This is a genomic window from Paenibacillus sp. N3.4, assembly GCF_008017805.1.
Taxonomy (GTDB): domain Bacteria; phylum Bacillota; class Bacilli; order Paenibacillales; family NBRC-103111; genus Paenibacillus_E.
The window spans coordinates 1-57,671 of record NZ_VRTT01000043.1 but is presented as its reverse complement, the minus strand read 5'-3'; the positions used below and the strand labels follow the sequence as shown (position 1 = coordinate 57,671).

Sequence of the window (57,671 nt, the reverse complement as noted above, 5' to 3'; positions counted from 1 at the left end):
ACGAAGCGCCATAATTTCCCCCTCAGTAGTACGAGCACTTACTTCTAAGCAATCGGGCAGTGTTTCGCTCTTCACAATCAAGGAATGGTACCGTGTTGCTATAAAAGGTGACGGAAGTCCTTCGAAAAGTGTCTTCCCGTCATGAAAAATTTCAGATGTTTTGCCATGCATAAGACGCTCAGCGCGAATTACGTCACCGCCGAAGGCTTGACCAATCGACTGATGACCTAGACAGACGCCAAAAATCGGGATGATTCCCTTAAAATGATCGATGATGGATAAGCTGATTCCCGCTTCGTTGGGGGTGCAAGGGCCTGGAGATATAAGGATATGATCTGGCTTTAACGCCTTCACACCTGCTAAATCGATTTCGTCATTACGGCGAACAAGGACTTCTTCACCAATCTCTCCTAAATATTGGACAAGGTTGTACGTAAACGAGTCATAATTATCAATTACTAAAATCATGCTAAGCTCCCCTTTCGTCGGCCCTGTCTCGAGCCTCACGCTCGACTCATGCTCCGCTCACTGTATTCAATTGCTTTCCACATGGCTTTCGCTTTGTTCAAGGATTCTATATATTCGCGTTCAGGGATTGAATCAATGACAATCCCGGCTCCCGCCTGAATATGACCTATACCTTGAACAGCTACCAGCGTTCTTATAATAATATTAAATTCCATATTGCCGTTATAGTCAATCCACCCCATTGACCCTGTATATGGACCTCGGCGAACTGGCTCTAATTCCTCAATAATTTCCATGGTGCGAATTTTCGGAGCGCCCGTGATGGTTCCCCCTGGAAATGTTGCTGCAATCACATCGTAGGCATCTTTTCCTTCGGCTAGTTCGCCGACTACTTCGGAGACGATGTGCATCACATGGGAATAGTACTCGATAACCATGAAATCTTTCACATGGACAGAACCATACTTGGAGATGCGACCGAGATCGTTTCGTTCAAGATCGACCAACATGACGTGCTCAGCACGCTCTTTTTCATTATGGATAAGCTCGCCTGCTAGGCGCAAATCATCTTGCTCATCCTTGCCGCGAGGCCGTGTGCCCGCAATAGGCCGTGTACGCAGAACGCCGTCCTGGAGCTGCACAAGCAGCTCTGGCGAGCCTGACACAAGGGCAAACCCTTCAAATCGCAGCAAGCCCATGTAAGGCGAGGGATTGACGATGCGCAGCGCCTCATAAATTTCCTCCGGTGTCGTGTTCAGGCGCCTGCTCTGTCGCACTGATAAGTTGACCTGAAACACATCGCCTTGCGAAATATAATCTTGTATCCGTTCCACAGCTTGCATGTAATCGGCTTTACCAAAAGCCGGCTGAATGCCTGTGATGCTTTCCACATCGATTTGTAATAGCTCCGGGGTTATAGTCGGAGTGTTACCTTCTGAGCGGGACCAGTTGCCAGACCGGATGATATGCCAACGGCTAAGCATCTTTTCTGCATGCAAATGTGCTTGATGATAAAGGAGCTGAAGAGCCGATTCGTCTTCTGTTTCCGACTTGACGAGTGGCATATGAACCGCTACATATAAGCTTTTATCAAGATGATCTAGCGTCCAGACTTGATCGTACATAGCAAAACTGTAATCGGGTATCGGCAAGTCATCATGGGCTTGCACCGGAATTTTCTCAATCGTACGAATGACATCATAGCTCCAGAACCCAACACAACCACCAAGAAATGGGGGAGCCCCTTTGACTTTAGGACTATGATAAGGAGTCATCCACTCTTTCACTACGTCTAGCGGCTTACCTTGCATACGCGTTACGCGAGTGCTCGAACCCATGGTGGTCATTTCGGCTTCCAAACCGGTTCCATGCACCGTTGAAGTTGGCGTCAATCCAAAGTACGTATATCTGCCACCCTTGCCACTCTCCAAGACGAAGGAATCGGGGGCTGCCAGCTTCCAGGCCTCTTCCCAAGAAGCCAAACGGTCGTCAGCTAAGCCAAGTTTAATTACATAGGGGAGCATGGTATATGAGGAAGACCAATGACGCCACTGCTCTAAGGATGTCAGGATCATAATTGCCCCTCCTTTCGCTTACATCCGATAATAGTTGTCCATTAGTATACTCTAACCTTTCAAAGAAAAAAAGCCCCCAGCTTCGCAGCTGAGGGCTTGAGGTTCGCACGTAAGGCTTATTGCTCTTCGAATTGGTAAAGTGGTGTGCTGAGGTAACGCTCACCATTACTCGGAATAATCGCTACTACACGTTTGCCAGCACCAAGTTCCTTGGCTACTTTAAGCGCTGCGAAAATCGCTGCACCAGAGGAGATACCACCAAGGATACCTTCTTCTTTGGCTACACGACGCGAAGTTTCGAAAGCATCTTCATTTTCAACAGCAATAATTTCGTCGTAAACGCTCGTATTTAAAATATCTGGAACAAAGCCTGCTCCGATACCTTGAATTTTATGAGGACCTGGTTTCCCACCGGAAAGAACCGGTGAAGCTGCAGGCTCAATCGCATAAATTTTAATTCCTGGGAAATTTTCTTTTAGAACGCCACCAGCGCCAGTAATTGTTCCGCCTGTACCGATACCTGAGATAAACGCATCCAATTTACCATCATGAGCATTGATGGCTTCCACGATTTCCGGACCTGTTGTTTCGCGGTGAATTTTCACGTTCGCTTGGTTTTTGAATTGTTGCGGGATGAAATAAGTAGGATTCTCTGCTTGAAGTTCCTCGGCGCGCTTAATCGCACCCTTCATACCTTCTGCTCCTGGCGTTAGAACAAGCTGCGCGCCATACGCACGAAGTAGGTTACGTCTTTCTAAGCTCATCGTTTCCGGCATAACCAGAATCGCCTTATATCCTTTTGCAGCCGCTACTAAAGCGATTCCGATTCCTGTGTTTCCGCTTGTCGGCTCAACAATCGTGTCTCCGGGCTTTAACTTGCCTTCTTGTTCGGCTACTTCAATCATGGAGATTGCGATACGGTCTTTTACGCTGGCACCTGGATTCTGATACTCCAGTTTCACGTAAATTTCAGCGCTTCCTTCCGGAACAACGCGGTTCAATCGAACAAGTGGTGTATCTCCAATCAAATCAGTAACGCTTTGAACTAATCTTGCCATACTATTTCCCCTCCAAAGTGAGTATTCGACGATTTCCGAGTTAATTAGTCGGTATTAATACATTCATCTTATCAATGCGCTTACAGGTTGTCAACCATATTTTCTCATAATTCCAAGCTATTATGACCGAAATTGAGCATCCAGTATACTAGCCTGCCATTTAGTGCGAAGCTGCAGGATATAATCCTTGAGAGGTGGCGCTTCTTGAAGCGCTAATTCTCTCCGAACATTTTCACGAAGGAACGCACGATCTGGATTAGGCTTATCTCTGCGGTTCTTCAACTTCACAATGGCAAAACCTTGTGCAACACTTACCGGCTTACTCACTTCCCCGACTTTCAGTAGTTTGGCCGCTTCCAAAACAGGAGCCGCAATGAAAGGATCGTCTCCCTCAATCCAACCCAAGTCCCCGCCACTGTTATTGGTTGCATCATCTAGTGAACGGTCTCTAGCGAGGATCGCAAAATTTTCACCTTTGGCCAGTTCGGCAAACACTTTATTCGCTTGATCCTTCGTAGAAACGATAATCTGGAGGATGTTATATTCGACCTCTTGTTTAAACTCATCAGGATGTGTCTTGATATAATCTTCGACTTGAGCATCCGGGATCTTGATGTTACTGGTAGCAAGCTTCTCAAGTAAGAGCTTATTGTTGACATCTTCTCTAATTTCTTGCTCTGATAATCCCAACTGACTTTGCATGGATGCATAAAATTGTTGTTCGCTCTCATATCCTTGCTGCATCCGCTTTAATTCACGTTCAATCTCCGAGTTGCCAATCGTCGTCCCTGTTTCATTTCCTTCCAGGCGTATCACTTCACGATCCAATATTTGACCCAACAGCTCTTTCCCATAATGATGCTCCAGTGCCTTATCCAGCTCCTGGATGGTTATCTCGCGACTTCCAATTTTGGCTACTGCCTGCTTGCTGTTTGGCCCACCCTGCTGCTGAGGTTCTGGTGAATGACTTGGTTCTGATTGGTTCATGGACTGGGTGACCAGCAAGGATGTGAGCACAAGCATACCTACAGCCATCACGATGATGACTCCCCACAATCGCTTTACGTTCCTCATCCTGACTCCCTCTTTGCTTCAATCGCTGCTTTATAGATCAATCATACGCTGTAGATCAGCTTGATCATACCGATAAGCTTCATTACAGAAGTGGCAAACCACTTCAGCAAACCCTTCATCTTCGAGAATTTCCTGCAATTCCGCTTTTCCAAGGGAAATCAGGGTTGATTCTACCTTTTCATGACTGCATTTGCAGCGGAACATGACATCCATTTGTTCAAGTGTCTGGAAGGATGGTATTACCGTCTGCAAAATTCCCTCCAAGTTCAAACCACCGCCCAGCATCGTTGTAAATGATGGAATGCGCCCGAGCATCTCTTCAATATCTCCAATTTCTTCATCCGATAATCCCGGAAGCAATTGTATGACGAATCCGCCTGAAGCCAGAATAGTATGGTCCGTGTTCACAAGAACACCCAGCGCTACGGCAGATGGCGTTTGTTCTGATTTGGCAAAATAGTATGTAAAATCTTCAGCCAGCTCTCCTGAAATAATAGGAACACTGCCTTTGTACGGTTCCTTTAGACCTAAATCTTTGGTTATGTATAAGAACCCTTCTGAACCGACGGCTGCCGCTACATCGAGCTTGCCATTTTCCTTCAGCGGAGGATCAACGAGTGGATTATCCACATAACCACGCACTTCACCCTTGGCATTAGCATCGACCACAATCTGCCCGATAGGTCCGTCCCCTTTGACTTGGATGATGAGATGCTCTTCGCCCTTGAGCATCGCCCCGATAAGCAGGCCTGCAGCCAATGTTCTTCCCAGTGCTGCCGTAGCAGTCGGTGTTGTTTGGTGTCTTCTGCTAAGTTCTTCTGTAAGGAGGGTCGTCTGCACCGCAAATGCTCGAACTCTGCCCTCCAGCGCCGTCCCTCGAATTAAATAATCATTCATGTTAAATCCTTCTTTCCTGAACCACTTATGCATTTCTCTCGTAAATCATTTGCAGCCCTTGCAAGGTCAGCAGTGGATTAACGATCTGAATCGTACGGGACTCGCTGGAAATGAGCTCTGCCAGCCCTCCCGTTGCAATCACCGTAGGATTCACTTTAAACTCTTGCTTGACTCTTTCCACGATACCGTCAACCTGACCTACATACCCAAAAATAATGCCAGCCTGCATGGCCGCTACCGTGTTCCTTCCGACCACGCTTTTTGGTTTAACGAGCTCGATACGCGGGAGCTTCGCCGCCTTTTGATACAAGGCTTCCGTAGAAATCCCAATCCCCGGCGCAATGGCGCAGCCGACAAGCTGCTGGGATGGATCGATATAGTCGTATGTTGTGGCCGTCCCAAAATCAACGATGATGCAAGGAGCACCATACAACTCTAGTGCAGCAACAGCATTCACAATACGATCAGCGCCAACTTCTTTAGGATTATCGACACGAACATTCAAACCAGTCTTAATGCCTGGGCCGACAATAAATGGTGTCCTCTTTAAGTAGTGTAAGCAAAGGTTTTCCATTACATTCATAAGCGGAGGAACAACCGAAGAAACAATGACACCTTCGACCTCAGCAAATGTCATTCCTGAGTGTTGGAACAGACTGTGCAGCTGCATCCCATACTCATCGACCGTCGCAGAACGGTTCGTGCTAACTCGCCAGTGATGGAGAAGCGTACGCTCTCGATACAAGCCTAGCACAATATTCGTATTTCCTACGTCGATGACGAGAATCATAGCGCCGTTTCCTTCCGTTCATTGAGATCTAGCGATATGTCAAGCGCTGCCACCGAATAGGTCAGTCGGCCAACAGAAATCACATCAACACCCGTTTCAGCCATCGCTTTAATGGTCTGTGGTGTTACCGAACCTGAGCCTTCTACTACAATATGCGGTGCTTTATCTTTAATTATAGAAACAGCTTCTTTCATTTTCGCAGGGATCATGTTGTCGAGCATAATAATGTCAGCGCCTGCCTCCAATGCTTGGTGAAGCTGATCAAAATCCTCGACTTCGACCTCAATTTTCATGGTGTGGGGAATTTGTTGACGAGCTGCTTGAACAGCCTGTGCAATCCCACCTGATCCTTTGATATGATTATCCTTAATCATGACAGCGTCATAAAGACCAAATCGATGGTTATGTCCGCCACCCACGCGTACCGCATATTTCTCAAGCAAGCGATGGCCCGGTGTCGTTTTTCGCGTATCGACAAGTCTTGTTGGGACACCTTCCAAAGCATCGACAAATTCTCTTGTCTTGGTGGCAATGCCCGACAACCTCTGCATTAAATTGAGACTTAAACGTTCTCCAAGCAAAATACTCCGGGTACTGCCTTCCACTTCAGCGATGACAGTACCTTTCTTAATAGACGATCCTTCTGCTACTTTCGGTTCAAAACGAAGAGAATCGTCTACCACAGCAAAAACCTCTTTGGCAATGCTAAGCCCACATAAGATTCCATCTTCTTTGACGTGGATAATCCCTTTGGACACATGTTCCAAAGGGATCGTTGTCAGAGTTGTAACATCACCGGTACCGATATCCTCTTCCAACCATTGCCGTATCTGCTTACGAATCAGCTCCATATTTAAGTCCAGCATTAAATCCACTCCTCGATCCTGTCTTCCCCACGCTTAAAAACAATATGCTTCTTCCACTGCGTGTCATCACGTTCCGGGAAATCCTCCCGATAGTGTCCACCGCGGCTTTCCTCCCGCTGGAGTGCCGCTGTAGTTGTCAGTAAGGCACAATTCAGCAAATTCGCAAACTCATAATCCTCCCGCTTCGTCATCAATGAACCAAAAATAGACAACTGTCGCGCAAGTTCATCATAGCCTTTTTGCAGCCCTTTGGCTGAACGCTTCAATCCTGCATAACGCAACATGACTTTCTGCAATTTCAGTTTCTTTTCGACAACAGCTTGATTCGGAATTTCTGTCCTTGGCGCATCTGATTGTGCATGTATGGTGAGATTTCCTTCAAGCGGAGGCAGCTCTTGAATCCGTTCAATGATCCTTCTGCCAAAAACAATCGCTTCAGACAGCGAGTTGCTCGCCAATCGATTAGCCCCATGAACACCCGTTGAGGATACTTCTCCACATGCAAAAAGTCGACGAACGATCGTCTCCCCGTGCAGGTCTGTCTTTACGCCACCCATCATATAATGAGCAGCAGGAGCGACCGGTATCCAATCTGTACTCATATCAAGGCCATAGTTCAAGCAATATTCATAGATCGTTGGAAAACGATGCTTAATTAATTCTTCTGATTCATGCGTAATATCGATATAAACGAATGTCGATTTGCAATTCTCCATCTCATCGACAATAGCACGTGCTACTACATCCCTGGGGGCTAGTTCAAGCTGGGGATGGTAACGCTCCATGAAGCGCTCCCCTTTGATGTTGCGCAGATATGCCCCTTCGCCGCGAACAGCCTCAGAGATCAAGAAGCGTGGCGCACCCGGATAGCAAAGCGCTGTCGGATGGAATTGGATGAACTCAACATCCTGAATCTGCGCACCGGCACGATGAGCAATTGCGATACCGTCACCTGTAGCAATGTCGGGGTTGGTCGTATAGCGAAACAGCTGCCCGGCTCCGCCGGAGCAGAGAATCGTAGCATTGCCGCGCACGAATACCCGTTGTCCGCTCGGTTTCTGCACGAGTGCTCCATAGCACTCTCCATCTTGTGTGATCAAGTCGATCACAAAGTGATCGTCCCAGATCTCGATGTTCGGATCCTGCTTTGTGCGCTCCGAAAGAGCTCGTACAATCTCAGCCCCTGTAGCATCCCCCTGTGCGTGCAAAATACGACGTTGGCTGTGTGCCCCTTCTTTCGTAAGGGCAAACTCCCCATTCTCAATGTCAAACTTAGTACCCATTCGAATGAGATCCTTAACCCCATCAGGTCCTTCGTGTACAAGAACATCCACCGCTTCAGGCGAACAAAGCCCAGCCCCGGCTATAAGTGTATCCTGCATATGATACTCCGGTGAATCCTCATCTGAAATGACGGCAGCAATTCCACCTTGTGCGTAACGCGTGTTACTGTCGAGGAGCGACTTCTTCGTAATCATTAACACTTTCTTATTTTCACTCGCGCGAAGGGCAGTAAATAGTCCGGCTATTCCTGCTCCGATTACAATCACATCTGTGTGTACATGAGGTATGGAATCTAAATCTACATCTACAAGGTATCTAGGAATCATGCCGTTTCACCTGTTCTTCACATTATTCCCCCGCCAACAGCATGTATCCGGAATCTACTTCAGATCACGTTCCCTAAGCTGTGCAAAGGCCTCCTATCAAATAAACAAGCAAGTAGCGTATGCTACTTGACTTGTAACATACGCTCTAAAGATAATCTCGCTTTATCGGCTACATCTTCCGGTACATAGATCTCCGGTTTCATCGTTTCCAGACATTTTACGATTTTTTTCAAATTATTCACTTTCATATTTGGACAAACCAAATATTTCGTAGCGAAATGGAATTGCTTGTTTGGACTATCCAAACGAAGTTGATAGCCCGTTCCGTCTTCCGTACCCACGATAAACTCCTGACAATCGGATTCTTTGCAATATTTAATAATGGCCGTCGTACTGCCAACGAAATCTCCCAACTTCACCACTTCAGGTCGACACTCCGGATGAACAACGAATTGCGCATTTGGATACTGCGCTCTCATTTCTTCAACGTCTTTCACAGTCAGCATATCATGGGTGTTGCAATAACCTTCCCAGATAATCACTTTTTTGCTTGTGAATTTTGATACATAGTCGCCCAAATTTTTATCCGGTACCCAGATGATCTCATCTGAATCAACGGAATTGATGACGTTAATTGCATTTGCCGACGTGCAGCAAATATCTGTTTCTGATTTCACATCAGCTGATGTATTAATGTAAGCCACGACTTTAGCGTTGGGATGCTGACGTTTCAAAGCACGGAGACCCTCCACATTAACCATGTCAGCCATTGGACAGCCTGCACGCTCATCTGGAATAATTACCGTTTTATTAGGAGCCAAGATCTTAGCGCTCTCTCCCATAAAATGCACACCGCAGAATACAATAACATCTGCGTCAGTTTGAGCCGCCTTCTGCGCAAGCAGAAAGGAATCCCCCCGGAAATCGGCCACTTCTTGAACTTCATCTCGCTGATAATAGTGAGCAAGGATGATGGCATTACGTTCTTTTTTCAGCTGTAGCAGCCTTTCTTTAAGCTCGCGGTTCTGTTCTGCTTTCCGTTCTAAAGCTAAAGCTTCCATGGATAGTTCCTCCCCTATTTGGGACCTGAATGTACTTGCTGTCTATCTAAAATTAGTATGATCAACTCGCGATAAAATTAGAGATTTACAACTAATTTACACATTCCCGCATCCGCTGTCAATGCGCAAATAAGCCGAAAAAACCAGAAAATCCGGGTACACCTCACGTGTACACCGGATTTACGAGTTTCTATCGCCTGTTACTCTTCGGATTGATCCGAGTTGTTGGAGCCTTTATCCTTCTCAAAATCCAGTTTATTGCTTTCGCTGGATTGGCTTTGACCTTGAATGTTGATTTTGACTTCTTCATCCTCAACACTTACACTTAATTTGCCTTTTTCAAGAAGCTCAATAATTTCGTCTTTATCGAGAGTTTCTTTTTCAAGCAATGTTTTTGCAACCAGGTGAACCTGATCTCCGTGCTCGGTCAAGATCTCACGCGCACGTTCATAACAGCTGCGAATAAAGCTTTGCATCTCTTGGTCAATTTCGTAAGCTATCGCATCACTATAGTTTTGCTCATGCCCGATATCTCGACCCAAGAATACTTGGCCTTGCGAACTACCGAATTGCATTGGACCCAGCTTGTCGCTCATCCCATATTCCATAATCATACGGCGGACAATTCCGGTAGCTTTCTGAAAATCGCTGTAAGCGCCGGTACCAATTTGACCGATATATAGTTCTTCAGAAACCCGTCCTCCAAGGAGTCCGGTTACTTTATCTAATAGTTCAGTCTTCGTCTGCATCATGCGATCTTCGCCTTCTTTAGGCAGCATCATCACGTAACCGCCAGCGCGTCCGCGCGGAACGATTGTGACTTTATGCACCATATCAGCGTTCTCAGCATAGTAACCGATAATTGCGTGTCCAGCCTCATGATACGCAACAATACGTTTCTCGTCTTCGCTAATGATACGACTCTTCTTCTGCGTACCTACAATGATACGGTCAAAAGCTTCCTCGACCTCAGCCATGGAGATATCTTTGCGGTTACGACGAGCAGCAATCAGCGCCGCTTCGTTCAACAGGTTTTCAAGATCAGCACCTGTAAATCCAGTTGTGTAGCGAGACAATGCGTCTAACTTCACATCTTTGGCAAGTGGTTTGTTGCGAGCATGCACTTTTAGTACAGCTTCACGGCCTTTAATATCTGGACGATCTACTGTAATCTGACGGTCAAAACGACCTGGACGCAATAACGCAGGATCAAGAATATCTGGACGGTTCGTTGCGGCAACGATAATAATACCTTCATTCGCGCCAAATCCATCCATTTCAACAAGCAATTGGTTGAGCGTTTGTTCACGCTCATCGTGTCCGCCACCTAACCCAGCGCCACGTTGACGGCCAACCGCATCGATCTCATCAATAAATATAATACATGGCGAGTTCTTCTTCGCGTTCTCAAATAGATCACGAACACGGGATGCACCGACACCAACGAACATCTCTACGAAATCAGAACCGGAGATGCTGAAGAACGGTACGCCTGCTTCGCCAGCAACGGCTCTGGCAAGGAGCGTTTTACCTGTTCCCGGAGGACCATTGAGAAGAACACCCTTCGGAATTCTTGCGCCAACAGCAGCGAATTTCCTTGGATCTTTAAGAAACTCGACAACTTCAATCAATTCTTGCTTCTCTTCATCGGCTCCTGCCACGTCTTCGAAGGTCACACGCTTCTTCTCTTCATTATATAAGCGAGCGCGACTTTTACCGAAATTCATGACCTTGCCGCCACCACCCTGAGCCTGGTTCAACAAGAAGAAGAACAGGATGAAGATAATGACAAAAGGAATGATAGAGGTCAGAAAACTGATCCAAACGCTGTCTCTCTGCATGGGCTCGTAAGATTCTGTTGGCACGCCATTAGCTTCAATAAGCTGGATGACCAAAGGTTCGTACGGGGCATGGGTTTCAAAGTTCTTCTTATCAGCACTGCTAGGGTTAATATACTTACCTTTAATCAAATACGAGTATCCATCAAATTGTACATTTACGGACTCCACGTTTTTGCTAGTAACCGCTTGGCGGAATTTATCGTAAGTAATTAGCTCCTTTTGCTCGTTTTGGGTACTAATAAAATGAACGATACCTACCGTAACCAAAAATATAAGTAAATAAAAGCCGGTATTCCGGATAATTCGATTCATATCCCCAACCTCCTCTCGAACGGCACACTTTTATTATTTTACCACATCCCGGTAAAGCACTACAACTTCACAGGAACAAGCCTTAGGGATGTGACTTAGCGGGTATAGATCTCTGGTTTCAATATGCCAATAAATGGAAGGTTACGATACTTCTCCGCATAATCCAGACCATATCCGACAACAAATTCATCAGGAAGCACATAACCTGAATAATCAGGTTCAAGCTCCACCGTTCTGCGTGCCGGTTTGTTAAACAGTGCAACAACAGAGATCGTCTTCGCATTGCGTCGTTCTAACACATCTATCAGATAACTCAGTGTTAAACCACTATCAATAATGTCCTCCACGATAAGAATATGGCGCCCTTCTACGGGAACGTCTAGATCTTTGATAATCTTGACTACACCGGAAGATTTCGTGGATTGACCATAGCTGGATACGGCCATGAAATCAAGTTCCAATGGAACTGTAATACGTTTTACAAGATCCGCCATGAAGATGAAGGCACCCTTTAGTACACAAATAACCAGTGGATTCTTTCCTTCGTATTCACTGGAGAGTTGCTCCCCTAATTCCTTGATTTTGTTTTGAATTTGCTCTTCGCTGTAAAGAACTTCTTGAATGTCGCTGTACAAGGATGAACCTCCTAGTTTATATTATGAAACCTTGTAAATTTCCATTCGAGACGAACGAAATTTACACGCTGTACCTTCAGCATAGCTTCATATGAAGCACATGTTCTGTATCGCTGCCGACCAGCGCATGTTTGGACCTACGAAAGCCAGCAATCCAGAGGATTCGACCGGAAGCATCGACCAGCATAGGAATGACATCACGCCTGCTTAAGGGCATTTTGGCATCAATGAACATATCTTTTACCTTTTTAGATCCGTTTAAACCATAAGGTTCGAATCGGTCGCCCAACCTTCTGCTTCGTACAGCAAGTGGCAAGCTCAATTGATCCAGATCCAAAAACACTTCTGTTGCCGTTGAGGAACTAGCTGATATCTCCTTACCCATTTTTATCCATGAGCAACACATCTGGGTCTCCGCTTCCGGCAAGCTCAACTCACTGCTTCCGTACTCAACCTCATACATATAAGGTCTAGACGAAGGGGCGATGATTTGAAATTGAATAGCTTCATATTCTCTCACTATATAAAGCTGTTCATCCGCCTGAAATATTTGATTAGAAACCTGTTCATGTAAAACGAAGGCTCGTATGAATTCAATTTTGGTGAAGTCCAGTCTATCGCTTCCCAAACAAAGACAGTTTAATATTAATTTAATCAAACGTCTTTGTAAAGCAACGTGCAGTTTGGTGAAATCAGACCTCTCAAAGCGACAGACGGCTTGCTCACATGTAATAATTTGGTGAAAAGCATGTTGCGCTGCTTCAGTCAAATAGTCGTCTTCTGCACGCATCATCTCTGTCAGTCGGTTCAGCGATTCCGGAAGTTGTTCATTATACTGCTTCAGCATTGGCATAATATCGAGCCGTACCTGATTTCGAAAGTACTTCCGCAGCTCATTGCTGCTGTCCTTATAATAAGTAATTTCATGCTGAGCACAATAATTCACAATATCTGTTTTGTATATACGTAGAAAAGGTCGAATGAGTTCCACTTTTTTTTCGCTTCTTCGTTCAGGCATGCCAACCAATCCTGACGGACCCGTTCCACGGAGGAGTCTCATCAAAATGGTTTCGGCTTGATCATCGGCATGATGAGCGAAGGCGATACGCTGAGCTTGATAATCCGCTGCGACCTGCAGCAGGAATTCGTACCTCTTCTCCCGAGCGGCGGCTTGTCCATTAAGCGATGTTTGTTGAATATACGCAGGCACATCAATAACACCAATCTCACACGGTAGTCCCATAAGGGCAGCAAGCTCCCCTACGTAAGCTGCCTCGGCATCCGACTCGGCGCCGCGGAACTGATGGTTCAGATGCGCAACAACCAATTTCCAGCTATACCGGTCTGCTAGCGAAAAAAGGACATGAAGCAGCGCTACCGAATCAGGCCCCCCTGATACTGCAACCACCACCACATCTCCCGCATCCACAAGATGTTCTTCTACAATACGTTGTTCCACCGTAGCAACAAGATTTGTTTCCATTTGTCATTCCTTTCTTTCCTGCACCGCCCTTATGCTACCAATACATGTAAACCGTTGCCCCAAAAATAAAAATCGAAGCAGCGAAACATATTTTTAACCATGGCATTTTAAGAGACGGTTGAGAAAGCTTCTTTCCAGAAACTATTTTTTTCCAATACAGATACGCTTCCTGTGAAGAATGCAGCTCCCCGTTTAACGCTTTGTGCAAAAAAGGGGCAATATGAGCAGCAACCGGATTCTCGCGGATAATTGCATACAGGTGTTCAAGATCGCGGTTTTGGGGCAGAATGTGCGTAAAGCCAGCCCACCGTTTACGCCCATCCAGTGATTTTAACAGTAATATGGCAAAAGAGAATAGATCGTAGCTTTCCTCCGCGACCCGTTCGCCCCTATTCCAGAATCCTCGGTCATACACTTCCGTTAATTGTTTAATGGCTCTCCCTTTCGGAGTTACACCGCCAAAATCGATCAAATCGACATCTCCGTAATTGGAGACAATCATATTCTCAATCTTCAGATCGCCAAAAACATAACCGCTCTTGTGAATTTCCGTTAACTTCTTAAGTAAGTTCGAACCTATGACATAGATCCAATCCTGTCCCCGTTTATGTATAAAATCAGAAATTGTCATTCCCTCGATATAAGGCATCACATAAAAAGAAATTTCCTTTCCTTTCAGTGTCATATCATCGGCATCGATCAAAAAATTTTTAAAAGATGTCTCTGTTAGCGATACCGCAAGCAAGGAGTTAATTTCTGATTGATGATCTACGGTTTCATGACCCGCTTTCAGCGCATATCTGGCCGAGCCTCTTCGTACAAGTGCTACGACTCCGTTAGAACCAGCTCCTAATAAACGTTCGACCACATACAAGCGGCCGTTCCATTTCCCTTGGATTTCTGTTCCCGGACGAAAAGCATCCTCATACCACGTAGTCACTTAACATCCCACCCTCAGCCGGTTGTGAAATAGGTTTGTCCGTAACAAACTGTAAGGTTTGCAGTAAAGCCGGACCTGTCGGTGTCGTACCCTTCATGTTTATTTTATAGAACATCTTGTCCAAATTTGCAAGTTGATTCGTCCAATTTAAGTCCATTTCCAGTTCCTGATCTCTCGACTTCGTAGAGGGAAAATGGAATACAGCCAATTCACTCTTGCCGCTGCGCGCCCTGAGGCTAAGCAATAAATCATGAATGGCTTCGCGTACGGCAGCAAGCTTCGGCTTCATACTTGCACTAGCATCTATTAAAAGAGCGACCCGCAGCGAAGTGGTTTCGCTCATCGCATCTATCACTTGAACGACTTCCGCTCTTTGCTGAGGAGGCAGCTGTTCCAGATGCCCATGTCCCAAAATGCTTTGCATCTCTTTGCCTACCGCCTGTTGAATCGTGGAAGAAACCGTTTTGCGCGTCATCATTTGAACGGTTTGGGAGAGCTGGCTTGAATCTACGATTCGGCTCATTCCGCCACCTGCGTCCGCAATCTCGCGAATTTCCTCCGACCCCAACACGCCCAATTCTCCGTGATCGATAACACCAATGACATTCACAACTACACCCTCTGCATGAGCTTGTGCTGCCGCGATGACTGGACTTACACCCACATTCGAACAGCCATCTGTAATTAATAAAATCTGTTTCATCATGTCGTTTGCCTCCCTGGCTATAGAAAAGAATCTTTTTCTCTAGTAATTTCTCTCCTTAGTTTTTCCATCTTAAAGAGAGTCTAATCACTTGGGAGGCTGCAAAAAGAAACACCTTGTAATAGTTATCGTCATTCTACGCCTTAACAATAAGCGATTTGATACGTCATTAATCTAACCGTGCAGAAATGCTAAAAAGCCATAACAGCGAATGGGCTGTTACAGCTTCTCCTCCTAACTAACCGTCTTGGGCCGCTCCATGCGGGTAATCCCCGGCCAACGGAATGTAGCCCATTCGGGCTGTTGGCGCTCCACACGCGCAACAACAACTGTCATATCGTCTTGAATTTCGCCATGATGATGGCGGAAGATTCGCTCAAGCAAACAGTCGGCAAAGTCCTGCGGCAAGGTTGTATCAATCTCTTGGATCAGGCGCTTCATCCACATTTCTTTGTTTACTGCATGACCTGGCGCATCATAAATGCCATCGGTCATCATAACCAGAATATCACCGGACTGCAGGGCAATGGAAACCAAATCCACCTCAATTTCATTTAAAATCCCCACCGGCAAATTATTGGCCGATATGGCAATCACTTCACTGCCCCGTTTAATAAAGCTGGGCGTGGAGCCAATCTTCATGAACGTTGTGTTGGCGCTGTACATATCAATCAAGGCCATATCGACCGTTGCGTACATCTCATCTGAAGAGCGCAGCATCAAGACGGAGTTGAGCGACTTAATTGCCAGCTTTTCATCCATGCCTGACTGCAGCAGCTGCTGCAGGATGCTTAAAGCAGCTTGGCTCTCTGCGCGGGCTCGCTCGCCATTGCCCATGCCGTCGCTTAGCGCAACGGCATACTTGCCATTACCCAGCTCCACCGTGGAGAAGCTGTCGCCCGAGAACAGGTCGCCGCCTTTTGCAGCGCCGGCGACTCCAGTCTCAATGTCGTATTCCTTGGCTGAGCCGAATACAACTGTGCTGTAGCCTTCACCGCGCTCATGCATATCCTCTCGTTTCACGGCGACGTTCTCGCCGAGAATTTCGCTAAGGAGCGGCGCAATAATTTTACGACATTCATCAAATCCTTTCGTATACGGATGTATGATTTCGATTTGGACGTTGCCTTCATCCAAAGAAATAATATCGATACTATGAATGGATAAACCTAATTCCTCCAGTGCATTGCGGATTTGTTCTTCTTGAAGAAACAATGCTTGTCCTTCTCGCTTAATCTCCTTCGCTAAATCCTCCATGACTTGGGACACACCGGACAGCTGATCGGCGACCAGTTGCCGACTGTCCATGATCTGTTTTTTCCAATGCATATCATTTTTATATAAGCCATACTGCTGTTTCATCATATCCAGCACCTGATCGGTACGAACACATACTTTTTTCCACTCCTGCGGAATATTTTTCTTCGTCATATCCTCCTTCATCTCAATGCTTGTCATCATATCGGTCATAAACGTATAGGTCTGATAAAATTTCTGATCCCAACACTGACTCTTCTTCCAACATGATTCACACGTTTTCTGCGAAACGGCATTCATGAAATGCCCAACTTCCTCCTCCTTTCGACTCACCGCATCGTCTGTTGTCAGCTGTTTAAAGCTGCGTGCCAGCTGACGGAATACTTCTGAGAACTGCTCAACGCGGCCTGCCGTCACATCGCGAACCCGTTTAGCGTAATCCTGTTGAGACTTCAAATTTTCTTGTGTGCCGGGCACATATTTAGCCAGCGTCATAATGAAACTCCGAGGAGTTAGCAAGAATAGTGCTACAGCTGTCAACGACTCCCACGTAGAATTGATGACATCCGCCCCCGTCCCCATATAGAACGAAAGGATGGAGGAGCCCAGCAGCATACCGAAAGCGACAGCCAAGCGATTTCCTTCCTTCAGAAGGCCTGCTAACATCCCGGAAAAGGCTAATAAGCTCATCTGATAAATAGCATTGCTGTTGGCTAGACTTAAGATCAGTCCTGTAATCACACCAACTGACGCCCCAAATGGCGCTCCACCAACGAGAGCAAAGAGTAAGATCAAATATCGGGACAACACGTGTTCCAACGTTACTGGTCCAACAAACCAACTTACCGTTCCTGTCATGACCGAAGCAAGCAAAATAATTAAACAAATAATTTCCTCGTGCTTCAATTGATAATTTTTTCGGGTAAGGGTAAATACGGGAATGGCTTGAATGAAAATTAACGTCAGCACTAAACTTAAGACGGCTTCAACCGATATCATCATGACCGTATACCAGCTTAAATTCGAGACTACAAGTTGAGCAAAGAGCTGTACAAGAAAGGTTGAACTGAACACAAGTATAGGGGCCAGCGATAGATCCGACCGTTCAAATTTCTCTAAAGCTTTCTGCATCAGTAGAAAAACAATGATCTCCGTTATCAGATAACCAGTGTGCATATGTAAGGATAGGAGACTTCCAGCAAAAGCAGCTATGCCTACCCAATGCAAAATGTCTTTCCGGGTGAAATAAATGACTGCGAAAAAAGCTAAGGCAAAGGGCGATAATTGTTCTAAAATGAGGGCCCTTCCGAGCAGGAAAGCCATGATAATAAGCAGCAGTGTCCATTTCTTGGCTACGAACGCCTGGACGAATCGATTTTCCACCGCTGCGCTATGTGCGCCTGTTTTCGCCTTTTGCCAAACTCCCGACACGCCGCCACCTATTACTGCACCTACGCTTTTTCTCTGCATCTTCGCAAACACCATCCATTTCCTCTTTATTGTTTCTCTAGTATAGAGACAATCTAGCAGAAAGTTTGTCAGAATGAGTTGATAGATTCAAAGAAATTTCCGACATGCCGCGGAGGCTTTGTCACCATGGCTCAGCCCAAGCCTAGTCTCGTTTCCTACCTTTACCAACATGCCCAAAAGTCTGATTGACGCGAACTTTCTCCCTGCGTATGGGGGAGATACCCGTAAATCTATGTCGATTGTTCTAAACCCAACTAATGATGATTCTATATAAAGTGATGCTTTGGCCAAACAACAACTTAAACCAAAACTAAGAAAAATTATCAGGAATCTGACGGCTCTATCTATAAAGCAGCGGTTATTTTCAATTTTACAGGTCCACCTTGCCGCCCGTTCTCTCTTTCACCCTCGTTATAAGCACGTTTTTCGTGCTTACAGCGTCGCTGATAGATCATTTGCCTTCCGTAACGCGGAAAAACAGCTTTACAGCTCAACTTGCCGCCCGTTCTCTCTTTCCCTTCGTTATAAGCACGTTTTTCGTGCTTACAGCGTCGCTGATGGATCATTTGCCTTCCGTAACGCGGAAAAACAGCTTTACAGCTCAACTTGCCGCCCGTTCTCTCTTTCACCCTCGTTATAAGTACGTTTTTGGGGTCTTAAGTCAATAGATTGGACACGACGAATTGCTGTTTTCTTTCCACTATTCCGAGCATAATAGGCCTCTTCAAAACGAATGGGGGATAAATAGCCGAGTTGCTATGTTTCCTCTTTCTATTGTAGAAAAACTCTATGTACCAGTAGATTTCTTGCCGCGCTATCTCTTTGGTAGCAAACTTCTCCTGGTAAATGAGTTCTCTTTTAATATTGGCATGAAAGACCTCAATAACCGCGTTGTCATAGCAGTTTCACTTCCGACTCATGCTGCAGATCATTTTGTAGCCTCTCAGCCTTTCTTGGTACTCTTCTAAAGCGTATTGGGATCCTCGGTCCGTATGATGAATAACTGTTGATTCAGCAAATTTCCTGCAACCGGCTGCTTGTGGTTCAAGTCCGTTGTTTGTACTTTGTATTTCTTAACCGTGCAGGAGCGCAAACCATTTTCTTTGTTCTACCTCTCTTTACGTAATTTGTATCTTCCTTTTGTGCCAGAGATGAATTCTGCCCTTCCAAAGTCCCACACGGATTCAACCGCTTCCTCCTTCAGATAAGTCCTTTCGGATTTTCTGCTCTCACTACTCATCCTGAACGCCTTGACATACAAATACCTATTTCATGTTCAGCCCTTCCGCGAGGTGTTGCAACACCTCCCGGACTATGGCTTCTGCTGACTTCTCTACGTTCAGCCTGTATTCATATACAGGTTACGAAGTTCGCATCGCGTTCCGTACAGATCTCCCCAGGTAAGAGCGCCATCTTCCTCTCCATCTATCTACTCCATTTACTCTCGTACGCCTTCGGCAGTAAAGGTTTTGACTTGTTATGCAGCCTCTCCCAACGTACGATGGCCATATATGAAATTCGTGTTCCTCAGACCGGAGATTTGCCACCGACTTCCTTCAGATTCGACCTCACGGTCGACACCCTTGTCTTAAGCTATGGCTACTACTGCCTTCGCCATTCGGTACTTGAACCCTAGAGATAGCGCCAATTCCCGGCGCAAATAAAAACCACATCCGCCTAAGCGAATGTGGTTCGTAACTGCATCTATTAATCTCTTCTTCCGCCTCGGCCACCGCGTTTGGACTCGGTGTTCTTCTTCAGAGACGAAATCCGCTCTTCACTGTCTTTAAGGAAACGAGACACTTTATCTTCGAACGAAAACGGTCTAGCGCCGCCTTGTTGCTTGTTGAAGCCACCGCGACCACCACCGCCGCCGCCACGATTGAAGCCACCGCCGCCACCTGGACGACCGCCGCCACCGCCGGGACCACCGCTTGGAGGACCACTGCGTTCTCCACCACTACTTGGGCGTCCGCCTTGGAAGCCACCTGGACGATCACCACTTGGGCGTCCTTGATAGCCGCCACCTGGTCGTTCAGGACGAGCCGGTCTTTCCTCAACTGGCTTATCAATCGTCTGCTTGATTGACAATCCGATCTTGCCATCCTTGTCCACGTTAATCACTTTGACCGTTACTTTGTCTTCCAGCTTTAAATGGTCATTAACGTCCTTCACATAATTATCCGCAATTTCGGAAATGTGAACAAGACCGGTAACTCCTTCAGCAAGCTCGACGAATGCTCCAAAATGAGTAATCCCCGTCACTCTACCCTCTAACTTGGTGCCCACTTCAATTGCCATAAAGTAAAATGTTCCTCCCTTAAAATGTTGAAAACACTGGCTACGCCGATTATAACCGATGCAGAAACCACGGTCAACAAGGCATTAGCCGCTTCTTCTCGTTATTTGTTTATTGCGACTTGGAAACGCTAAGTGGCGTCTCTCCCGTTTTGCTATAGTGAAAATCTCTACGAATAATTTGATCCAAATATTCGTCATTGTGAAGTCGAGCTATTTCTTTCTTCGTTTGCTCTTTCAGCTTGTTAGCCTCTACCAGCTGTTGCTGCATATTCGTAACAACACCGCTCTTCTCATGCAGTTTAGCGAACTGACCCCAAATGTTGACAGCGGCCCAGCTCATAAAACATAAGACAAAGATCATTAGAACACGCAGTCTTCGCTTCGAGCCTGCCGTGCTGCTTCGCTTGGATGGTACGGTTGCTTGAGCTTGCATGAAAGGAATGCCTCCTATTTTGAGAATAACCTACGATAGACTGATATCATCTTACCCGCTAGTTTCTTCAACCAAACAGGTGAAACGAAATATTTATGCGCAGGCCGAGTCATCCATAGGATTAATCTCCACACAGGATAAATCAATTGTAGCACAATTTTATAGAGGAATATAGCTACAGCTAGCAAAATACCTAAAATTATCACGGTTAGACGATATAAGCCAATAATCGGTTTGATCAGCACAATTTCGACTGTTTTGGCAAAGAAACGGTAGATGGCAACGATTAGACGAATGAGCAGCAGTGTTAATCGAATCACCCAAAGACTAAGAAACGCAAAATAGAAGCAAATACCAATCCCTAGTCCGAGAAAAACAAAGATGCGAACCTGTCCTTCATTACTGTAAATCAACAGCTGAAATACAAGGATTGTCGCCACAATCCAATAAATGACGTCAACAAGCGGAATCGACCATCGCGGTAATCTAAGCTTACCGGATAGCACGCGAAACACATCGAATAAGACACCTAATGCGATTCCACTTACAAACATCATGAAAATAGTTTGAAACTGAACGTTAAGCGTCACTTAAATAGCTTACCTAGAAAACCCTTGGATTTCTCCTGGGCATTCCCGTCCACATAAGCTAATTCATGAATTACCCCTTCTATGGCGACTAATCCTTGTTCCAAACTTAAGTTCTTGATATGCAAATTCTGCCCTTTTATCATCAAGTAGCCCATTTCGGTTTCAAGGAGGAATTCTTCACTGTCGAAGCTTTCTACATTCATAACTCCGGAGATTTCCAAGAGCTTGCGATTCAGCATTTTAATTTCTTGCCGTTTGTTGTTTTTCACGGGTTCGATCATAACCTGTACCCCTCCTTCATCTATCACTACGATATGGAGGGATGTCCAATTTTAGAACAGACAATCAACAACAAAAAAAGTTTTAAAAAAATAGCCTAAAATCCCCTTTCAGGAATTTTAGACTATTCGGTAATATCCTTTGTTTATTCGGATTGAAAAGCCTCTTCTTTAATCAGCGTATACATCTGAGCAGCATCTTCCTTGCGGGTTGACTCTGTCAGGACTTCCACGCGGATCGTGACTTTTTTCTGACCGAATTGAATGGACAGCTCATCTCCGACTTTCACGTGGGTGCTCGCCTTAGCGTCTCTGCCATTGATCCAGACGCGTCCTTGATCGGACACATCCTTGGCTACCGTACGACGCTTGATCAGACGTGATACTTTGAGAAACTTATCAATACGCATTATTTCACAGCGTCTTTAAGCTTATTGCCTGCTTTGAAAGCAGGCACTTTGGATTCTGCAATCACGATTGGGTTGCCTGTTTGCGGGTTACGGCCTGTACGACCGGAACGCTTGCGCGTTTCGAAAGTTCCGAAACCAATCAATTGTACTTTATCTCCGGATGAAAGAGCGTCAGTGACTTCCCCAAGGAATCCGTTAAGAACAGCCTCCACGTCTTTCTTAGTCAGCCCGCTTTTTTCTGCGATGTTGTTAATCAAATCTGTTTTGTTCATGAGTTTTCTTTACCTCCCAAAAATGTTTGAAGATCAAGTCTTCTATGTACCAAGATAGCATTATTTCCATATTCAACCTTGCACCAAACTTAGTATTCTGCTTTTTTCGCCAAAATCCTTCTAATCTTACGGAAGTTTTGCAACTTTTTTTGCTTCTTGCCAGTACATTTCCATCTCTGATAAACCAGTTTGTTCAAAAGAAAGCCCTCTTAAACGCAGCTGTTCTTCGATATATGAAAATCTTTGGACGAATTTACGATTGGTTTGTGAGATCGCTTCCTCCGGATCGACTTGTAGGAATCTCGCCACATTGACAATGGAAAACAGGACATCCCCCAGCTCCTCAATCCTTTCTTGGGAGCCCTCTTCGGCTTCATTGACGATGGCTTCTCGCAGCTCGGCGATCTCTTCTTCAACCTTGTTTATGACTTGTCCGACCTCGGACCAATCGAAACCAACCGCAGCTGCTTTCTTCTGAAGCTTCAACGCCTTCATGATCCCGGGCAAATCGCGCGGAACGCCATCCAGAACCGATTGCTTCGCAACATCAATTCCCTTCTTACGCTTCTCTTCTGCCTTCATGGCGTTCCAGTTCACTAGAGCTTCGTCCGCATCCTCGGCTTTGTTTTCACCAAATACATGAGGATGACGACGAATAAGCTTCTCATTCAACCCAGCAATGACATCATACACGGTAAAAGTGCCGATCTCTTCTTCCATCTGCGCATGCAGCATCACTTGAAGCAGTAAATCCCCAAGTTCTTCGCACATATGATCAGGGTCATCCTCATCGATTGTTTCTAATACCTCATACGCTTCTTCAATTAAATTTTTGCGGAGGCTGGCATGCGTTTGCTCGCGATCCCAAGGACATCCCTCCGGACTTCGGAGGATTTGTACAATTTCATGCAGCCTTCCGAAAGTGCGATAGAGATCTTGATCCTTCTCACTCTTCGGCACCCACACAAGCGAGAGATTTCCGTAGCCTTTCACATGATCAAGCTCATGCAGCGGCACTTCTATGATCTGCTCAGCACCCGCCACACCCAAAGAATGGCCGACCACTACACGGTAGTCATCGGAATAGGCTTCCATTAGGCTAATTTTAAGATCCGACGCCGTAAATGTATCATAGACTTGTCCGATCACCGTATGCAGCTGAGGATTCAAGGCATAGCGACTCAAGCTCGTCGCATCCAGTAGTTGAAAACCATCAATCGGATCAAACCCGAAACGTATAAAAGCTTGATCCAGAAAGCTCTCTCCCCCCATGATGCTCAGTGCAATTCCCTCTTCCGGGCAGCGCTCTTTAAGAAGCTGAACCGTAAATTCAGCTACCATGGGATGACCCGGAACGGCATAAATGACTTCTGCGGAGCTTTCCTTTGCCGCTTGGATCAAACGATCAGCAATAGACGCATACACTTGCTCAAAGCTTTGGTGAGCCATGTAGTTGGCATCAAAGGTTTGATAGGGAATCTGGTTCGTGTCCAATAAATGAACCATCGGATGATCCATCGTGCGCAGATAAAGTGAAGCTTGGGACTTGACCGCTTGCTGCAGCTTTTTCCATACGCCTAGCGTCAGCTGGTCCTCATCGCCCGTACCGAGTCCGACAACCGTAATTTGTGCGTTGTTTGCAATCATCAATTGACACCTCCTGAATGTGATTGAATAGCTTTAAAACGGAATAGCTATCCTGTTTGGTACAACGATTACACTTGATATATGGGACTGTGCTGTAAGACAAGCTTATGTATGTTCGTCAGGGATGTCTACTCCGCGCTTCGTCCGCTTCAGCTTCGCAAGGACCGGCTTTAGCTTCCGGTCCAGTTCGGGCATCAGCCGCAGCTCCTCGCGGCTGATGCTGCCGCTGCGCAGCAGCGCGAGCCCGTAGACGGCAGCGCCGCCGACTACGCACACCATGGCGATTGCGCTCGCGCACAATCGCTCAGGCACGTGCAGCCAAGCCGCCACAGCGGGCTTGGCCAGCACTTGCAGCGCTGCGAGGCAGACGCCCATCAGTCCCACGCCCAGCGCGGGACTGATGGCGTACGGCCGCAGCGCGAAGCGCACCCCCGTGCTGCGGCGCAGCTGCACGAGATTCAGCCCCGCCGCAGCGGCATAGGCGATCACCGCGCTGAGCGCGGCGCCGTCGATGCCCCAGCGGGGCATCAACAGCACGTTGCCGAGTGCTTTCAGCACGATGGCAACGAACAAAGCCTTTGCCGGCGTGCGAATCGCGCCGGCCCCCTGGAGAACGCTGGCTGAGACAGCGTTCATGGTACTGAACAAGGCCGTGAAGGCCAGCACGGCCATCGTCCAGCTGGACTCGCTGCTTTTGTACAGCATGATATTAATCGGCACGGCCGCGAAAGCAAGTCCAAACGATGCTCCAAGTCCAATCAGCCACGAAAGTCTTACTGCGATCTCTGCTCGAAAGCGAATAAGCTCAATCTGCCCTTTGGCTTTGGCTTCAGCTATAGCAGGTACGAGTACAGCCGACATCGAAGAAGCGATCATAACAACGAGTTGGACAAGCGGCAACCCTCGGTTATAAAGCCCAAACTGACGCATAGCTTCGCCCTCACTGCCATGAGAAGCTTCCAATAAGCGAGGCATGGTAAATGTATCTACCAACGTCAGTAGAGGAACGACAATAGCGCCCAAACAAACCGGAATCGCATAAGCCGTAATCTTCTTCGCCCACTGCCAGGAGGAAATCTCCTTATTTTCTACTTTGTCTACGCGTTCGTAAGATGGCTCCAACACAGCCTTTGTTAATCGCTGCTTTTGAGCTTTGCGCCAGTACAAGAACATTACCACAAGCCCAGCTCCCGCTCCTGTCACCGAACCGAACGTCGCTCCTGCCGCAATCCATTCTTCATCATGCGATAAAGCGACCAAGTACAGCAGCAAAGCAACCATCGTAATTACTCTAATGAGTTGTTCAATGACTTGAGAAACAGCTGTAGGCACCATATTTTGATAGCCTTGAAAATAGCCGCGAAGCACTGCAAGAATAGGAGACAAAAGAAGAGCAAAAGAGACACTGCGGATCCCTTTTTCGGTTTGCATAATTCCGATCCACCTTGCGATTTCCCCTGCACCGAAGTAGAGAAGCAAAAACAACACAAGGCCTGAGCCCATTAATAGGCCAGAAGATACATAAACGATTCGATTCGCGCCCTTGTCATCCCCAACAACAGCTCGTTCGGCCACAAATTTAGAAACAGCTACCGGAAAGCCTGCAGTAGCGGCAAATAGGATGAGGATATAGAGCGGATATACCGCATTGTAGATACCAAATGCCGTATCACCTGCGACATTCTGCAAAGGAATCTTCTGCAGCGTACCTAACAGCTTAGAGAGAATGGCAGCAACCCCTAATACAGCGGCGCCTTTTAGCAGCTTGGTGCTTGGTTTCTCCGAGTGCCCTCCCAGCTCCTCTGCGCGCCCTTGATGTTCATTGCCAATGTTCCCCATAAAGCTTACTCCTCTGTCTGCTTGTCATGCTTATAAACGTATTATAACGAAATCGGCAATGGCAGACAAAAAAAGCTTCGCTTACAGATGCTCATCATCTCCGTAAGGGAAGCCTTTATGTTTGGTTTTCGATTTATTGCTCCATTTGTTTGGCCAAAAATCCAGCAGCTGTTTCCACCATCTTCACTTCCATATTCCCCATTTTGACACTATCGTCTTTGCTGATTAGGATAACTGACCCGATGGGGTCGCCTCCTGCAACAATGGGCGCCGCCACGAAAGAGGAAAACGTTTCGTTTACATCTTTAATGATTTCATACTGACCGCTCCCGCTTTCGAGAACGGCTTTGCGATTTTCCATACAGGCTTCTACAATCGAGCCGACGGATTTTTCAAAATAGTCCTTTTTGGAACCCCCGGCCATAGCAATAATGTTGTCCCTATCCGAAATTAGCGCGACATGGTTCGTGCTTTCAAACAATGACTCTGCGTACTCCTTGGCAAAATCGCCAAGCTCACCAATCGGTGAATACTTTTTAAGAATAACTTCACCATCACGATCTACGAAAATTTCCAACGGGTCCCCTTCACGAATGCGGAGGGTTCGTCGTATTTCCTTGGGAATGACAACTCTCCCTAAATCATCTATCCGACGGACAATTCCAGTTGCTTTCATACCTCTAGATGCCTCACTTTCCGCTGAAGAATTAGATACGACTGGCGCATGAAATCTTGTATTCTAGGTCTGGATTTGGAGGATACTCGAATTCTATCCATAGTATTCTTCACTTCCCATTCTTCTATGCAGGCGCTTCTACCTAATACCATTTCTTATGTAGCTCTTTCACGCTGCTGCACTTATCATGTCCAAAAATAACAAATAAAAACAGGATGCCCGTTATCGGACATCCTGGTAAGTTCTTACTTTGCTGCCGGACTAGCCGCAGGACTTGCTGGTGCACTTGCAGCAGGAGCCGGGCTTGCTTCCGGTTTCGGCAAGTTGTTTGTTTCAATCAAGTTCGGGTATTCCTTCTCCGCAAAATCAGAAAGGGATTTCTCCGCTAATTGCGACTTAATTTGGGCTTTAAGCGTATCATCCAGTGGTTTCGTGCTTCTGGATTCCACTTTCATCACGTGGTAACCAAAAGACGATTCAACAGGATCGCTCACCGTGTTCAAAGGAAGCGTGCTTGCAGCTGCTTTAAACTCAGGTACCCATTGGTTGATATCCGCATCTTTATACGTACCGCCATTATCTTTAGAACCCGGATCGTCGGAATATTCTTTTGCCAACGCCGCAAAATCTCCGCCTTTATCCAATTTCCCTTTTACTTCTTTAGCTCTAGCCAAAGCTTCATCTTTGGTACGCAAGTCTTTTTGGGTTGCTGCATCTTTTAACGAAATCAAGATGTGGCTAACTGTGGCAACATCAAAAGCATGCGCAGCTGCTTGTTCTTTATAAGCATCTTGAACAGCTTGATCATTAACTTTACCTTCCATGCTGCCCATCGTATAGAAACTCATTTTCATCAAAGACTCGATATCTTTCAACGCGATACCGTTGTCTTTCAACTGCTTGTCCATCCCGCCTTCTTGCTTACCGAAGTAATCAGTAATGGCTTTCATTTGCTCGGTCACTTGTTTGTCTGCATCAGCCTTCACTTTATCATCGGCTTTCGCGGAAAGAACACGGAAAGTGACCATTTGTTTCAGCATGTCTTGTTGGAAAGCAGGATCTGTCATGAATTGCGCTAATTGCGGTGAGAACATTTTGTTCACATTGATAAAGGAATCGAACTCGGCACGGGTAATTTTGCCGCCTTCTTTATACGTAGCAATGACATCGGTAGGTTTCCCCGTTGCCGCCGTTGTGGATGGAGACGCAGTTGCCGCGGCTCCATCCTTCTTTTTCTCGCCACACGCACTTAGTACAGAAAATGCGACAAGCAATGCCACCATGCTTAAGATCCATTTTTTCGAAGATGACCGTTGTTTTTTAGTATGATTTGGCAACATCCTGTAATTCCCCTTTCGTTTTCAGAACATCCTTATATTGTACCAGAAATCTTTCTACCAATTCGATGGAAGCTTCTGGCTTCATACCTTTACAGCGAATAACGATATGCAGTTGCGGATCAGCGTTCAGCTTGATACGACCATCAAATCCTTTGGACAAGGCGATTAACTTCTGTCCTTCGACCCTGCTATTCTGGTCGACATGCACCTTGATTAGGTAATCATCCCCTTTTTGGCTGATCGTCTCAATCCGATATTCCGAACCGTATGCTTTTAAACGAGCTACTGCCAATAAGTTGAAAACGGCCTGCGGCAGATCTCCAAAGCGATCGACAAGCTCATCGTGCAGATCCGCAGCTTCTTCGAGGGTACGAATAGCAGCCACTTTTTTGTAAATTTCGATTTTTTGCATGCTGTCGTAGATGTAGTCGGATGGCAGGTAGGCATCCAGTTGTATATCGATAGAAGTATGCCAATCCGGTTCCGGCACAGCAGCTTCTCCATCTATTTCTAGTTTCAGCTTTGCAATTTCTTCCGCCAACATTTGGGAATATAAGTCAAACCCTACCGAAGCGATGAAACCATGCTGCTCTGCGCCTAGCAGGTTGCCCGCGCCGCGGATGGATAAATCCCTCATGGCAATTTTAAAGCCTGAACCAAGTTCTGTAAACTCTTTAATCGCTTGCAGACGTTTCTCGGCAACTTCTGTAAGCACTTTATCGCGCTGATATGTGAAATAAGCATAGGCAACCCGATTAGAACGGCCTACACGCCCACGGAGCTGGTAAAGCTGGGAAAGCCCCATTTTATCCGCATCATGAACAATTAGCGTATTGACATTCGGAATATCGACTCCGGTCTCGATGATACTCGTGCTGACCAGAACATCGTACTCACCATCTAGGAAGTCAAGAATCGTTTTCTCCAGTTCTTGCTCTCCCATCTGCCCATGAGCGACGGTGACGCGCGCATCCGGAATCATCATAGCGATTTGATCCGCCATTTGGGTAATGCCCTGCACACGATTATATAAATAATAGACCTGACCTTCACGGGCTAGCTCCCGCTCGATGGCCTCTCTAACCAGTGAAGGACCGTATTCAACCACATACGTCTGAACGGGAAAACGATTTTCCGGCGGCGTTTCGATAACCGATAAATCCCTTACGCCGAGCATCGACATATGCAAAGTTCGTGGTATGGGCGTCGCGGTCAGCGTCAACACATCCACATTGGTCTTGAGACGTTTTAGCTTCTCTTTGTGGGACACGCCGAATCGCTGTTCCTCATCGACTATGAGCAAGCCAAGATCCTTGAACTGCACGTCCTGAGACAGCAGACGGTGAGTACCGATGACAACATCAACCGTCCCTTTCTTTACACCCTTCATCACTTCCGTCTGTTCCTTCTTGGAGCGGAAGCGGCTCAGTACTTTAACATTGAACGGATAGCCCGAGAACCGTTCACGGAACGTTTCGTAATGCTGCTGCGCCAAAATGGTCGTTGGTACCAAAACAGCTACCTGTTTGCCGTCAATTGCCGCCTTGAAGGCTGCGCGTACGGCTACCTCAGTCTTGCCGTAACCTACGTCGCCGCAAAGCAAACGATCCATCGGACGGGATTTCTCCATATCCACCTTAATCTCTTCAATGGCCCGCAGTTGATCCCGCGTTTCGTCATAAGGAAACATGGCTTCAAATTCATTCTGGTAAGAGCTGTCTTTGCTGAACCCATACCCGGTTGTTGCCTGCCGCTCAGCATAAAGCTTGATCAGTTCATCGGCAATGTCCTTAACGGAAGCGCGCGCCTTGCTCTTGACTCTTGCCCAGTCAGCCCCGCCGAGCTTGTAAACCTTTGGTTCCTTTTCTTCGGAACCTACATACTTCTGGATCAGATCAATCTGGTCGATGGGTACGGACAACTTGTCTCCGCCCGCATACATGATGTGAAGGTAATCCTTATGAATACCCCCCACTTCCAATGTGCCGATTCCGACATACTTCCCGATACCATGATTCACGTGAACAACGTAATCGCCTACCTTAAGCTCTTGGTAGCTCTTGATACGTTCTGCATTCTCCAGTTTCTTTTCCACTTTGCGTGCTTTGCGCTGCTTTTGTGTGAAAATTTCGCCTTCTGTGATCACGACCAGATGAATCGAAGGCATCTCAAAGCCTGTTTGCAGATTCCCGTCTACAATTTCCGGTACTTCAATTTGATAGTCCTGCAGCACACGCCGCACACGCTCAGCTCGATCTTCTCCATTCGCGAGCAAAATAACTTGGCTTCCGTTTTTCTTCCAGCGCTCCATCTCTGCTTTCAGCAGATTCATTTGACCATGGAAATTCTGCATGACACGCGAAACGAAGTTTACAATGTTTTGCGGCTGAATACCTGCGACCTGACGCAGGAACAACGATAAGTACAGCGTAGGAAAAGGCCTCCGGTGCAGCAGAGACTCATACGATTTGGACAACACAAAAGCCGGCAAGCTCTTCCCTTCCGTCAAAGCATGCATCATCCACTCAGCTTCGTCGCGTTCAAGCTGCTTCGCCGTCTCCAGCAAACGAGCGGGCTCGTCAATCATGAGCACCGAGTCTTTGGGCATGTAGTCCAGAAGAGTTTGTCTTTCCGTGTATAGAAGTGAAATATATTTATAAATACCTGGAAACGTCTGTCCTTCACGAAGGAGCTCAATATCCTGTCCGATGCCTTCGAGCAGCTTATCTTTGCCTCCCCGATCCGTCATCTTCTCCAATTGCGCCTGAAGCAGCTCGTAGGCGTGCTGGGCAGCAGAATGTAATCGCTTTCTATCCGCCTGAATCTCGCGACATGGAGGAATCGTTATCGATTCTAATTTATCGATGGAACGCTGGTCGCTCACATCAAACGAACGAATCGAATCCACCTCAACATCAAAAAGCTCAATCCGTATCGCATGCTCAGACGTTAATGGAAATAAATCCAATATGCCGCCTCGCACACTCATTTCACCCTTGGTCTCGACCCGCTCCACGCGCTCGTAACCAAGACTCGATAAACGGCTTAGCAACTCATCCAGTTGAATCGCATCCCCGACCTTAACAGTGACCTGGGAATCCTCGAACACCTGTTTGAGAGGAAGCAATCTGCGTACACCAGCGAAAGGAACAATAACAATTCCGCGGTATCCACCTGCCAGTTTCGTCAGAACGTCAATACGCTGCGCTAGCATCTCGGGGCTGGAAGCCGCTTCTTCTGTCGTCAGAAGCTCTTGAGATGGGTAGAGCAGCACTTCATTGGCCGATAGACATTCTAGTAAATCCTCTGCTATTTTTTGAGCAGCAAACATATTATGGGTCACGATGAGAAGTGGACGCGTCAAATCTCGCGCAAGAGCTGCAATCATCACCTGCTTGGAGGAGCCGGTAAGTCCGGCAACGAGCTGCTCTTTCATCTCGGACCTGATGCCTGACACGATCGTTTGAAAGTCGGAATCCGCAGAAAAAGCTTGAATTAAAGCTTGCAAACAAGTACACTCCTCTCACAAAAAGAAGCCTCGGCACACTTGCCTCGGCTATTAACTCTTTATCGTCATTCATTTACTGCAGTGGACTTGCCAGCAGCGACAGCTCCGGGTTCGCTTCTAAAGCCTCATGGCAGTAGTCGCATACAACCCTAACCGTAACATCTCCATTCGTGTTATACGATATTATATCTCTCCGCTCTTCGGGGGTCAAGAAATGGAAACCTAACTGCTGTTCCGTGATCGTATTTTGATTAATTTCTCCAACAAAGGTGTGACAATGCCTGCATATATACTTAATCATATATGTATGCCTCCTTCAATTATCCTATTACCTCCTAGTATGACCATTAGGGGTAGAAATTAGCCTAAAAGCTTTCGGCATTTTCGGATATATGAAAGGCGTACATATATAGGGAATGACATATTATATCCCTTATTTATTAAACTTCGCCATCGTTCTCTCGAAGGATTGGTCAAGACTGAACAACATGGCTTCACACGTAAGATCCAAAACCTCGTCAATCGATTTCATTTCTTCTTTAGAGAAGTTCGAGAGAACATAGTCTGCGATATTATAGCCCGGTGCAGGCCGATTAACACCCACACGGATGCGATTGAAACTCTGTGTCCCCGCGTGCTGGATAATAGACTTAATCCCATTGTGCCCTCCTGGGCTTCCTTGATAGCGAAGACGAATCTGACCGAAGAGCGTATCCATATCATCGTAAATAATCGTTATGTCTTCCAAATTTGCTTTATAGAAATCCAGAAACGCCCGCATCGATTCGCCGGAAAGATTCATGTAGGTCATTGGTTTCAGCAAATAAACTTTGGTCCCATTCACATTACCTTCACCCAGAAGTCCCTTTCCTTTATTCTGAAAAGAGGTAATGCCCCATTTAACTGCGAAATGATCAATGGCCATGAATCCAACATTGTGTCGATTCATTTCGTATTGCTTGCCTGGATTGCCTAATCCTATAAAACATTTCATGTGCTTCCGTGTCCTCCTCAAAACTAGACTAAAAAATCCTTTGCGGAACCAACCTAATAAGGTTATTGTTTACCTATATGTAAATAAAAGTAACCATCAAATTCCCATAGTTGCAGGTGAATCAGCTATATGTATCTAAACGGTCAACAGCTTTCGCTCGACCATCACTTTCAAGATCATACAGATGCCGGCATTCCCGTCCAAGTATACTATCAAAACCTGCATAAGGATATAGGCTTTATTGAAATTTACAACGAGCATTTCGTTAAGGTAAATCATACATTTTACAACAGAAAAACGCACGTTTTTGTATCGCGCCCCGGTTATTAGGGCAGTTCAAAAAGAAAGGATACCCTCTACACGGAGTAAGGGTACCCTTTCTTTCATTCTGTTATTATACGGTTTGTTCCGTCTTCGCTTCAGGAACAGGATGATCTTTTTTCCCATTGTCATCCTCTTGTGCGGACACTTCCTCAGGAGCCTCTTTCTGAGGAGCAAGAATAGTTACAATTAACTCATTAGGATCGGATTTGACCTCAATACCTGCAGGAACTGTAAGTTGGCTAACGATTAAATTCTCGCCTAATCCAAGCCCCGAAATATCTACCTGGATCGAACTTGGAATTTGACTCGGCAAGCAGCGAATTTCCAACTCATGCATTTGAACCTGCACAATCCCGCCTTCTCTAGCTCCTTCTGAATCACCGACAAACTCTAAGCTGACAACCGTTTTAACCGGCTCATCCATATTAATTTGATGAAAATCGACGTGCAGCAGCAGCTCTCGATTGAGCTTATCGCGCTGTACTTCACTGATCATAACAGGCTGCTTTCCGCTGCCATTGGGTAAGTCTAATTCAATGATTGCATGCGGGTTATGGCGAAGCAGCGCCATCAGTTCCTTTTGATCTACCGCAATCACCGTAGACGGCACTTTGTCGCCATAAACAACAGCAGGCACGCTGCCCTTACTGCGCAGTTGTTTGATATCGGATTTCGTTGTGTCTTTGCGGATTTCCGCCTTTAAGGACAATACCATATAAAAAAGAACCTCCTGAAATTGAGTTAACAGCTAATTTATAGCTTACCCAACTGTAGGAAGTTCCATCCAATTCATTTGTTACAAAACGAGATTTAATTATTGCTTGCTATTTTTCTTCGCCTTCATCCGCGCTTTAATCTTATCTGCATAGCCCGGTTTATTGGATTGCCGCTCGCGCGCGATCGCCAAATCTCCATCGTCTACGGCATGTGTAATCGTTGAACCAGCGACAACATAAGCGCCTTTGCCAATTTTGACAGGAGCGATCAAGTTCACATTGCTACCTACAAACGCATCATCGCCTATTTCCGTCAAGCTCTTGTTGAATCCGTCGTAGTTCACCGTAATCGCACCACAGCCAATATTTACATTACTTCCTACCATCGCATCCCCTACATAGCTCAAATGGGACACTTTGGTGCCTTCGCCCAGCGTTGCATTTTTAATCTCTACGAAGTCTCCGATTTTCACATTTTTACCGATATTAGCACCTGGTCGTAAATAAGCAAATGGCCCCACACTTGCACCATCATCTACAAACGCGTCTTGTAGGATGGATTGCTTAATCGTGACCTCATCGTGGATCGTCGAATCAATAATTTCCGATTGCGGTCCGATCGTACAGTTATCCCCGATTGCCGTACTCCCACGCAAAATTGTCCCCGGCAGCAGAACGGTATCCAGTCCAATCGTAACACCCGATTCGATATACGTATTCGACGGATCTATGATCGTCACACCGTTAAGCATATGTTGGCGGTTGATTCGTTCTTTGAACAATCGCTCAGCTTCTGCCAGCGCTACACGATCATTGACCCCAATAGATTCAGCGCTGTTTGCCATGCAATAGCCTTGCACCACGTCACTTGCGGCTGTTAATATCCCAATCACATCAGTCAAATAATATTCATTTTGTACGTTTTGATTTGTTACGGAGGCAAGAGCATGGAACAATTTGCGATTATTGAAAATATAAGTCCCTGTATTAATCTCCTGAACAGCCGCTTCCTCGGCATTACAGTCCTTTTGCTCCACAATACGTGTGACACGCCCGTCTTCCCCACGAATAATACGTCCATACCCATGCGGATCATCTAGCTTGGCTGTCAATATCGTGGCTGATGCGCCTGATTGCCGATGAAGCTCAATCATGCTTTTCAGCGTAGCTGCTGAGATAAGCGGTGTATCGCCGCAAATAACAATCGTCAGACCTTCCTCCGCGCCGAGAGCTTCCTTCGCTTGCAGAACAGCATGGCCTGTGCCAAGCTGCTCCTTCTGTAAAGCATACGCCACACGCTCACCCAGGTAAGCTTGCACAGCCTCTGCTCCATATCCAACAATGACAAGCGTTTGATCTACTTCTATATCCTGCAGCGTATCTACAACGTGCCCAACCATCGGTTTACCCACAACGGGATGAAGCACTTTGTAAAGCTTAGATTTCATTCGCTTTCCTTGTCCTGCCGCCAGTACAATAGCCATTAGTTTCAACTTCGTTCCAACCCCTTTATTAAAAAATGGTTCTTCGTTTCTATGTAATAAGTGATGAATTCTCCACCAAATATAGCATCAAATGCACCCAAAAGAAAAGAGAGCCCTCAGGGCTCTCTCAATAATCTGAATTATGCGCCTTCTTCAATAACTTCTTCTTCGACAGCTGCTCGATCATATTCAGCCAATACCGCAGCTTGAATTTTCTCGCGTGTAGTTGAAGAAATAGGATGCGCGATATCACGGAACTCGCCATCTGGCGTTCGTTTGCTAGGCATAGCCACGAACATCCCGTTATTACCGTCGATGACACGTATGTCGTGTACGACGAATTCGTTATCAATGGTAATTGAAGCAATCGCCTTCATCCTCCCTTCGGAGTTGACCCGGCGGAGTCTTACATCTGTAATTTGCACTTTGTGTTCACCACCTTTTTCCATCTCTGAGACTTGGGTGTAATTATTCCACATTGTTGTGCAAATTCCTTCTTCTTTTTCTGAAATTTTTGATAATTTTATACGATCTTTATGTTTCTGTTAAATTTCGACAGGAATCACAGCAATTAACTCTATTTCGACAAAAACATCACGAGGCAACCGCGCAACTTCGACAGTCGATCTGGCCGGTTTATGCTCACCAAAGTACGTCGCATAGATCTCATTTAGCTCAGCAAACTGATTCATATCCTTTAAAAAGACCGTTGCTTTCACTACGTCGTTAAAGGAAGATCCGGCTGCATCAAGTACACCTTGGAGATTTGTGAACACTTGGTGAGCCTGTTCCTTCATACCGCCCTCTACAATCTGTCCGTCCAACCCGAGTGGTATTTGTCCAGAGGTAAATAACAGATTGCCAAGTTTGACTGCTTGCGAATAAGGACCGATGGCAGCAGGCGCTGCCGTAGTTGAGATCAATTCCATCGTTTACGCATCTCCTTTTATACTGTCAAAATAATTGCCGGGTTCCACTGTTATCTGTTTGGTCTTGGAGTCTACACCATATAAACGGGCCAGTGATACATAATGATCTACCAAATGCTCTTCGACCTCGCAGGATTCCATGAATACCCCTACACCTTGAACAGAGGCCTTAAATTCAGCTAACAAATCCATCATGCCGTGAATCGTACCGCCAACATGCATAAAGTCGTCAATAATGAGTACTTTAGATTCTTCTTTCAAAGCCCGTCTCGCTAATGACATGGTCTGGATGCGCTTGTTGGAGCCTGACACATAATTAATGCTAACCGCAGACCCCTCTGTTACTCGACCGTCTCTGCGAACAATAACAACAGGAAGATTCATATAAGTAGCCGTCGCATAAGCGAGCGGAATGCCTTTCGTTTCTACAGTCATGATCACATCAATATCTCGTCCAGCAAATGCCGAAGCAAATGTTTTGCCAATTTCATTCAAATATTGGGGCTGCCCCATAATATCAGACATGTACAAGTAACCACCTGGCAGAATCCGTTCAGGCTGCTGTAACTGTAAGCAAAGGTTCTGAATAAACTTCAGTGAAGTTTCTTTCGGCACTTTTGGCGAAAACTTCACGCCACCCGCTGCACCTGCAAGTGTATGCAGATCACCCAGGCCTTCTTCTTCAAAAACTTCTTTAATAATCGCTAGGTCTTCACTAATCGAGGACTTAGCTGAGTTGTATCGCTCGGCAAAAGTCGTTAAAGGGATTAACGAGTGAGGACGAAACAACAAATATTGCGTCATTTCTACCAACCTAGCGCTCCTTTTCAACTTTTTCATCGCACTACCCCCCATAAATCCGAATAATATAAAGAAAATATACCATTTTTATACGTATTTATTCAAGCTTCACATGAAAATTATATTAACATAAACTTCACACTAAACTAACACACCAGATAGTTGGAGAAATGCTGCCCATTCATGATTTAAGTTAAACATTTCTTCTTATGATGCATTTCTCTTATCCCACAAGGATCAACGACTTCGTAGTCCTTTAGCGATGAGCGAGTTTATCATGGTAGATGCGAAGCAAGTGAATTGACATATACGCTTATCCACTGAAAAAGAGCCCCTCACAGGGCTCTTTTGTCGTCCGCACGTTCGTTATTAGGTTAACATCCGCACTGCATAAACATCCTTGCAAAATCCGCGCAGCCCGTTATATATACGAGGCACTTTCGCCTCCTTGGATACAAGACCAAAAACCGTCGGACCGCTGCCGGACATCAGTACGCCATCCGCACCCAGTCGCTGCATGCATTCTTTCAAATGCCTCACCTCAGGATACAAATCCAAGGTCACTTCCTCCAGCACATTGCCGAGACCTTCACAGAGTCGATCGAATCGCTTGTCCCGAATCGCTTCCAAGACACCCGCTGTAGAAGGATGGTGCTTTATTTCCTTCGCATTCAACTTCCCGTATATTTCAGAAGTAGACACATTGATTGGCGGTTTCGCCAAAACAACCCAGCATTGAGGCGGTGAAGGGATACGCTCCAGCTTCTCACCACGTCCTCTGGCCACTGCTGTTCCACCTGTTACACAGAAAGGCACATCCGAACCCAGTTCCGCCCCAAGTACCTGAAGCTCTTCCATGGGAATATTGAGGTCCCAAAGTCGATTCAATCCTCGCAGCGTCGCTGCCGCATCACTGCTTCCGCCCGCAAGACCTGCTGCCACAGGAATTTGCTTATCCAAATGAATGTAAACGCCTTGTTTAACATCATAACGATCCTTAATAAGCCGAGCTGCTTGAAATGCCAGGTTCTTCTCATCAAGCGGGATATAGCCCGCCTGACTGGAGATGATGATGGTATCGCGCGCGAGTTCCTGCATTTCAATACGATCCGCCAGATCAACCATCGTCATAACCATCTCAACTTCATGATAGCCATCTGCTCTTTTATGTAAAACGTCTAGGGATAAATTGATTTTGGCCGGTGCTTTTTCAAAAATCTTCATGAGTTCACCTTCTTTTGCTCGTTTGCCGTTAAAATATTATAACAAAAGTGCAAAAAAAAAGCTAAAGCATTCGCTTTAGCTGTAGTTGGGGCGTTGTTCAGCTTGAACAGGCTGCTGCGAACCGAAAAACATAGGGTTCGGAGGCGCTGCAGACGCTTGATTGGCATATGACGAGCTTGATGCATTCGGGTTATAGGACGCAGTCGTATACGGTGAGGAATACGCAGATGGCGTTTGCTGCGTGAATTGCTGTCCACCGGATGCGTACGGACTCAAACTCGCCTGCATGTAGGATGGAGGTGCGCTAACTGGGTTGTAAGCCTGCTGATGGTAACTTGCCTCATTATAAACGGGTGAAGACTGGCTAAGGCTCTTCTGGGCGCTTGTAGGAGCCTGCTGCTGCGCATACGCCTGTGTATAGCCCCTTCCTCCCTGGCTGTAAGCAGAAGGCGATGAGGCTGTGTACTGCTTGGCCAAATGCTCTTCTGCGATCTGTATGGCTCGTTTGACCATATTTCCTGCGTCCTTGGTTCGAATCCCTTCCCAACCTTCGCGCTGCACCACATCATAAAAACCTAAATCTTTGGCCAGTTCATATTTAAAGCTCTCCGACATAACACTTCTTCTGCGACTCATGCTAATAACCTCCTTCGCGTTTTACTCACGTAAACGGACTGCACAAATTCCAGTTTGAGCTTCTGGAAAAATTCGCTTCGTCAGCAAGGCTTAGTATGTGTCATTCCTAGAAGGTCCATACAAATGCAAAAACAGACCCTAGGGTCTGCTCATATAAGAAACGCATTAAGCTAATGTTGGATGTAGGTGATACGAACCTGTCCGTCATCGTTACATACAGTAACTTCTACGGATTCAGTAAGGATATCGGCGTAGCTGTAAGACACTCGTTTAAAGGCATGTGACTCTTGGTCTAATTTCACAATAAACACAGAAGGGTAGGTTTCTTCTAAAACACCAGAACGCTCGATGGTTTTACGACGGCCACCATTCGCTCTCAACATGATCTTCTGCCCAACGTGGGGTTCCAAACTGCGTTTGATCTCCAATAGCGCATTTTTTGCCATTGTCAGCTACCACCTCTTTCCTTGTTAATTATAACCCATTCAGACAGGCATGTCAAACTAGGGTCAAATATTATATCAGCACCACATTCCCGTTGTCAACGCCATTTTCGGCTTATTTGTATTTTCCCCATTTTACAGGTTGTCTCCAAAGTTCGTAAATTATTCACACTTTTTCCAAAGATACTTCAGCACATAAAAAACACCTACTTCATCATCTCCCCAAAGAGATAAATGACAAGCAGGTGTTTGATGAACGACCGTTTCTCTGTCGACTCCTATCGATTTTCTTACCAATATGGAGAAAAAGCGAAGAACCATTTACTCATGTTCCGGCGATTGTAAAATACCAGGAATCCCCAGTCGGTAACTGCCTCGGGTTTCCAGTCCTCCCAACCCTTCCAGTCCCGTTACTGTCAAGTCCACAATATCCAGCATGGATATGGTTTCCTTCACGGAAGTATAGGACAGCTTAGTCGCTATACAAAGGGGGTCTAAGGCATGAATTAAAATGCGGGCAGGAGAACTAGCGAAGTTCGCTCCCGCTCGCAGCAGCGCCTCAAAATGGGACTGACACGCGCCAGCCACCACGATCAAGGAATCGCGATTGCGTTCAAACTGTCTTGCCGTCTGTACCGCGTTCACAAAATGCTGAGAATTTTTGTAACTGCTCAAACTATGGAGCTCACCGCTCTTGCGGTGCTTGAGAATCCCATCATGACCTGTGATAACCACAATATCCGGCTTGATCTGGGGGAGAAGCCTATAGAGTGCTTCTGCCATTTGCGGCTCGGGAACATAGAAGCCTTCCGCAGGAACGCGAAGCTCACCATAAATCTGCATACACTTACGTAAATAAGACGGGTCCCCATCCAAATGAAGCACTTTCCCCGGTACTTCAAAATAACTGGCAGCAGCCTTCTGTTTATGGGTTATGGAGAGTTGATTCTTCTCCTGCAATTGCATTTGGGATACAGCTAAACGCCGAAGCGATTCACGAAATTGCGGCGTGCTTGAACGCGGATGATCAAGCGTCTCTGCTTGACTCGAAGCCGTCAAGTCTGTTAATGGCGCATCTGCTAGCAGACGGTAATCCACACCACGCAGCACTGCCTTCAGCTGCTCGATGCGTTCGATCTTGAACATGACGTCACCGCCATAGGATTTACGGGTAACAAAATCTCCTGGCCTCATCGCACAAATCCCCTCCTAGGGGTATCCTATGGCGGGACTAGGCATTTGGTGCGGGTTATTATTTATTTGCAGCCGTGCGCGCGGAGAGCCGACGACAAGCGCGCGTATTCTTCCATACTGAGCGTCTCGCCGCGACGCGAAGGCTCAATGTTACAGCCGTGCAGCAGCGCTTCAAGCTCAGGCTTGTTTTCTTTGGTAAAGAACCGCGCAGCTAGGTTATTGTAGAGAGTTTTGCGTCGCTGCACGAAGGATGCCTGGACAACAGCGAAGAAGAAGTCCACATCCGCCACTTCAACAGGCGGCGCTTTGCGCACACGCAGCCGGATTACAGCGGAATCCACGTTCGGCTGCGGAACGAAAACGGTGCGCGGTACAATAGTAACGAGCTCCGGTTCGCAGTGGAACTGTACGGCAATGCTGAGGCTGCCGTAATCTTTCGTGCCCGGACGAGCTGCCATGCGGTCGGCCACTTCTTTCTGGATCATCACGACGATATTCTCCAAAGGCAGCTTCTCTTCGAGAAGCTTCATAATAATCGGCGTCGTGATGTAGTAAGGCAGGTTGGCGACGACACTGACTCCCTCCACGCCCTCGAAGTGCTGCCGAAACAGCTCCGGCAGGTCTGTCTTCAGAATATCCCCATGGACAACGGTAGCATGGGGATAGGGCTCCAGCGTTTCTGCCAAAATAGGCAGCAGGCGCTGATCGATTTCAACGGCCAACACGCGACCTGCAAGCTTGGCTAACTGTTGGGTGAGCGCACCAATACCGGGGCCGATCTCAAGTGCAGCCTTATTAGGCCCTAACTCAGCGGCGGAAACGATCTTGCTCAGGATGTTTTGATCAATCAAGAAGTTCTGGCCCAGACTCTTTTTGAGTACGAGACCATTGCGCTTAATAATTTGTTTCGTTTTACTGGGTGTAGCCACGTCTTCCGCTGTTACAATAATCTCATTGTTGGGTATATTCATCTTATAGACCTCTTTTATTATAGGTTCTAACCTTCATGGCTGCACACTAGACGCCAATTGCTCCAATGCCGCCTCAAATTCCTCACGAGAAATCTGAAAGATCGCGCAACGCTTATAAAATTGTTTGCCATTACAATAGCCAATCCCAAGTGCCTTACCTACGATCAAACGACGAGAAGCTGCCTCCGCATGGACAATGAGTCCGGCTGCCATCAGATCATCCATCGTCAACATGGAAACAGCCCCATCATATTCCGTACGAAGACTCTGAAGCGCTTGACGAATCGTTTCTGGCGTCGCATTCTCCACACCGATATCACCCTTATAGGATGCCTGCTCTTGTGAAATGAAGGCATGCTTACAGCCTGGCACCTTGGCAGCTACAATCTTCCGAATCCGCTCACCTGCGTGATCAGGATCGGTGAATATAATAACACCTCTGCGCTGCTGAGCGAGAGCGATTCGCTTTAACACAGCTTGCCCGATGGCTGAGCCGCCTGTCTCGATCGTATCCGCTTCGACGGCTCGGCGAATAGCTGCTGTATCGTCCTTGCCTTCAACGACAATCACTTCTTTAATCATAACCGTTCCCTTCCCAGTACGCAGAAAAAGAAGAGGGGTCCCCTCTTCTTTCGCCCAGGCTGAAGCCTGGTAACGTATATATGACATTGTACCCGCTGAAATAGACGTTTACACGTTAATTTTCAGTCGGTTTTTTTGGCCCAACCACATAGACCGTATACCCCTGTTTTGTTCCGAATTTATTGGCATAGCCGTTATCTTCAAAATACACATCAATGGTTTGCCCTTTCACAGCGCTGCCTGTATCCTCAGCACGGCGGAAACCAATACCTTCAATGTATACCCACCATCCTAGTGGGATAACTTTAGGATCAACTGCAATCGTTCTGCCTTCAGTAACCGTAGTACCTGTATAAGTCTTACCAAATCCCGGGCTTCCTTCGGATTTACCTGTTGATTCAGCTCCTGCGGAATAAGCAGTCAGCTTCACGTTCTTTAATATTTGTTTATACCCGAATGTCACACCATTCTTAGACACTTCATCCACGCTCGGTGATGATGCGGAAAGCGCAACAACGACGTTTTTCGTGCCAATGGCCACGACTTTATTCACTCTTTCTGTTTGAACCTCTTCACCCACAACTGCTTCCGCGACTAAAACACCATCTTCGAAAGTCTTTTCTTTCTTCTTTAAGCGAACGCCCTCTTTACCTTCTTGGACGATCTGCTCTTTGCCTTTGAGCAGCGAAGCGTCGTTCTTTTTCTCTGTATCGAACGCAATCGGCTCACTTACTTCCTCCGTCTCTTTTTTCACACGGACGATTTTGATTTCATCGCCAGAGGTCAGAGCGGCTGTCGGTCCGGGAGATAATTTATCGAGCTCCCCAAGTGCAATATGTAAACGTTGCAATGCACTTTCTACCGTTCTTGCAGTTGTGTAAACAGTGGTGGTCTTTCCATCAGCAGTCAGTTGAATCGGTGATGCCTGTTCGATTACAAATTTCTCGCCACCCTTGATTGTGGTCGTAGGCAAAGCAGAAATTTCATCGTGTTCACCAATCTTTATGGCTTGTTCATCCAGTAGGCGTTGCAGGACCCATTGCTTCGTATGCACAACGGTTTCTTGTCCATTCACAACCACGGATACGCTCTTGGTAGCCGTACCGTACAACAACACCAAAAACATGAAAGTCATTGCGATTGAGATTATAGCCAAGCTTAAAATCAAACGCAAGTTTTCATGCTTCCATCGCAATGCGAAGGACATGCTGGATGATCGTTTTACATGGGTCTCGCTAATAGAGATACTGCCCACTTCTTCGGTCCTCCTTCAAAGCCTCGCCGCCAGGTTACAGCATGATTAAATTTGACGCGACTAAGGTTTTTTAGTTTAACTTAACGTGTTCGCCTTCAGCAGCATGGTCTTGAACCGCAGCTCATCTGGTCGTCCCACCCCAATTACCTATTCCTCATCCTATGAGCACACCAATGAGAATATCCTTAGGAATATGAAAAAGCCAGCAAGAAGAGGACTCTTCTCGCTGGCATAGTTTGCATAGTGAAATGCACAAATACACGCACGACAATCGTTACCTCTCTTACGCTTACGAGGTTAGCTGACGGATTCGGACGTGAGAGTCGCCCTACCTAGACGTAAACTTGCATTTATCGTCATTGGATTCACCCCTGTTACTCACTCTGTTTACTCAAGCAGCGAAACGCCTTTTGAGCTTACAGTGGTTCCCCCGTTCCCATGAATGGAACTCAGCGAATTGGAAAATTGGCAAATTGGATATTAAGTTATTATGAAAAGTATATTACGCTGTTAATCTCAACCTGTAAAGGGATTAACACCTATTAAAAAGGTCTAAATCAGCTAAATACCGTCTAAATTTATAAATAAATCGCATTATATCTACATGTAACTCACTATAACGTACGTATACTTCTTTTTTTAATGTTTTCACACTCAAACTAGGCTTATTTAGCAAATTTGTTTATAATGATCGTGGATGTAATGATTGAATTACTTACAATAATTTGCTAATCAGGGAGGCAATGAGATGGGTCTCATTTTACAAGTAGACTCTTTGTATGGGGGATATTTACCGAATAAACCTGTTCTTCATGAGCTCACTTTTTCAATTCGTCAAGGTGAAATGATGGGTCTAATTGGACTTAATGGCGCAGGAAAAAGTACAACGATTAAAAATATTCTCGGCCTTCTTCAACCTCATCGTGGATCTATACGGATAAACGGTTTAACTTTATCGGAAGATCCCATCCCCTACCGCTCCACGTATGCTTACGTCCCCGAAAGTCCGGAGCTTTATGAAGAGCTTACGATACGAGAGCACTTGGAGCTCACAGCTATGGCCTACGGCTTATCGAAAGAGGAATACATGAATAGATCACAGGCTCTCTTAGAACAGTTTCAAATGAAGGACAAGCTAAACAGCTTCGCCAGCCACTTATCCAAAGGGATGAAGCAGAAAGTAATGATCATGAATGCCTTCTTAATCGAACCTTCGTTGTATATTATTGATGAACCGTTCCTTGGTCTTGATCCCTTAGCTATCCGCTCTTTACTTGAGTTAATGGTTAAAATGAAACACAAAGGAGCTTCTTTTCTGATCTCCTCACACATTTTGTCTACAATTGAGAAATATTGCGATAATTATGTTGTTCTTCATCGAGGCCATATGGTTGCGCAAGGTGATTTAGTCGAATTACGCGAACAAACCGGACTCCATAATGCGTCATTAGACGACATCTTTTATAAGCTTGTTTAGAGGATTCCTTATGAGACAAATGGACTTCAATTCGGGCTTCAACACCAGCGTCTTGTGGCGACAACGATTTGAGCATTATATGAAGGAATCCATAGGCTATTGGCAGTATGCCGCACGCAGCAATTTCATAGGCTTCATCTTGTTTCTCGTCATTGTTTCTTCCTATTATTATGCGAAAATATTACAGCGTCTTCCGACAGATTATCCCTATCTATGGATCGTTCTCCTGGTGCTGATTCCGACATTATCATCCAGCCCCATTCGAACGTTGGTGAGAAGTGCAGATCGCATGTTTCTGCTTCCAGCTGAGCATCAAATGAGCGCTTACTTTCGTCATGCTTTCATGTACAGCTTAACACTGCAAGCCTTTTGGAGCTTTATCGCCTGGGTCGTTTTATGGCCTCTATATCACCACTGCATCGGAACGGGAGAACAGCACTTCTTACTGATGCTTGCCCTGTTTCTTCTAATAAAGATAGCCCACTTACAAGCAAGCTGGCAAGAAAGTCGTTTTGCCCATCATCACCTGAGAGTGGCGTCCGTTATTTTTCGCTGGACAGCAACGGCAGTTGTTCTTTCTTTACAGTTTTTATTAAGTATTTTGTGGGCAAGCAGCGCAGCGCTATTGCTTGTGTTCGTATGGTTAGCAGCGACCCACTTCGTCTCCAAATACTACATTGGGTGGGACTATCTCATAGCAAAGGAACGGCAGCAGAAGGCTCGTCTCTATTCCTTTTTCAACTGGTTCGTGGACGTGCCTCAATTGCCAACACGAATAACCCGCCGTAGGTGGATCAGCGGGTTAACACGATATATACCATTTAAACAAGACGCTACATATCTATATGTGTATATGAAGACATTGCTGCGCACCGAGCTGTTCACCGTAATCATGCGGATTACCTTCATCGGAGTACTGGCTATTGCCGTATCCAGCAGCGAATTGGCACGGAGCATCATCTTCCTTATCACGATTGTGATTTCACTCGTACAATTAACTGCGCTTGATCGTGCTCATCGCTACACCTTCTGGATGGAGATGTACCCGCTCAACCGTAATTTGAAAGCAGGCTCGGTTGCTTTTCTTATATGGATGGTTCTTCTGCTTCAAACCTGTATCCTTATAATTCCACTATTGATTCGCTCTTCACCCAGCTATATCTTAATGCCGATCATTAGCCTCGCGCTAATTTCGTTTATATGTGCCGTTGTTCTTCGACGTAAGTTTCAAGCCAACGATTTACTTGAGACCTAGCAAACGGATGGCATTATCTGTCGTAATCCGAGCCATTTCTTCTAAGGTCATTCCCCTTATTTCCGCGGCTGTCTCGGCGACCAGTCGAACATAAGCCGATTCGTTACGTTTGCCGCGGAATGGGTGAGGGGTTAAGTACGGAGCGTCCGTCTCTATGAGCAAACGATCCAAGGGTACCTGAGCCAGCACTTCCTTCGGCTGTTTAGCATTCTTAAACGTCACGGGACCCCCAAATGAAATATGAAAATTCATGTCCAAACACTGCTTAGCTGTCTCCCAGCTCCCCGAAAAGCAATGCATGATTCCGCCAACTTCAGCTGCTTTCTCTTCTTTCAAAATCTGCAAAATATCTTGATGCGCATCCCGGTTGTGAATGACAATAGGCATACCTAATCGGCGCGCAAGTTGTATCTGTTCACGAAATACTCGCTGCTGAACATCTTTTGGGGACTTATCCCAATAGTAATCCAATCCTATTTCCCCGATAGCGACGACTTTTTCATGTTTACATAGCTCCTCAATCCAAGCCAAATCGCCAGGCTGCATATCAATAGCATCTACAGGATGCCATCCAACCGTTGAATAAATGAAATCGTATCTTTCAGCAAGAGCAATGGAGCTTGGAATCGTCTCTCGATTGAAACCAACATTCACCATTCGGGTTACACCGGCATCAAGTGCACGCGCAATGACTTCGTCTTGATCTTCATTAAACTGTTCAGCATTTAAATGTGTATGTGAATCGGTTAGCATAGCTGTCTCCCTTATTTCGATTATTCTTGTTCACCTAACAGTGCCCATAGGTCCGGATAATCCGTGGCATTCAAACGTTCCAGCAGCTCCTCCGGATAATAAATACGGTGCTTGCCCATCTGGAAACCACTTATAGACTGTACAATTTCAGATCGATGTGTAATCTCCGTTAATTTCTCCTTATGATCAAGCAGTAAAATAGGCAGATTGTCATCGTTTTCACCTGGCCTGTACACATCATACGATTGATCCGATGGGAAATCGATTTCCATGTAATACGTAGGATCAAATCCGACCTCCAGCATCCCTTTTTCCATTCGCTGAATCAGACGTTGATTCGTTTCTTCAAACGTGCTGTATTTAAACAGCTTACGATCCAAAAACCTTTTGCAAATATCGGCCAAAATAGGATCTTTCTCATGACTCCAGAACGTTAACATCGTCTGCATCACAGACTCATCTAACAATAAATAGTCTTCTAACGAGATTTGATTTTGAATGAGGTGTAAAATAGGCTCCACCATAAATCCAAATGTGTAGTTTTCTTCGTATAAATGCTTAGCGCGTGCAAAAACTTTATGCAGCAAAATTTCCGCGCTCCGCGTAACAGGATGGAAATAGACTTGCCAGTACATTTGGTAACGGGACATCAAATAATCTTCTACCGCATGCATACCGCTTTCTTTGACCACAATATGCCCTTTATAAGGCCTTATCACTCGAAGAATTCGTTCAAGGTCGAAGGTTCCGTAGTTTACTCCTGTGAAAAAGGCGTCTCGCAGCAAATAATCCATACGATCCGCATCCAACTGACTGGATACAAGACTAACGACGATTTCTTCGCTATAGGATTTACATATGACTCCGGCCACCTTTTTCGGAAAATCAGGGGAAACCCGGCTAAGTACTTCATTTACCTCCGTATCCCCTAGGACAATCCGGCATGACCAATCCTCATGCTTCGTACCAAATGCTTTTTCTATCGAATGTGAAAAGGGGCCATGGCCCAAATCGTGCAGCAAAGCCGCACATAAGCAAAGCAATCGTTCTTCTCTTGGCCAATCCTCATATAGATTGCGTTCGAATTGCGAAATAATTTTACGAGTAATTTCGTAAACCCCAAGAGAGTGAGAGAATCTGCTGTGCTCAGCACCATGAAAAGTTAAATACGAAGTTCCTAATTGCCTGATACGACGCAGTCTTTGGAACTCTCGTGTGTTGATTAAATCCCATATTGTAGCATCCTGAACATAAATATATTTATGAACCGGATCTTTAAATACCTTCTCTTCCTTCATCTAGTCACTACCTCTCTTTATAATAGTTATAACCTTTCGACAATTCAACCTCAAGCTTCGACATTATAAGTCGAATTTTGTCGAATTATATATTCCAATTTTAATCGTCATCAGCCCCTAATGCCCTCTATTAATATTTATTTATTTGTAAAAGGCATTTCGTAGTATACGACTTACAAATCCTTATCCTACATGGTTTTATACACTTTCAATTCGTGACAAGATTGCAAACTTTTATAAATAACGAATAGAAAATCCAAGAAAATCTAGTTGACTATTTTGGGAATGGTTGGTATCATAAAGCAAGACGATATGTCGAATCGTGACGATATTGATAAATTTTTTATAAAGTCGAAAGGGGTTTTATATATATGTTGAAATCTACTGGTATTGTTAGAAAAGTTGATGAATTAGGTCGCGTTGTTATTCCTATCGAATTGCGCCGCACTTTAGGTATAGGCGAGAAGGATGCTTTGGAAATTTATGTAGACGGCGAGCGCATCATGCTGAAGAAATATGAGCCTGCTTGTATTTTCTGCGGTAACGCTGAGAACGTTACCTATTTCAAAGGAAAAATTGTTTGTCATATTTGTTTAGCAGAAATGCCAACACCTGTGACAAAATAAGAAAAGTAGTATATAATAGAAGTAGCACTAATTCCTATTGGTAATTCTAACCTTTTTCATATCTCCTTTAATCTCTAATTTGTTAGCTTCGGCTACGGATTAGAGATCTTTTTTTGTCCGGTTTTGTTGCCAAGCTTAGAACCTTGTTTATCGTGCTGCCAGATTTCCTCTACTTAACGTCAAGTATTCCTCATAATCTCGACTACATTTTGTGGTCGTTTCATGAAGCCATCTATTTGGAAAAAGCAAGCGGGCACTAGCCCGCTCTTTGCTTCAGCGCTCAAGCAGCGCGTTGTACACATCACGCTTGGACAGCCCGCGATCTACTGCGACCAGCTTAAGCGCATCTTTGCGCTCACTACCGCGCTGCTCGTAGTGCTCGACATGCTCACCGAGCGACATAGGCTCCCACCAGCCGGCAGCGGCGGCCGTTGCCTCCGCTGCGGAGGCGCCTTCGGCGATAATACAGTACTCGCCCTGCGGTGGGAACTGCTCCAAGTGCTCTAGGCACTCGGCGAGGGTACCTCGGATGAATTCCTCGTACCGCTTCGTCAGCTCGCGGGCTAGACAGACTTGGCGCTCCGCCCCCCACACTTCCGCCATGCGGGTAAGTGTTTTTGCCACGCGGTGCGGCGATTCATAGAACAGCAGCGTGCCCAGCGCATACTGCAGCTCTTCCAGCACCTTCGTCTGATCACTTTTCTCCCTAGGGAGAAAAACCGACGAAGCTAAAACGCTCTGTCGGGAGGCCTGATGCAATCAGGGCCGACAGGGCCGCATTCGCGCCGGGGATGGGAACCACCGGCACGTCTTTGTCCACGGCCATCCTCACCAGGTCATAACCTGGATCGGAAATGGCCGGCAGGCCCGCATCGCTAACCAACGCGATGCTTTGTCCATCAAGCAGCAAGCGGACTAGTTCAGGTCCGCTTGCCTGCTTGTTGTGCTCGTGATAGCTGACGAGTCGCGTGGCGACTTCAAAGTGCGTCAGCAGCTTGCGTGTTTGCCGCGTGTCCTCAGCGGCAATCATACTCACTTCTTTCAGTATGCGAATTGCACGAAACGTCATGTCTTCTAAATTGCCGATCGGCGTAGCAACCAGATACAACGTACCTGCGCCGGTTCCTTCTGAGTGATAACTTTTTTGCACATTCAAGCTCAATGTCGGTACCCTCTTTACTGTAAGGAGGTTCTGCCTCCGTAATAGATTTCTTTCAGTTCTTTGCAATATTCTTGGTTTTCATCATAGACGATGAGCGGCGGTAAAGTACGAATCTCAGGTTTACCATCCTTCATGCCCTCCACCAACACCATCATTGCTTCTTCTCCTGCACGAGCATGAACGTAGCGGATTCGCTTAGGTTCCAGCCGATATTGTCTCATTAGGCAGCAAATATCAATTAAACGGGTAGCTCGATGCACCATGGCCACTTTCCCGCCCGCTTTAACCAATTTACTGCAAGCCGATATGACATCCTCCAACGTGCAATGAATTTCGTGACGTGCGGCAGCAAAATGCTCATTACTATTTTGTTCACCATTAGGAACAGGTAAGTATGGGGGATTCACTGTTACAACATCGAACTGACCATGGCCTAAGGTTTGATGAATCGTTCGGAGATCCCCTTGTAACATATGCAACCTTTCTTCTAATCCATTAATCTCTGCATTTCGAACCGCCATATGCGCCAAGCGTTCTTGGATTTCAACTCCCCAAATTTCTGCTCGGGTACGTGTTGTTAGTAGCAAGGGTACGACTCCGTTCCCCGTACATAGATCAATCATACGTCCTTTGGGCGAAACACTGCAAAACCGGCCCAACAGGATCGCGTCCAGTGAAAAGCTAAAAACCTCATCACTCTGAATAATTTTTAAATTGTGTGTCAATAAGTCGTCAATTCGTTCAGTAGGTAGTAAAGGGACTTCTTTCATATGCGCTCTCTTTCATTTCCTTTCTTGGTCTTCCTCATGATCGAAAAAAACCGTAAGGTACACACCCCTACGGTCAATTCCTTATTTATTTAAAAAGGATAGGCAGAACAAACAATCTCCTTCGGTTCGAAGATGTCCATAGTACACATTACAAATGTGAAAACCTTCATTATATAATCGGGTTAAATTATCATAGCCTGCTCCCGTTAGCGGTAGTGGCTCCTTCGTCTCGCCTTCCGGCTGCTCAAGAACCGTTTCGTCTTGTCGAATTAATTTGCGAAGCTGCTGATTTTCTATGCTTAGTCTCTTATTCTCTTCGATGAGCATGATAATTCTTTTCTTTAAGGCACCTAACTCGGCATAAGTTGTACCCATTCGTTCTTCAATGCCATCTACCTGTTCGAAAATATCCTGTTTATCCACGCTTTCACCTCTAATGCCATGCATACTTACTGGCCAGCGCCTCCTTGGATCTTATGCCTGATCTTGTTCAATCACATCGTCGAAAGGTAAATCGAGTGCTTTACCAAGGTCAAACAGCTGAACCTTAGCAGTACGTTCGCTTATATTTAAACCTAATACTTTGCCGTTACCAAAAGAAGTAATTACATGCTTACCTACTGTTGGTAATGAATCTTTGGCACTCTCATAGTTGTCATGTTCGTATTTCAAGCAGCACATCAATCGGCCGCAGAGTCCGGAAATCTTCGTCGGATTGAGTGACAAATTCTGATCCTTTGCCATCTTAATCGATACCGGTTCGAAATCTCCCAGGAATGAGGAGCAGCAGAGAATTCGTCCACATGGACCTATTCCACCAAGCATTTTGGCTTCATCCCGCACACCAATTTGACGGAGCTCAATGCGCGTACGGAAAATACTGGCTAAATCTTTAACAAGCTCGCGGAAATCTACGCGTCCTTCTGCCGTAAAATAGAAAATAATTTTATTGCGATCAAAGGTATACTCTACATCTACAAGCTTCATCTTAAGACTGTGGTCCTTAATTTTCTCATGACACGTTTGAAAAGCATCTTTGGCTGCTTTCTTATTGTCTTCCACTAAATCAGCATCCGTGAGATCCGCGATACGGATCACCTTTTTGAGTGGGAGAACCACATCGTTCTCTCTAACCGTCTTCTTCCCTACGACAACTTTGCCATATTCCACCCCGCGAGCGGTTTCAACAATCACGGCACTTTCTTTCTCGATGGGCAAATCGATCGGGTCGAAATAATATATTTTACCCGCTTTCTTGAAGCGGACACCAACTACCGAATACATGCTACACCCCCTGCATCTCCACTAGCATTTTCTCAATAACCAGCTGAGAATTGGCGTTGAAGCGCAGTCGTTTTTGTAAATCTACGGCTTGCTCCAACATACGCACCCAGACTGCGACATCTCGACTGAATGCAAGGGAGCTCATCCAGTCCAGCTGGTCATTATAAACAAGCTTGTCCCTGCGCTCTAAGCGCAATTGAACCATATCTTTAAACCATAGAATCAACAGATCAAACAGACTAGGCATATGGTCCGCGAGCTCCGTTTTGATGATTCTTTGTTGTACTGTAATTATAGAAGTAGGGAAACGAGTAAGCGTCTCCTTCGCTAATTGTAACACTACGGTTCTCATTTCTGCAAACCAATTCGCTCCGATTAGTTCTCTTGCCGCTTGCAAACCTGCAGTTAAATGTGCAGCAGGTTGTACAAGTGCCGGAGCATGTCCTTCTTGGAGCAACGTCAGAACCATTTGATCACGAGGCATCGGTGTGAAATTTATCCACTGTGCACGCGATTGAATCGTCGGCAGCAAGGCATTGCCGTTCTCCGTAATGAGTATGGCAACTACACGAGAAGTCGGTTCTTCAAGAAATTTCAGCAAACTATTCGCCGCTTGTATCGTCATTTTCTCCGCATAATGCAAGATATAAATCTTGGTTCCGGATGCTGTGGCCCTATAAGCGAACTCTTTTTGCAACTCACGAATTTGCTCGATCTTGATCGAAGCTCCGTCTGGCTCAACCACATGCAAGTCCGGATGATTGCGATGCTCAACCTTCCGGCATTCCAAGCACTCGCCACACGCATCATCCTTCCCATGCTGACAATAGATAGCTTTAGCTAAAGCAAATGCCATCTCTGAACGGCCCGTCCCAACGGGACCGCTAAAAATATAAGCATGGGACAGCTTATCATGAATCAAACCATTTTGCAGAAGTCGCTTAGCGGCTGCTTGTCCGGGTATGGTTTGGAAAGACATTCCATCTTCGCTCCATCCTAAAATAACAAATTAATCAGCATGCCTCGGATTTCTCCGATTTTCACCAAAATTTCGATCCTTCCCTGCTCGTTCTCCAACAGTTCATCAGCTAACGAAAGCAATTCTTGATCGATTTCCTCTAAAAGCTTATATCGTTTCGAACGACCGCGACGATCCCAGCCCTTCGTATCTCTCAAATTCACACCGCGACGGGCTGTTTCCTCCAAAAATTGCCTGATCAGCAGCTTATATTGCAAAAGCCCTCTTACGGTCATAGCCCGTGATAGTCGATCACCCTGCAGCGTAATTTGCTGCACCATTTTGGTTAGCTGTTCCTGAGTAAATTTCTCATCGTGCTGTTGCATAATATCCGAGAAATTTCGGGGCGCCATCTGTGGCGGTGGGACGTTCTCGTTAACCTTGACGTTTTTACCAATGGGTTGCCACCCCGGATTAATTTTCAAATTACATCCACCCTTGTGTCGATCTATTTAGATTTAATAATGTTCAAAACGTTCGACAGGCAATACGAATACGGCGGCCCCGCCCACTTGAACTTCCACTGGAAATGGAATGTAGGAATCCGTTGTACCCCCCATTGGCGAAACAGGTGTAACCAGTTGCTCCCGAATTTTGCAATTAGCGCGAATGACATGCATGACCTCTTGCACTCTCTCATCTTCTGTACCTATCATAAAGGTTGTATTCCCAGCACGTAGAAATCCCCCTGTACTTGCCAACTTCGTGGCCCGAAAACCTTCTTTGATCAAAGCGTTGGAGAGACGGTTACTGTCTTTATCTTGTACAATGGCTACAACTAGTTTCATGAGTGATGCCTCCTTTTCATTATAAACCAAGAATGACTTCCCTGCTTTATCAGGAAATATGTTCCTTGAGCAGACGATTACAATCCGCTACGATATCCGCAGTAATCTCATCTTCGATACGGTTGGCGTCAATGACACGAACACGCTCCGCATGCTCGATAGCTATCTGATGGAAACCATCTCGCACACGACTATGATAATGAATATTTTTTTGCTCTATACGATCTAATTGCTGCGCATTGGCGACTGCCCCTGAAGCTCTATGATGAAGTCTAGCCAAACTCACTTCTACAGGAACATCCAAAATGTACGTGCGAGTCGCCTGCAATCCTGAACTGGCAAAGTGCGAGATAACTCTCACCATATTTACGTCTACGCCCAGTCCGTAAGCTTGATAAGCGATACTGGCGTCGATGAAGCGATCGCATAGTACGATACGGTCCGCTGCGAGTGCCGGCAGTATCAATTCATGCACGTGTTGTGCACGCGAAGCTGCATACAGCAGTACCTCTGCTTGGTCGACCATCTCCTCATGCTCAGGGTCTAGAATAAGACTTCGAATCTTATCGCTGATTGCCGTACCTCCAGGTTCTCTCGTTACCAAGACATCATGTCCCAGCTTCTTAAGCTCCTCTGCCAATCGTCGTAATTGTGTTGTTTTCCCAGCGCCGTCTGGCCCTTCAAACGTTATGAAAATTCCGCTCACACTATCCTCCTGCAGTAAGTCTCTACTTGATGTTGTCATGGTTTATGTGTATATCTTTAGCTTTGCGTCTGCCCAAATTCAGTTCCTTGAAACTTGATACCCCTTGCTGCTAGTTGCAATAGTGCTTCGGCTACAGTTGCGGTTATCATTTCCCCGGGGTACAAATAGGGAATCCCCGGCGGATAAGGAATAACCATATCAGCCGAACATTTGCCAACTGCTTCCTGTGCACTAACCATTCTTACCTGTGCCTCTACTCCCCCTGCTCTCGTCAAATCTCGCAAACCAAAAGCAGTCGGTAAAGAGATACGTGTGTAGAAGGGTAATTTATTTATATTCGAGATAGGCGCACAAAGTTCCTTCTTTTGCGCGAGGACATCCAAACAAATGTTGTTTAAAACCTCATAAACTCTAAGCATATCTTCCTTACTCGAGGCAGGTGTAAATACAAGCAGTACTTGTCGCCCATCTGTCATTTCTACAAAGCATCCTTCTCTTTCTAACCTATCCTTGAGTTCGGTTCCTGATAACGTTTCGGTAGCATCATAAATCGCCACTTTGAATGGATCTGCAGTCGTATAACCAACTTCTGGCTCTACCGGAAAAGGACGAGGTTCATAGTTAAAAATCGAAAGGCTTTGAAGACGTGAACCGAACTCATTTACAACCTCAAGCCCCTCATCCAACCATTCTTTCCCTTCCGTGTGCATTTTCTTTCTTGCTAAATCCAACGAGGCCATGATGGGATAGGAAGGACTTGAACTCTGAAGCATCGTTAGAAGCTGTTTGACTGCTCTACGATTGATTAACGGCCCCTGCACATGAAGCATCGCTCCCATGGTCATAGCAGTCAGCATTTTGTGCGTAGATTGTACCACTGCATCGGCTCCCTGAGATAACGCGGAAGCAGGCAAGTCAGGATGGAAACCGTAATGTGCGCCGTGCGCTTCGTCAACAAGTAATATTTTTCCTTTACTATGCATGAAATCAGCGAAAGGCTTGAGGTCAATCCCCATGCCATAGTAATTCGGATTCGTAAGAAATAAAGCTTTCGCTTCAGGATACAGAGCTAATGCTTGCTCTACATCCTCTAGCAGTATGCTTGTTGCTATACCCGTTCGATTGTTAACGGCAGGCGTTATGAAAACGGCCTTGGCCCCAGCTAACATAAGACCGTTAATGACAGATTTGTGCGCGTTCCTTTGGATTAGAATGACATCATCCCGATCACAAACTGCAGCGATCATGGCTAAATTACCAACCGTACTTCCCCCAACAAGGAAAAAAGTTTCTTCCGCACCAAAACAATCCGCGGCTAGCTCCTCTGCATCCTTGATAACGCCATCGGGATGGTGCAAATCGTCGAGTCCTGTAATTTCTGTATAATCAATGGACATGACTGCCTGGAGAAAGTCAGCCCCATCCTTATGTAAACCTTGCCCAGATTTATGGCCAGGCACGTGAAAGCTGGAAGAATAACTATGATGATGAGCTACCATTGCTTCATATAAAGGTGCCCGGAATTTCTTTTGCATGGACATACATCATGACTCCTTGTACCTGCTAGTTTATACCCTAATAGTAGAGGATTGACGCTAAAAAAACAAAAAAGCTTCAAACTGAAGCTTTCCTATTAATTCATATATGATTTCGCATTCCCCGGATAAAAAACTTTCTTCATTTGTTTGACGAAAAATGGATACCTTTGATCATTGACGTTCGTTTTGACCAACTCATTACTGCATCCGTCACATATAAATGTTGTTACAATATGAATGCCGCCAATCCGCTGTTGTTCGCAAATCATACATACCCCAATACGATTCTCCTCCATATGATCACCTCTTGCCCTTTTTTGACTAGTATATCCGATTCTCGTTTCTCCTAAACTAGCTAACCCTCATATTTAGTATGCTTTCAACCGATATAAGGTTGTATACTAGGTTAACTGCCTTACGGAGGTCATCATGTCCATGCAAGAACCGAATCTCTCCAAGCAATCTACAATTTATAGCTACACATTAGTGAAGAGAATGTATCATTCTTTGTATAAAATCATTATTTACTTCATCTTGCTGCTAGCCATGCTTACCTATAAATTTGATCCTGGTAACTGGATTTCTTTCATTTTGAGCTACCCCCTACTTTTGATCTTTCATAGTTTGCTAATCCGGATCTACTTCCAATTTACAATTGGCATGGCTATGCGAGGCTGGTCCTATCGATGGGGTATTTTCTGGTCTGGTTATCTACCTGATGGAAACGCATCTATCCGCCTAGTAACCATCATACAGCTTCACCTATTCTGGATCGGACTCGCTATAATCGTCCTTCTATATCCTTGGATACCTACTCCATGGTTGATCCATCTGACTATTTTTCATTTATGGATGTTAATGCCGCGATTATGGATGCTTTTCCGCTTCCGGCCTTACCGAAAGAGTGGTTTAATTAAAATTACAAGCAAAGATACCTCCTGCTATGTGCAGTAGTGTGCCCTATATATGAGGAAATACCTTGGGGTCTGGAATTATAACACAATAACTCTAATGTAACGCTGAAAATTATGCTTAAAGACCGCCATGAGAGTTGATCTTCCTGACGGTCTTACTTATTTGTAGGGGCTCTTTACTTTCTCAGCAAAATAAAATAAACCTAGCGTGAAGCTTGGTTCTCAATCATTTTGTGTTGCTTCCACAACAGGAGCCTTCGAGTAATGAAGTAACGCCTTACTTATGTTATCTACGCTAACGAACCGTAGCGTTGTTAGCGACGAGAAATGAGCCTGTCCATTCATCTAACGAACTGAAACGACCTTATGGAGTCGATTTTTATTGAGTTAATGAGCTTTTACTTGCAATAACGCGTCTGGAGTTCGTTAAAACGATAACTCTTTGTCATTTGATCAAATAAGGCTTGCTGAGTTCGTTAGACGTCCACCTCAAAAAAAGGAAAGGCGCTCAACATGTTGAAATCGACCCCGACGCCAAAAACACGTTCGGAGTTGGATAAAAGCGTAAGAAGCTAGCTATCTTCCCCGCATCATCAACAGGAAAATCTGAGTCAGCCGAGACTTTCTCACCCTGGGATTCTCCATGAAAAGAGTACCCCCTCAGTCCTCTCCTGAAAACTTAAACTTTTTCTAATATAAATATGGGTTAAGCTTCCGCTTAACCCATAACCAAAAACATTTAAATTCATATATGTTGAAAAAAGAACCTTATCCAGATTAGCGGATAAGGTTCTTACAAGTGCTTGGCAACGTTCTACTCTCCCAGAACCCTGCGGTTCAAGTACCATCGACGCTGGAGGGCTTAACGGTCGTGTTCGAGATGGGAACGCGTGGGTCCCCTCCGCCATCATCACCAAACTAAGAGTTTTGCGAAAGCAAAACTTACTTCGAAAGCTTAAGCCTTCGTCAAAGCGTTTGTTTGCGCCTTGAAAACTAGATACGAAACGTTGCGTAAAGTTTGAATTGCTTAGGTTTTCTGGGCCCCAATCAAGTATTCGGAATTCGCTACAAAGCTTATCTTCACTTGGTTGGGATTAGGTTAAGCCCTCGACCGATTAGTATTCGTCAGCTGCATACGTTGCCGCACTTCCACCTCGAACCTATCAACCTCGTCGTCTACAAGGGGTCTTACATAC

57 protein-coding genes, 2 rRNA genes, 3 pseudogenes and 1 riboswitch (1 of these 63 running past the window's edge) are annotated in these 57,671 nt (G+C 45.8%); of the genes and pseudogenes, 5 read left to right on the top strand and 57 right to left on the bottom strand.

Features of this window, described 5'->3' with window-relative positions; genetic code table 11:
• The 43 genes and pseudogenes from pabA to FU659_RS20735 all read right to left on the bottom strand — a co-directional run.
• Positions 1-468 carry the 5' portion of an aminodeoxychorismate/anthranilate synthase component II gene (gene pabA / locus FU659_RS20950; protein ID WP_147949343.1) on the bottom strand. The gene continues 114 nt to the left of window position 1, outside the view, so only the first 468 of its 582 coding nucleotides appear in the window; its start codon is at positions 466-468; its stop codon lies beyond the left edge, outside the window.
• A gap of 35 nt (positions 469-503) precedes the next feature.
• Positions 504-2,042, bottom strand: coding sequence for an anthranilate synthase component I family protein (locus FU659_RS20945; protein WP_147949342.1), 1,539 nt, complete (start codon positions 2,040-2,042; stop codon positions 504-506).
• A gap of 116 nt (positions 2,043-2,158) precedes the next feature.
• Positions 2,159-3,100 carry a cysteine synthase A gene (gene cysK / locus FU659_RS20940; protein WP_147949341.1) on the bottom strand — a complete coding sequence of 314 codons (942 nt, stop codon included), beginning with the start codon at positions 3,098-3,100 and terminating at the stop codon, positions 2,159-2,161.
• A gap of 120 nt (positions 3,101-3,220) precedes the next feature.
• Positions 3,221-4,174, bottom strand: a complete 954-nt coding sequence (locus tag FU659_RS20935) for a peptidylprolyl isomerase (RefSeq protein ID WP_147949340.1) — start codon at positions 4,172-4,174, stop codon at positions 3,221-3,223.
• 30 nt (positions 4,175-4,204) lie between these two features.
• Positions 4,205-5,071, bottom strand: a complete 867-nt coding sequence (gene hslO, locus FU659_RS20930) for an Hsp33 family molecular chaperone HslO (protein ID WP_147949339.1) — start codon at positions 5,069-5,071, stop codon at positions 4,205-4,207.
• A gap of 25 nt (positions 5,072-5,096) precedes the next feature.
• The gene (locus FU659_RS20925; RefSeq protein WP_147949338.1) at positions 5,097-5,861 is read right to left on the bottom strand and encodes a type III pantothenate kinase; all 765 of its coding nucleotides are present in this window, start codon (positions 5,859-5,861) and stop codon (positions 5,097-5,099) included.
• On the bottom strand, positions 5,858-6,727 hold the full coding sequence (nadC, locus tag FU659_RS20920) for a carboxylating nicotinate-nucleotide diphosphorylase (RefSeq protein ID WP_147949337.1): 870 nt from the start codon (positions 6,725-6,727) through the stop codon (positions 5,858-5,860). Before nadC ends, FU659_RS20925 begins: the two co-directional genes overlap by 4 nt.
• Positions 6,727-8,337, bottom strand: a complete 1,611-nt coding sequence (gene nadB / locus FU659_RS20915; protein ID WP_147949336.1) for an L-aspartate oxidase — start codon at positions 8,335-8,337, stop codon at positions 6,727-6,729. Before nadB ends, nadC begins: the two co-directional genes overlap by 1 nt.
• 122 nt (positions 8,338-8,459) lie before the next feature.
• Positions 8,460-9,398 carry a quinolinate synthase NadA gene (nadA, locus tag FU659_RS20910; protein WP_147949335.1) on the bottom strand — a complete coding sequence of 313 codons (939 nt, stop codon included), beginning with the start codon at positions 9,396-9,398 and terminating at the stop codon, positions 8,460-8,462.
• Positions 9,399-9,598: 200 nt separating this feature from the next.
• Positions 9,599-11,551 (bottom strand): ATP-dependent zinc metalloprotease FtsH, encoded by a 1,953-nt coding sequence (ftsH, locus tag FU659_RS20905; RefSeq protein ID WP_147949334.1) that lies wholly within the window; start codon positions 11,549-11,551, stop codon positions 9,599-9,601.
• Positions 11,552-11,646: 95 nt separating this feature from the next.
• Complete coding sequence (gene hpt, locus FU659_RS20900; RefSeq protein WP_147949333.1) at positions 11,647-12,186, bottom strand: hypoxanthine phosphoribosyltransferase; 540 nt, start codon at positions 12,184-12,186, stop codon at positions 11,647-11,649.
• Between the two features lie 76 nt (positions 12,187-12,262).
• A complete protein-coding gene (gene tilS, locus FU659_RS20895) occupies positions 12,263-13,669 on the bottom strand; it encodes a tRNA lysidine(34) synthetase TilS (RefSeq protein ID WP_147949332.1) in 1,407 nt (468 codons plus the stop codon).
• A 34-nt stretch (positions 13,670-13,703) separates the two neighbouring features.
• On the bottom strand, positions 13,704-14,609 hold the full coding sequence (locus tag FU659_RS20890) for a protein kinase domain-containing protein (RefSeq protein WP_147949331.1): 906 nt from the start codon (positions 14,607-14,609) through the stop codon (positions 13,704-13,706).
• A complete protein-coding gene (locus FU659_RS20885; RefSeq protein ID WP_147949353.1) occupies positions 14,593-15,312 on the bottom strand; it encodes a vWA domain-containing protein in 720 nt (239 codons plus the stop codon). The genes FU659_RS20890 and FU659_RS20885 overlap by 17 nt, the downstream gene beginning before the upstream one ends.
• 234 nt (positions 15,313-15,546) lie before the next feature.
• Positions 15,547-18,039 (bottom strand): stage II sporulation protein E, encoded by a 2,493-nt coding sequence (spoIIE, locus tag FU659_RS20880; protein WP_147949330.1) that lies wholly within the window; start codon positions 18,037-18,039, stop codon positions 15,547-15,549.
• Between the two features lie 344 nt (positions 18,040-18,383).
• The gene (locus FU659_RS20875) at positions 18,384-18,668 is read right to left on the bottom strand and encodes a hypothetical protein (RefSeq protein ID WP_147949329.1); all 285 of its coding nucleotides are present in this window, start codon (positions 18,666-18,668) and stop codon (positions 18,384-18,386) included.
• A 27-nt stretch (positions 18,669-18,695) separates the two neighbouring features.
• Positions 18,696-18,929: pseudogene (locus FU659_RS38925) on the bottom strand (IS3 family transposase); the annotation flags it as partial.
• 817 nt (positions 18,930-19,746) lie between these two features.
• On the bottom strand, positions 19,747-20,340 hold the full coding sequence (locus tag FU659_RS20860) for a S1 domain-containing RNA-binding protein (protein WP_147949328.1): 594 nt from the start codon (positions 20,338-20,340) through the stop codon (positions 19,747-19,749).
• Positions 20,341-20,449: 109 nt separating this feature from the next.
• Positions 20,450-20,773 carry an FtsB family cell division protein gene (locus FU659_RS20855; RefSeq protein WP_147949327.1) on the bottom strand — a complete coding sequence of 108 codons (324 nt, stop codon included), beginning with the start codon at positions 20,771-20,773 and terminating at the stop codon, positions 20,450-20,452.
• Positions 20,774-20,787: 14 nt separating this feature from the next.
• Positions 20,788-21,363, bottom strand: a complete 576-nt coding sequence (gene yabQ / locus FU659_RS20850) for a spore cortex biosynthesis protein YabQ (protein WP_147949326.1) — start codon at positions 21,361-21,363, stop codon at positions 20,788-20,790.
• Positions 21,360-21,644, bottom strand: a complete 285-nt coding sequence (gene yabP, locus FU659_RS20845) for a sporulation protein YabP (RefSeq protein ID WP_147949325.1) — start codon at positions 21,642-21,644, stop codon at positions 21,360-21,362. The genes yabQ and yabP overlap by 4 nt, the downstream gene beginning before the upstream one ends.
• 143 nt (positions 21,645-21,787) lie before the next feature.
• Positions 21,788-22,051: an RNA-binding S4 domain-containing protein gene (locus FU659_RS20840; RefSeq protein WP_147949324.1), complete on the bottom strand. Its 264-nt coding sequence runs from the start codon at positions 22,049-22,051 to the stop codon at positions 21,788-21,790.
• Positions 22,051-22,323, bottom strand: coding sequence for an HU family DNA-binding protein (locus tag FU659_RS20835; protein WP_147949323.1), 273 nt, complete (start codon positions 22,321-22,323; stop codon positions 22,051-22,053). The genes FU659_RS20840 and FU659_RS20835 overlap by 1 nt, the downstream gene beginning before the upstream one ends.
• 126 nt (positions 22,324-22,449) lie before the next feature.
• The gene (gene yabN / locus FU659_RS20830; protein WP_147949322.1) at positions 22,450-23,970 is read right to left on the bottom strand and encodes a bifunctional methyltransferase/pyrophosphohydrolase YabN; all 1,521 of its coding nucleotides are present in this window, start codon (positions 23,968-23,970) and stop codon (positions 22,450-22,452) included.
• A gap of 105 nt (positions 23,971-24,075) precedes the next feature.
• Positions 24,076-25,809: a putative polysaccharide biosynthesis protein gene (locus FU659_RS20825; protein ID WP_147949321.1), complete on the bottom strand. Its 1,734-nt coding sequence runs from the start codon at positions 25,807-25,809 to the stop codon at positions 24,076-24,078.
• 133 nt (positions 25,810-25,942) lie between these two features.
• Positions 25,943-26,485: a stage V sporulation protein T gene (gene spoVT / locus FU659_RS20820; protein WP_147949320.1), complete on the bottom strand. Its 543-nt coding sequence runs from the start codon at positions 26,483-26,485 to the stop codon at positions 25,943-25,945.
• 245 nt (positions 26,486-26,730) lie between these two features.
• On the bottom strand, positions 26,731-27,825 hold the full coding sequence (locus tag FU659_RS20815; protein ID WP_147949319.1) for a peptidylprolyl isomerase: 1,095 nt from the start codon (positions 27,823-27,825) through the stop codon (positions 26,731-26,733).
• Entirely contained in the window at positions 27,806-31,333 is a 3,528-nt protein-coding gene (gene mfd / locus FU659_RS20810) for a transcription-repair coupling factor (RefSeq protein WP_147949318.1), read from the bottom strand. The genes FU659_RS20815 and mfd overlap by 20 nt, the downstream gene beginning before the upstream one ends.
• 73 nt (positions 31,334-31,406) lie before the next feature.
• Positions 31,407-31,634, bottom strand: coding sequence for an anti-sigma-F factor Fin (gene fin, locus FU659_RS20805; RefSeq protein ID WP_147949317.1), 228 nt, complete (start codon positions 31,632-31,634; stop codon positions 31,407-31,409).
• A gap of 132 nt (positions 31,635-31,766) precedes the next feature.
• Positions 31,767-32,327, bottom strand: coding sequence for an aminoacyl-tRNA hydrolase (pth, locus tag FU659_RS20800; RefSeq protein WP_147949316.1), 561 nt, complete (start codon positions 32,325-32,327; stop codon positions 31,767-31,769).
• A gap of 135 nt (positions 32,328-32,462) precedes the next feature.
• Positions 32,463-32,606, bottom strand: coding sequence for a hypothetical protein (locus FU659_RS36440; protein ID WP_222708595.1), 144 nt, complete (start codon positions 32,604-32,606; stop codon positions 32,463-32,465).
• Positions 32,607-32,721: 115 nt separating this feature from the next.
• Positions 32,722-33,366 carry a 50S ribosomal protein L25 gene (locus tag FU659_RS20790; RefSeq protein WP_147949314.1) on the bottom strand — a complete coding sequence of 215 codons (645 nt, stop codon included), beginning with the start codon at positions 33,364-33,366 and terminating at the stop codon, positions 32,722-32,724.
• A 99-nt stretch (positions 33,367-33,465) separates the two neighbouring features.
• A complete protein-coding gene (glmU, locus tag FU659_RS20785) occupies positions 33,466-34,860 on the bottom strand; it encodes a bifunctional UDP-N-acetylglucosamine diphosphorylase/glucosamine-1-phosphate N-acetyltransferase GlmU (protein ID WP_147949313.1) in 1,395 nt (464 codons plus the stop codon).
• A gap of 131 nt (positions 34,861-34,991) precedes the next feature.
• On the bottom strand, positions 34,992-35,276 hold the full coding sequence (spoVG, locus tag FU659_RS20780; RefSeq protein ID WP_028557369.1) for a septation regulator SpoVG: 285 nt from the start codon (positions 35,274-35,276) through the stop codon (positions 34,992-34,994).
• 120 nt (positions 35,277-35,396) lie between these two features.
• Entirely contained in the window at positions 35,397-35,780 is a 384-nt protein-coding gene (locus FU659_RS20775; RefSeq protein ID WP_147949312.1) for a RidA family protein, read from the bottom strand.
• A 3-nt stretch (positions 35,781-35,783) separates the two neighbouring features.
• Complete coding sequence (purR, locus tag FU659_RS20770) at positions 35,784-36,620, bottom strand: pur operon repressor (RefSeq protein ID WP_147949311.1); 837 nt, start codon at positions 36,618-36,620, stop codon at positions 35,784-35,786.
• 330 nt (positions 36,621-36,950) lie between these two features.
• Positions 36,951-37,805: a 4-(cytidine 5'-diphospho)-2-C-methyl-D-erythritol kinase gene (gene ispE, locus FU659_RS20765; protein ID WP_147949310.1), complete on the bottom strand. Its 855-nt coding sequence runs from the start codon at positions 37,803-37,805 to the stop codon at positions 36,951-36,953.
• A 465-nt stretch (positions 37,806-38,270) separates the two neighbouring features.
• Positions 38,271-38,441 (bottom strand): annotated as a pseudogene (locus tag FU659_RS20760) (small, acid-soluble spore protein, alpha/beta type); the annotation flags it as partial.
• A gap of 170 nt (positions 38,442-38,611) precedes the next feature.
• Positions 38,612-38,887, bottom strand: coding sequence for a biofilm formation stimulator Veg (veg, locus tag FU659_RS20755; RefSeq protein ID WP_147949309.1), 276 nt, complete (start codon positions 38,885-38,887; stop codon positions 38,612-38,614).
• Positions 38,888-39,205: 318 nt separating this feature from the next.
• Complete coding sequence (gene yabG / locus FU659_RS20750; protein WP_147949308.1) at positions 39,206-40,078, bottom strand: sporulation peptidase YabG; 873 nt, start codon at positions 40,076-40,078, stop codon at positions 39,206-39,208.
• 62 nt (positions 40,079-40,140) lie between these two features.
• Positions 40,141-41,049: a 16S rRNA (adenine(1518)-N(6)/adenine(1519)-N(6))-dimethyltransferase RsmA gene (gene rsmA / locus FU659_RS20745; RefSeq protein WP_147949307.1), complete on the bottom strand. Its 909-nt coding sequence runs from the start codon at positions 41,047-41,049 to the stop codon at positions 40,141-40,143.
• A 33-nt stretch (positions 41,050-41,082) separates the two neighbouring features.
• Positions 41,083-41,631, bottom strand: a complete 549-nt coding sequence (gene rnmV / locus FU659_RS20740) for a ribonuclease M5 (RefSeq protein ID WP_147949306.1) — start codon at positions 41,629-41,631, stop codon at positions 41,083-41,085.
• A 115-nt stretch (positions 41,632-41,746) separates the two neighbouring features.
• Positions 41,747-42,886, bottom strand: a complete 1,140-nt coding sequence (locus tag FU659_RS20735; protein WP_147949305.1) for a resuscitation-promoting factor — start codon at positions 42,884-42,886, stop codon at positions 41,747-41,749.
• 271 nt (positions 42,887-43,157) lie between these two features.
• Positions 43,158-43,351, bottom strand: a riboswitch (cyclic di-AMP (ydaO/yuaA leader).
• Between the two features lie 283 nt (positions 43,352-43,634).
• Here FU659_RS20735 and FU659_RS20730 point away from each other — a divergent pair.
• Both FU659_RS20730 and FU659_RS20725 read left to right on the top strand, forming a co-directional pair.
• Positions 43,635-44,363, top strand: a complete 729-nt coding sequence (locus FU659_RS20730) for an ABC transporter ATP-binding protein (protein WP_147949304.1) — start codon at positions 43,635-43,637, stop codon at positions 44,361-44,363.
• A 10-nt stretch (positions 44,364-44,373) separates the two neighbouring features.
• On the top strand, positions 44,374-45,618 hold the full coding sequence (locus FU659_RS20725) for an ABC transporter permease (RefSeq protein ID WP_147949303.1): 1,245 nt from the start codon (positions 44,374-44,376) through the stop codon (positions 45,616-45,618).
• Here the strand turns inward: FU659_RS20725 and FU659_RS20720 are convergent.
• Positions 45,604-46,371, bottom strand: a complete 768-nt coding sequence (locus tag FU659_RS20720) for a TatD family hydrolase (protein ID WP_147949302.1) — start codon at positions 46,369-46,371, stop codon at positions 45,604-45,606. The genes FU659_RS20725 and FU659_RS20720 overlap by 15 nt on opposite strands.
• A gap of 20 nt (positions 46,372-46,391) precedes the next feature.
• Positions 46,392-47,669 carry an HD domain-containing protein gene (locus FU659_RS20715; protein ID WP_147949301.1) on the bottom strand — a complete coding sequence of 426 codons (1,278 nt, stop codon included), beginning with the start codon at positions 47,667-47,669 and terminating at the stop codon, positions 46,392-46,394.
• Between the two features lie 371 nt (positions 47,670-48,040).
• On the opposite strand from FU659_RS20715, the gene FU659_RS20710 reads away from it, so the two are divergent.
• The gene (locus tag FU659_RS20710) at positions 48,041-48,295 is read left to right on the top strand and encodes an AbrB/MazE/SpoVT family DNA-binding domain-containing protein (protein ID WP_147949300.1); all 255 of its coding nucleotides are present in this window, start codon (positions 48,041-48,043) and stop codon (positions 48,293-48,295) included.
• A 113-nt stretch (positions 48,296-48,408) separates the two neighbouring features.
• A complete protein-coding gene (locus FU659_RS35690) occupies positions 48,409-48,555 on the top strand; it encodes a hypothetical protein (protein WP_187274288.1) in 147 nt (48 codons plus the stop codon).
• Between the two features lie 13 nt (positions 48,556-48,568).
• On the opposite strand, the pseudogene rsmI reads toward FU659_RS35690, so the two are convergent.
• The 10 genes and pseudogenes from rsmI to FU659_RS20660 form a co-directional block, all read right to left on the bottom strand.
• Positions 48,569-49,457, bottom strand: a pseudogene (rsmI, locus tag FU659_RS20705) (16S rRNA (cytidine(1402)-2'-O)-methyltransferase).
• 14 nt (positions 49,458-49,471) lie between these two features.
• Entirely contained in the window at positions 49,472-50,227 is a 756-nt protein-coding gene (locus FU659_RS20700; protein WP_147949299.1) for a tRNA1(Val) (adenine(37)-N6)-methyltransferase, read from the bottom strand.
• A gap of 81 nt (positions 50,228-50,308) precedes the next feature.
• Complete coding sequence (yabA, locus tag FU659_RS20695) at positions 50,309-50,650, bottom strand: DNA replication initiation control protein YabA (protein ID WP_147949298.1); 342 nt, start codon at positions 50,648-50,650, stop codon at positions 50,309-50,311.
• A 51-nt stretch (positions 50,651-50,701) separates the two neighbouring features.
• Complete coding sequence (locus FU659_RS20690; protein ID WP_147949297.1) at positions 50,702-51,511, bottom strand: PSP1 domain-containing protein; 810 nt, start codon at positions 51,509-51,511, stop codon at positions 50,702-50,704.
• Between the two features lies 1 nt (position 51,512).
• On the bottom strand, positions 51,513-52,490 hold the full coding sequence (holB, locus tag FU659_RS20685; protein WP_147949296.1) for a DNA polymerase III subunit delta': 978 nt from the start codon (positions 52,488-52,490) through the stop codon (positions 51,513-51,515).
• 17 nt (positions 52,491-52,507) lie between these two features.
• The gene (locus tag FU659_RS20680) at positions 52,508-52,954 is read right to left on the bottom strand and encodes a YaaR family protein (RefSeq protein ID WP_147949295.1); all 447 of its coding nucleotides are present in this window, start codon (positions 52,952-52,954) and stop codon (positions 52,508-52,510) included.
• 33 nt (positions 52,955-52,987) lie between these two features.
• Positions 52,988-53,317 (bottom strand): cyclic-di-AMP receptor, encoded by a 330-nt coding sequence (locus FU659_RS20675; RefSeq protein ID WP_147949294.1) that lies wholly within the window; start codon positions 53,315-53,317, stop codon positions 52,988-52,990.
• Positions 53,318-53,366: 49 nt separating this feature from the next.
• On the bottom strand, positions 53,367-54,023 hold the full coding sequence (gene tmk / locus FU659_RS20670) for a dTMP kinase (RefSeq protein ID WP_147949293.1): 657 nt from the start codon (positions 54,021-54,023) through the stop codon (positions 53,367-53,369).
• Positions 54,024-54,079: 56 nt separating this feature from the next.
• Positions 54,080-55,564: an aminotransferase class I/II-fold pyridoxal phosphate-dependent enzyme gene (locus tag FU659_RS20665; RefSeq protein WP_261807950.1), complete on the bottom strand. Its 1,485-nt coding sequence runs from the start codon at positions 55,562-55,564 to the stop codon at positions 54,080-54,082.
• A gap of 92 nt (positions 55,565-55,656) precedes the next feature.
• The gene (locus tag FU659_RS20660) at positions 55,657-55,857 is read right to left on the bottom strand and encodes a sigma factor G inhibitor Gin (RefSeq protein WP_147949292.1); all 201 of its coding nucleotides are present in this window, start codon (positions 55,855-55,857) and stop codon (positions 55,657-55,659) included.
• 133 nt (positions 55,858-55,990) lie between these two features.
• On the opposite strand from FU659_RS20660, the gene FU659_RS20655 reads away from it, so the two are divergent.
• Positions 55,991-56,515, top strand: a complete 525-nt coding sequence (locus FU659_RS20655; protein WP_147949291.1) for a hypothetical protein — start codon at positions 55,991-55,993, stop codon at positions 56,513-56,515.
• A 761-nt stretch (positions 56,516-57,276) separates the two neighbouring features.
• Here FU659_RS20655 and rrf read toward each other — a convergent pair.
• Both rrf and FU659_RS20645 read right to left on the bottom strand, forming a co-directional pair.
• Positions 57,277-57,393, bottom strand: a 5S ribosomal RNA gene (gene rrf, locus FU659_RS20650).
• Positions 57,394-57,570: 177 nt separating this feature from the next.
• Positions 57,571-57,671, bottom strand: a 23S ribosomal RNA gene (locus FU659_RS20645); the annotation flags it as partial.

Bases quoted from the DNA above. Each gene is read 5' to 3' on its own strand.
- rnmV (WP_147949306.1), bottom strand. From the start codon at position 41,631: ATGATTAAAGAAGTGATTGTCGTTGAAGGCAAGGACGATACAGCAGCT.
- cysK (WP_147949341.1), bottom strand. From the start codon at position 3,100: ATGGCAAGATTAGTTCAAAGCGTTACTGATTTGATTGGAGATACACCA.
- FU659_RS20815 (WP_147949319.1), bottom strand. From the start codon at position 27,825: ATGTTGCCAAATCATACTAAAAAACAACGGTCATCTTCGAAAAAATGG.
- FU659_RS20945 (WP_147949342.1), bottom strand. From the start codon at position 2,042: ATGATCCTGACATCCTTAGAGCAGTGGCGTCATTGGTCTTCCTCATAT.
- fin (WP_147949317.1), bottom strand. From the start codon at position 31,634: ATGATTAAGTATATATGCAGGCATTGTCACACCTTTGTTGGAGAAATT.
- nadC (WP_147949337.1), bottom strand. From the start codon at position 6,727: ATGCTGGACTTAAATATGGAGCTGATTCGTAAGCAGATACGGCAATGG.
- tilS (WP_147949332.1), bottom strand. From the start codon at position 13,669: ATGGAAACAAATCTTGTTGCTACGGTGGAACAACGTATTGTAGAAGAA.
- FU659_RS20675 (WP_147949294.1), bottom strand. From the start codon at position 53,317: ATGAAACTAGTTGTAGCCATTGTACAAGATAAAGACAGTAACCGTCTC.
- yabP (WP_147949325.1), bottom strand. From the start codon at position 21,644: ATGATCGAACCCGTGAAAAACAACAAACGGCAAGAAATTAAAATGCTG.
- nadA (WP_147949335.1), bottom strand. From the start codon at position 9,398: ATGGAAGCTTTAGCTTTAGAACGGAAAGCAGAACAGAACCGCGAGCTT.
- nadB (WP_147949336.1), bottom strand. From the start codon at position 8,337: ATGATTCCTAGATACCTTGTAGATGTAGATTTAGATTCCATACCTCAT.
- FU659_RS20715 (WP_147949301.1), bottom strand. From the start codon at position 47,669: ATGAAGGAAGAGAAGGTATTTAAAGATCCGGTTCATAAATATATTTAT.
- holB (WP_147949296.1), bottom strand. From the start codon at position 52,490: ATGTCTTTCCAAACCATACCCGGACAAGCAGCCGCTAAGCGACTTCTG.
- FU659_RS20690 (WP_147949297.1), bottom strand. From the start codon at position 51,511: ATGTATTCGGTAGTTGGTGTCCGCTTCAAGAAAGCGGGTAAAATATAT.
- FU659_RS20710 (WP_147949300.1), top strand. From the start codon at position 48,041: ATGTTGAAATCTACTGGTATTGTTAGAAAAGTTGATGAATTAGGTCGC.
- FU659_RS20925 (WP_147949338.1), bottom strand. From the start codon at position 5,861: ATGATTCTCGTCATCGACGTAGGAAATACGAATATTGTGCTAGGCTTG.
- spoIIE (WP_147949330.1), bottom strand. From the start codon at position 18,039: ATGCAGAGAAAAAGCGTAGGTGCAGTAATAGGTGGCGGCGTGTCGGGA.
- FU659_RS20935 (WP_147949340.1), bottom strand. From the start codon at position 4,174: ATGAGGAACGTAAAGCGATTGTGGGGAGTCATCATCGTGATGGCTGTA.
- pth (WP_147949316.1), bottom strand. From the start codon at position 32,327: ATGAAATGTTTTATAGGATTAGGCAATCCAGGCAAGCAATACGAAATG.
- FU659_RS20825 (WP_147949321.1), bottom strand. From the start codon at position 25,809: ATGGGGAACATTGGCAATGAACATCAAGGGCGCGCAGAGGAGCTGGGA.
- FU659_RS20855 (WP_147949327.1), bottom strand. From the start codon at position 20,773: ATGCAAGCTCAAGCAACCGTACCATCCAAGCGAAGCAGCACGGCAGGC.
- rsmA (WP_147949307.1), bottom strand. From the start codon at position 41,049: ATGAATATACCCAACAATGAGATTATTGTAACAGCGGAAGACGTGGCT.
- FU659_RS20730 (WP_147949304.1), top strand. From the start codon at position 43,635: ATGGGTCTCATTTTACAAGTAGACTCTTTGTATGGGGGATATTTACCG.
- yabG (WP_147949308.1), bottom strand. From the start codon at position 40,078: ATGAGGCCAGGAGATTTTGTTACCCGTAAATCCTATGGCGGTGACGTC.
- FU659_RS20860 (WP_147949328.1), bottom strand. From the start codon at position 20,340: ATGGCAATTGAAGTGGGCACCAAGTTAGAGGGTAGAGTGACGGGGATT.
- FU659_RS20700 (WP_147949299.1), bottom strand. From the start codon at position 50,227: ATGAAAGAAGTCCCTTTACTACCTACTGAACGAATTGACGACTTATTG.
- purR (WP_147949311.1), bottom strand. From the start codon at position 36,620: ATGAAAAAGTTGAAAAGGAGCGCTAGGTTGGTAGAAATGACGCAATAT.
- FU659_RS36440 (WP_222708595.1), bottom strand. From the start codon at position 32,606: ATGATTTACCTTAACGAAATGCTCGTTGTAAATTTCAATAAAGCCTAT.
- spoVT (WP_147949320.1), bottom strand. From the start codon at position 26,485: ATGAAAGCAACTGGAATTGTCCGTCGGATAGATGATTTAGGGAGAGTT.
- FU659_RS20660 (WP_147949292.1), bottom strand. From the start codon at position 55,857: ATGGAGGAGAATCGTATTGGGGTATGTATGATTTGCGAACAACAGCGG.
- veg (WP_147949309.1), bottom strand. From the start codon at position 38,887: ATGGCAAAAAATGCGCTATTGGAGATCAAACGCAGTTTGGAACCCCAC.
- FU659_RS20720 (WP_147949302.1), bottom strand. From the start codon at position 46,371: ATGCTAACCGATTCACATACACATTTAAATGCTGAACAGTTTAATGAA.
- FU659_RS20775 (WP_147949312.1), bottom strand. From the start codon at position 35,780: ATGGAATTGATCTCAACTACGGCAGCGCCTGCTGCCATCGGTCCTTAT.
- FU659_RS20655 (WP_147949291.1), top strand. From the start codon at position 55,991: ATGTCCATGCAAGAACCGAATCTCTCCAAGCAATCTACAATTTATAGC.
- FU659_RS20790 (WP_147949314.1), bottom strand. From the start codon at position 33,366: ATGGTATTGTCCTTAAAGGCGGAAATCCGCAAAGACACAACGAAATCC.
- FU659_RS20665 (WP_261807950.1), bottom strand. From the start codon at position 55,564: ATGTCCATGCAAAAGAAATTCCGGGCACCTTTATATGAAGCAATGGTA.
- FU659_RS20840 (WP_147949324.1), bottom strand. From the start codon at position 22,051: ATGCGTATTGATAAGTTTCTCAAAGTATCACGTCTGATCAAGCGTCGT.
- FU659_RS20835 (WP_147949323.1), bottom strand. From the start codon at position 22,323: ATGAACAAAACAGATTTGATTAACAACATCGCAGAAAAAAGCGGGCTG.
- ftsH (WP_147949334.1), bottom strand. From the start codon at position 11,551: ATGAATCGAATTATCCGGAATACCGGCTTTTATTTACTTATATTTTTG.
- hslO (WP_147949339.1), bottom strand. From the start codon at position 5,071: ATGAATGATTATTTAATTCGAGGGACGGCGCTGGAGGGCAGAGTTCGA.
- ispE (WP_147949310.1), bottom strand. From the start codon at position 37,805: ATGAAGATTTTTGAAAAAGCACCGGCCAAAATCAATTTATCCCTAGAC.
- FU659_RS20885 (WP_147949353.1), bottom strand. From the start codon at position 15,312: ATGAAACAGATTTTATTAATTACAGATGGCTGTTCGAATGTGGGTGTA.
- FU659_RS20725 (WP_147949303.1), top strand. From the start codon at position 44,374: ATGAGACAAATGGACTTCAATTCGGGCTTCAACACCAGCGTCTTGTGG.
- yabN (WP_147949322.1), bottom strand. From the start codon at position 23,970: ATGATTGCAAACAACGCACAAATTACGGTTGTCGGACTCGGTACGGGC.